The sequence below is a fragment of the Neobacillus sp. B4I6 genome (assembly GCF_050434045.1).
GTDB lineage: Bacteria > Bacillota > Bacilli > Bacillales > Cytobacillaceae > Neobacillus.
In genome coordinates, this window is sequence record NZ_JBNPWB010000001.1 from 57672 (window position 1) to 115342 (window position 57671).

General features: G+C 37.3%; 51 protein-coding genes and 7 pseudogenes (1 of these 58 only partly in view). 10 read left to right on the top strand and 48 right to left on the bottom strand.

Translation table 11 applies throughout. From position 1 onward, the window contains the following. Nucleotides 1-7: 7 nt before the first annotated feature. From QF028_RS00365 to QF028_RS00465, 21 genes are all read right to left on the bottom strand, one after another. The gene (locus tag QF028_RS00365) at nt 8-463 is read right to left on the bottom strand and encodes a pyridoxamine 5'-phosphate oxidase family protein (protein WP_429463240.1); all 456 of its coding nucleotides are present in this window, start codon (nt 461-463) and stop codon (nt 8-10) included. 48 nt (nt 464-511) lie between these two features. Then, complete coding sequence (locus QF028_RS00370; protein WP_429463242.1) at nt 512-1321, bottom strand: alpha/beta fold hydrolase; 810 nt, start codon at nt 1319-1321, stop codon at nt 512-514. A gap of 417 nt (nt 1322-1738) precedes the next feature. Further along, entirely contained in the window at nt 1739-3136 is a 1398-nt protein-coding gene (locus QF028_RS00375) for a UbiD family decarboxylase (protein WP_429463243.1), read from the bottom strand. A 74-nt stretch (nt 3137-3210) separates the two neighbouring features. Further along, a complete protein-coding gene (locus QF028_RS00380) occupies nt 3211-4626 on the bottom strand; it encodes a sodium:solute symporter family protein (RefSeq protein ID WP_429463245.1) in 1416 nt (471 codons plus the stop codon). 56 nt (nt 4627-4682) lie between these two features. Then, a complete protein-coding gene (locus tag QF028_RS00385) occupies nt 4683-4898 on the bottom strand; it encodes a flavoprotein (protein ID WP_429463247.1) in 216 nt (71 codons plus the stop codon). Continuing rightward, complete coding sequence (locus tag QF028_RS00390; protein ID WP_429463249.1) at nt 4885-5139, bottom strand: ferredoxin; 255 nt, start codon at nt 5137-5139, stop codon at nt 4885-4887. The genes QF028_RS00385 and QF028_RS00390 overlap by 14 nt, the downstream gene beginning before the upstream one ends. Nucleotides 5140-5348: 209 nt before the next feature. After that, complete coding sequence (locus QF028_RS00395; RefSeq protein ID WP_429463251.1) at nt 5349-5495, bottom strand: hypothetical protein; 147 nt, start codon at nt 5493-5495, stop codon at nt 5349-5351. 31 nt (nt 5496-5526) lie between these two features. Next, a complete protein-coding gene (locus QF028_RS00400) occupies nt 5527-6375 on the bottom strand; it encodes a R2-like ligand-binding oxidase (RefSeq protein WP_429463252.1) in 849 nt (282 codons plus the stop codon). A gap of 62 nt (nt 6376-6437) precedes the next feature. Continuing rightward, the gene (locus QF028_RS00405) at nt 6438-7589 is read right to left on the bottom strand and encodes an iron-containing alcohol dehydrogenase family protein (RefSeq protein WP_429463254.1); all 1152 of its coding nucleotides are present in this window, start codon (nt 7587-7589) and stop codon (nt 6438-6440) included. Between the two features lie 13 nt (nt 7590-7602). Beyond that, a complete protein-coding gene (locus QF028_RS00410) occupies nt 7603-9060 on the bottom strand; it encodes an aldehyde dehydrogenase family protein (protein WP_429463256.1) in 1458 nt (485 codons plus the stop codon). A gap of 15 nt (nt 9061-9075) precedes the next feature. After that, on the bottom strand, nt 9076-10428 hold the full coding sequence (locus QF028_RS00415) for an MFS transporter (protein WP_429463257.1): 1353 nt from the start codon (nt 10426-10428) through the stop codon (nt 9076-9078). Nucleotides 10429-10543: 115 nt separating this feature from the next. Continuing rightward, nucleotides 10544-11128 (bottom strand): UbiX family flavin prenyltransferase, encoded by a 585-nt coding sequence (locus QF028_RS00420; RefSeq protein WP_429463259.1) that lies wholly within the window; start codon nt 11126-11128, stop codon nt 10544-10546. A gap of 636 nt (nt 11129-11764) precedes the next feature. Beyond that, nucleotides 11765-12166 carry a PaaI family thioesterase gene (locus QF028_RS00425; RefSeq protein ID WP_429463260.1) on the bottom strand — a complete coding sequence of 134 codons (402 nt, stop codon included), beginning with the start codon at nt 12164-12166 and terminating at the stop codon, nt 11765-11767. 529 nt (nt 12167-12695) lie between these two features. Further along, nucleotides 12696-13487 (bottom strand): enoyl-CoA hydratase/isomerase family protein, encoded by a 792-nt coding sequence (locus tag QF028_RS00430; RefSeq protein WP_429463262.1) that lies wholly within the window; start codon nt 13485-13487, stop codon nt 12696-12698. Nucleotides 13488-13508: 21 nt separating this feature from the next. After that, nucleotides 13509-13805 carry a (2Fe-2S)-binding protein gene (locus QF028_RS00435; protein WP_429463264.1) on the bottom strand — a complete coding sequence of 99 codons (297 nt, stop codon included), beginning with the start codon at nt 13803-13805 and terminating at the stop codon, nt 13509-13511. Further along, nucleotides 13786-13995, bottom strand: coding sequence for a 2Fe-2S iron-sulfur cluster-binding protein (locus QF028_RS00440; protein ID WP_429463266.1), 210 nt, complete (start codon nt 13993-13995; stop codon nt 13786-13788). The genes QF028_RS00435 and QF028_RS00440 overlap by 20 nt, the downstream gene beginning before the upstream one ends. 4 nt (nt 13996-13999) lie before the next feature. Then, nucleotides 14000-14869, bottom strand: a complete 870-nt coding sequence (locus QF028_RS00445; protein WP_429463267.1) for an FAD binding domain-containing protein — start codon at nt 14867-14869, stop codon at nt 14000-14002. 51 nt (nt 14870-14920) lie between these two features. After that, nucleotides 14921-17341 (bottom strand): xanthine dehydrogenase family protein molybdopterin-binding subunit, encoded by a 2421-nt coding sequence (locus tag QF028_RS00450; protein ID WP_429463269.1) that lies wholly within the window; start codon nt 17339-17341, stop codon nt 14921-14923. Beyond that, nucleotides 17338-17946: a nucleotidyltransferase family protein gene (locus QF028_RS00455; RefSeq protein WP_429463271.1), complete on the bottom strand. Its 609-nt coding sequence runs from the start codon at nt 17944-17946 to the stop codon at nt 17338-17340. Before QF028_RS00455 ends, QF028_RS00450 begins: the two co-directional genes overlap by 4 nt. A 4-nt stretch (nt 17947-17950) precedes the next feature. After that, nucleotides 17951-19060, bottom strand: coding sequence for an XdhC family protein (locus QF028_RS00460; RefSeq protein WP_429463273.1), 1110 nt, complete (start codon nt 19058-19060; stop codon nt 17951-17953). Nucleotides 19061-19131: 71 nt separating this feature from the next. Then, the gene (locus QF028_RS00465; protein WP_429463274.1) at nt 19132-19875 is read right to left on the bottom strand and encodes a response regulator transcription factor; all 744 of its coding nucleotides are present in this window, start codon (nt 19873-19875) and stop codon (nt 19132-19134) included. 632 nt (nt 19876-20507) lie between these two features. On the opposite strand from QF028_RS00465, the gene QF028_RS00470 reads away from it, so the two are divergent. Beyond that, the gene (locus QF028_RS00470; protein ID WP_429463276.1) at nt 20508-20900 is read left to right on the top strand and encodes a thioesterase family protein; all 393 of its coding nucleotides are present in this window, start codon (nt 20508-20510) and stop codon (nt 20898-20900) included. A 562-nt stretch (nt 20901-21462) separates the two neighbouring features. Here QF028_RS00470 and QF028_RS00475 read toward each other — a convergent pair. The 11 genes and pseudogenes from QF028_RS00475 to QF028_RS00525 all read right to left on the bottom strand — a co-directional run bounded on the left by QF028_RS00475 (nt 21463) and on the right by QF028_RS00525 (nt 32697). After that, nucleotides 21463-22728 (bottom strand): benzoate/H(+) symporter BenE family transporter, encoded by a 1266-nt coding sequence (locus QF028_RS00475; protein WP_429463278.1) that lies wholly within the window; start codon nt 22726-22728, stop codon nt 21463-21465. A 724-nt stretch (nt 22729-23452) separates the two neighbouring features. After that, nucleotides 23453-24391, bottom strand: coding sequence for an MBL fold metallo-hydrolase (locus QF028_RS00480; RefSeq protein WP_429463281.1), 939 nt, complete (start codon nt 24389-24391; stop codon nt 23453-23455). Nucleotides 24392-24532: 141 nt separating this feature from the next. Next, the gene (gene moaD, locus QF028_RS00485) at nt 24533-24766 is read right to left on the bottom strand and encodes a molybdopterin converting factor subunit 1 (RefSeq protein ID WP_429463720.1); all 234 of its coding nucleotides are present in this window, start codon (nt 24764-24766) and stop codon (nt 24533-24535) included. A gap of 18 nt (nt 24767-24784) precedes the next feature. After that, a pseudogene (locus QF028_RS00490) lies at nt 24785-25225 on the bottom strand (molybdenum cofactor biosynthesis protein MoaE); the annotation flags it as partial. Between the two features lie 192 nt (nt 25226-25417). Beyond that, the gene (locus QF028_RS00495) at nt 25418-26434 is read right to left on the bottom strand and encodes a thiazole biosynthesis adenylyltransferase ThiF (protein WP_429463283.1); all 1017 of its coding nucleotides are present in this window, start codon (nt 26432-26434) and stop codon (nt 25418-25420) included. A 111-nt stretch (nt 26435-26545) separates the two neighbouring features. Then, on the bottom strand, nt 26546-27562 hold the full coding sequence (gene moaA / locus QF028_RS00500) for a GTP 3',8-cyclase MoaA (protein ID WP_429463285.1): 1017 nt from the start codon (nt 27560-27562) through the stop codon (nt 26546-26548). 182 nt (nt 27563-27744) lie between these two features. Then, a complete protein-coding gene (gene modB / locus QF028_RS00505; protein ID WP_429463287.1) occupies nt 27745-28383 on the bottom strand; it encodes a molybdate ABC transporter permease subunit in 639 nt (212 codons plus the stop codon). A 498-nt stretch (nt 28384-28881) separates the two neighbouring features. Continuing rightward, nucleotides 28882-29403: pseudogene (locus QF028_RS00510) on the bottom strand (malic enzyme-like NAD(P)-binding protein); the annotation flags it as partial. 402 nt (nt 29404-29805) lie between these two features. After that, nucleotides 29806-30597, bottom strand: coding sequence for an enoyl-CoA hydratase/isomerase family protein (locus tag QF028_RS00515; protein ID WP_429463288.1), 792 nt, complete (start codon nt 30595-30597; stop codon nt 29806-29808). A gap of 33 nt (nt 30598-30630) precedes the next feature. Continuing rightward, the gene (locus QF028_RS00520) at nt 30631-32196 is read right to left on the bottom strand and encodes a class I adenylate-forming enzyme family protein (RefSeq protein WP_429463290.1); all 1566 of its coding nucleotides are present in this window, start codon (nt 32194-32196) and stop codon (nt 30631-30633) included. A gap of 42 nt (nt 32197-32238) precedes the next feature. Then, nucleotides 32239-32697 (bottom strand): SRPBCC family protein, encoded by a 459-nt coding sequence (locus QF028_RS00525; RefSeq protein ID WP_429463292.1) that lies wholly within the window; start codon nt 32695-32697, stop codon nt 32239-32241. 755 nt (nt 32698-33452) lie between these two features. On the opposite strand from QF028_RS00525, the gene QF028_RS00530 reads away from it, so the two are divergent. Continuing rightward, complete coding sequence (locus QF028_RS00530; RefSeq protein ID WP_429463722.1) at nt 33453-33572, top strand: IS3 family transposase; 120 nt, start codon at nt 33453-33455, stop codon at nt 33570-33572. Nucleotides 33573-33683: 111 nt separating this feature from the next. Here QF028_RS00530 and QF028_RS00535 read toward each other — a convergent pair whose 3' ends face one another. Continuing rightward, on the bottom strand, nt 33684-34142 hold the full coding sequence (locus tag QF028_RS00535) for a benzoate/H(+) symporter BenE family transporter (RefSeq protein WP_429463724.1): 459 nt from the start codon (nt 34140-34142) through the stop codon (nt 33684-33686). Between the two features lie 157 nt (nt 34143-34299). Here QF028_RS00535 and QF028_RS00540 point away from each other — a divergent pair. The 3 genes and pseudogenes from QF028_RS00540 to QF028_RS00550 form a co-directional block, all read left to right on the top strand. Further along, nucleotides 34300-34689, top strand: a pseudogene (locus QF028_RS00540) (tyrosine-type recombinase/integrase); the annotation flags it as partial. After that, entirely contained in the window at nt 34682-34957 is a 276-nt protein-coding gene (locus tag QF028_RS00545; protein ID WP_429463294.1) for a hypothetical protein, read from the top strand. The pseudogene QF028_RS00540 and the gene QF028_RS00545, both read left to right, overlap by 8 nt. Nucleotides 34958-35077: 120 nt before the next feature. After that, a protein-coding gene (locus QF028_RS00550; RefSeq protein WP_429463296.1) for an IS3 family transposase occupies nt 35078-36240 on the top strand; the annotation gives its coding sequence in 2 pieces (ribosomal slippage) (nt 35078-35354 and nt 35354-36240; 1164 coding nt in all). Nucleotides 36241-38009: 1769 nt separating this feature from the next. Here QF028_RS00550 and QF028_RS00555 read toward each other — a convergent pair. From QF028_RS00555 to QF028_RS00610, 12 genes and pseudogenes are all read right to left on the bottom strand, one after another. Continuing rightward, nucleotides 38010-38681, bottom strand: a complete 672-nt coding sequence (locus QF028_RS00555) for an adenylate kinase (protein ID WP_429463298.1) — start codon at nt 38679-38681, stop codon at nt 38010-38012. 508 nt (nt 38682-39189) lie between these two features. After that, complete coding sequence (locus QF028_RS00560) at nt 39190-39402, bottom strand: hypothetical protein (RefSeq protein ID WP_429463726.1); 213 nt, start codon at nt 39400-39402, stop codon at nt 39190-39192. Then, nucleotides 39399-39965, bottom strand: coding sequence for an MBL fold metallo-hydrolase (locus tag QF028_RS00565; protein ID WP_429463300.1), 567 nt, complete (start codon nt 39963-39965; stop codon nt 39399-39401). The genes QF028_RS00560 and QF028_RS00565 overlap by 4 nt, the downstream gene beginning before the upstream one ends. Before the next feature lie 139 nt (nt 39966-40104). Then, a complete protein-coding gene (gene moaD, locus QF028_RS00570; RefSeq protein ID WP_429463302.1) occupies nt 40105-40338 on the bottom strand; it encodes a molybdopterin converting factor subunit 1 in 234 nt (77 codons plus the stop codon). Continuing rightward, a complete protein-coding gene (locus QF028_RS00575; RefSeq protein WP_429463304.1) occupies nt 40335-40805 on the bottom strand; it encodes a molybdenum cofactor biosynthesis protein MoaE in 471 nt (156 codons plus the stop codon). Before QF028_RS00575 ends, moaD (QF028_RS00570) begins: the two co-directional genes overlap by 4 nt. Nucleotides 40806-41007: 202 nt before the next feature. Continuing rightward, a pseudogene (locus QF028_RS00580) lies at nt 41008-41963 on the bottom strand (MoeB/ThiF family adenylyltransferase). Nucleotides 41964-42137: 174 nt separating this feature from the next. Then, a complete protein-coding gene (gene moaA, locus QF028_RS00585; RefSeq protein ID WP_429463306.1) occupies nt 42138-43154 on the bottom strand; it encodes a GTP 3',8-cyclase MoaA in 1017 nt (338 codons plus the stop codon). 148 nt (nt 43155-43302) lie between these two features. Then, a pseudogene (gene modB / locus QF028_RS00590) lies at nt 43303-43941 on the bottom strand (molybdate ABC transporter permease subunit). A 135-nt stretch (nt 43942-44076) separates the two neighbouring features. Continuing rightward, nucleotides 44077-45327 (bottom strand): benzoate/H(+) symporter BenE family transporter, encoded by a 1251-nt coding sequence (locus QF028_RS00595; RefSeq protein WP_429463307.1) that lies wholly within the window; start codon nt 45325-45327, stop codon nt 44077-44079. Nucleotides 45328-45475: 148 nt separating this feature from the next. Then, nucleotides 45476-46267: an enoyl-CoA hydratase/isomerase family protein gene (locus tag QF028_RS00600; protein WP_429463309.1), complete on the bottom strand. Its 792-nt coding sequence runs from the start codon at nt 46265-46267 to the stop codon at nt 45476-45478. Nucleotides 46268-46297: 30 nt separating this feature from the next. Beyond that, on the bottom strand, nt 46298-47866 hold the full coding sequence (locus QF028_RS00605; protein WP_429463311.1) for an AMP-binding protein: 1569 nt from the start codon (nt 47864-47866) through the stop codon (nt 46298-46300). Between the two features lie 38 nt (nt 47867-47904). Further along, nucleotides 47905-48360: an SRPBCC family protein gene (locus QF028_RS00610; RefSeq protein WP_429463313.1), complete on the bottom strand. Its 456-nt coding sequence runs from the start codon at nt 48358-48360 to the stop codon at nt 47905-47907. 1230 nt (nt 48361-49590) lie between these two features. On the opposite strand from QF028_RS00610, the pseudogene QF028_RS00615 reads away from it, so the two are divergent. Continuing rightward, nucleotides 49591-50817, top strand: a pseudogene (locus QF028_RS00615) (IS110 family transposase). Between the two features lie 233 nt (nt 50818-51050). After that, complete coding sequence (gene modA, locus QF028_RS00620; protein WP_429463315.1) at nt 51051-51860, top strand: molybdate ABC transporter substrate-binding protein; 810 nt, start codon at nt 51051-51053, stop codon at nt 51858-51860. A gap of 503 nt (nt 51861-52363) precedes the next feature. Here the strand turns inward: modA and QF028_RS00625 are convergent. Continuing rightward, nucleotides 52364-53560: a benzoate/H(+) symporter BenE family transporter gene (locus tag QF028_RS00625; RefSeq protein WP_429463317.1), complete on the bottom strand. Its 1197-nt coding sequence runs from the start codon at nt 53558-53560 to the stop codon at nt 52364-52366. A 1194-nt stretch (nt 53561-54754) separates the two neighbouring features. Between QF028_RS00625 and QF028_RS00630 the strand changes: the two genes are divergently transcribed. Next, nucleotides 54755-55147 (top strand): thioesterase family protein, encoded by a 393-nt coding sequence (locus QF028_RS00630; RefSeq protein ID WP_429463319.1) that lies wholly within the window; start codon nt 54755-54757, stop codon nt 55145-55147. Between the two features lie 301 nt (nt 55148-55448). Then, nucleotides 55449-55682 carry a Spo0E family sporulation regulatory protein-aspartic acid phosphatase gene (locus QF028_RS00635; RefSeq protein WP_429463321.1) on the top strand — a complete coding sequence of 78 codons (234 nt, stop codon included), beginning with the start codon at nt 55449-55451 and terminating at the stop codon, nt 55680-55682. A 165-nt stretch (nt 55683-55847) separates the two neighbouring features. Here the strand turns inward: QF028_RS00635 and QF028_RS00640 are convergent. Continuing rightward, nucleotides 55848-56031, bottom strand: a pseudogene (locus QF028_RS00640) (Tn3 family transposase); the annotation flags it as partial. A 313-nt stretch (nt 56032-56344) separates the two neighbouring features. Between QF028_RS00640 and QF028_RS00645 the strand changes: the two are divergent. Continuing rightward, a complete protein-coding gene (locus QF028_RS00645) occupies nt 56345-57652 on the top strand; it encodes a CynX/NimT family MFS transporter (protein ID WP_429463323.1) in 1308 nt (435 codons plus the stop codon). On the opposite strand, the gene QF028_RS00650 is transcribed toward QF028_RS00645, so the two are convergent. After that, nucleotides 57649-57671 carry the end of a hypothetical protein gene (locus QF028_RS00650; RefSeq protein ID WP_429463727.1) on the bottom strand. Its footprint extends 139 nt past the window's final position, so 23 of the gene's 162 nt are visible here — the last part of the coding sequence; the start codon falls outside the window, past its right edge — the gene reads right to left on this strand; its stop codon occupies nt 57649-57651. The two genes, QF028_RS00645 and QF028_RS00650, sit on opposite strands and share 4 nt — an antisense overlap.

Consider the following 57671-nt stretch of genomic DNA (forward strand, 5'->3'; position numbering starts at 1 on the left):
TTTCATCTTATAATTCCTCAATTGTTTCATACCAACGTTTGATAATAGTATCTGAATCTTTTAAGTTAATTTTGACACCTGACGTAATGTCCGCATATTTTGCTGTATCTTCTCGAACTGAGACAACTTCTGCTGAAAACCTTTCTCTTGTATGCTTAGCATTTGATATGGGAGTCAGCCTCTGTAGGGAAAGCCTAATGTAATAAGCTTTTCCTGCGAAAAATACGACAAAAGTGGCTTGACTAGTTCGAAGGATATTATGAGTTGTAGTAGTATTCGGCCAAAGCGCCAATCTTAGCTTGGTACAATCCTTTGCTACAATCTCACCCACACTAATCATAGCTATATGAGGCCAAAAGTCTTCGGTCATAGTAAGCAACATCATAGCTTCGTGTTGTTTAGTATCCAGATTTTCCCCGTTTAAGAGTTTATATAACTCCTTTGAAATCTTCTGATTATCCATATTTACTCACCTTTTCCTATGATATCGACAAATGACTCCAGTTAAAGTTTAATTTTCTAATGTGGAGAGGAACTCCTTTAATAAATGATTAAACTCCTTCGGCTGATCCACATTAGCCAGATGACATGCCCTCGGAACAACCATTAGGTTTGAATCGGAAATACTTTCTGCAATCACTTGGGAGTAGGGGAGTGGAGTTTTTTGATCATTCTCTCCTATCAATACAAGTGTTGGAATATTTATGTTCTTTAATCCGCTATCTAAGCTTGCTGAAAAACAGGCTTTCGCTGATTTCTGGTAGGCTCCTGTCTCCATCTCTGCTATACTGTGCCGCATAGTTTCGCGAATGGCTTGGGCTGTATTCGAAAATGATAGAGTTTGATCCAGGTATTGGTTTGCATACTTTTCCATCCCCAATTCCTTGGCGATTCCCGCCGTCAATCTGATTTTCTCATGTACTGCTTCCGGTTCAATCCTTGCGAAGGTATCTGCCAGTACAAGACCACTAACACGATTGGGATATCTTTGTGCAAAAGCAAGCGCCTGAACACCCCCCATAGAAACACCGCAAATAATTATCCTTTGTAAACCTAAGAAATCTATTAACTGTAAAATGTCATTCACCCAAAGATCCAAGCTGATTCCTGTATACCTGGTAGATTTTCCATGTCCACGGGCATCGGGTGCGATCAATAACCTTCCTTTTCCATCTAAATCCTCTAATTGATATTTCCACATCTGATGATCTGTACCCAAACTATGAAGGAATACAATTCCCTCATGGGTTCCTGTGGTATTCAGATTCTCGGTCTGATTATGATAAAATAAACTTTCTTTATCGGTTTTCAAAAAAGGCATAAATTTCCCTCCAGTTAAAAAAACTTAGATGTCACAAATAATTATTTTGGTACCTAAGGCGCCCACCCGTCTATGAGCGACAAGCATAAGTCGAGCCAGCTGGCGGGATGTTCTTTAACCTACTGGACGAATTGGCTTATGCCCTCGAGCCGATGGCGCCTTGACTAGATACGAAAACTAAGTATTAAAAACTTTCTTATCTTTTCCTGCTTTTTAAGTCTGCAGGGTTCAAGTATATAGCCAAAAAGTGGGAACCACACTCCCAAATCAGCGAAAAATAACAAAATAAGAAGAAAAGAATTCATTTCAGACTATCCTTTTTTATCCCTAAATATCTAAAAGAAAGACGGAATAGAAAAAGTCGTATTTTAACGACCGTTTGAGTCAGCTTTTACTTTTCATCAGTTTTGACCTGTCTTACAGGTGTCTATCTTCTTCTAGATGAACGGATTGAATCGATTTATCACGATTGACATATTCATCAAGATTGCACTCATTATAACCCGGTATTTGAACACGCAAGTATTGCATCGGTTCACTGTTTAATGGAACTGTACAGTCCAATCCCATCTTCGAGCCCACTCCATCGCGGCTAGACGGATCAAGCTTTGAACTCTGGGCTTCATGAACCACAACTAAATCTCTGTCCGCTTGAAAGCGGGTAGCGATAGCCCATTCCACCTCTTCCATATTAAAAATATCAACCTCTTCATCAGTTACAACGACATGTTTAATATCAAAACTATTAGCAAGAGCAGCTAAAATTGCATTTTTCGCTTCGCCTTCATTCCGTTTTTTTATTGAAACAATCGCATGGTAGCGACATGTGCCACCAGGGCTCATATGCACCGCTGTTACTGACGGGACGGTCTGGCGAATGCTTTGGAATAGACTTGCCTCACGTGGAATCCCACCAAGCAAAAGATGTTCGTACCCCGCAGGAACAATCGTATAAAAAATCGGATTGTTTCGGTGAGTTACTGCTGTAATCTCAATGACCTCCTTGTCACTGCGCGGTCCATAATACTTTGGAAATTCCCCGAAAGGTCCTTCCGGCTCACGAACATGTGGAAGAATTTTTCCTTCTAATACAATTTCTGCATAAGCCGGGACATCAATATCAACCGTCTTACAACGAACCACTTCTAATGGTTCTCCACGGAGAGCACTTGAAATTTCAAGTTCATCTACTCCGAACGGAGTGCTAGCTTGCGACGCCAGTAAGGTCACCGGATCGACGCCAATGGCGATTGCACATTCCAGTGGTCTACCCGCCTCTTCAGCCTGCTTATACAAATGAAAAGTATGGCGAGGCAAAATTAAGGCCCCTATCTTATTTTTCCCAGAAATTTGGAGACGATGAATTGAAACGTTCTGCTTCCGAGTAACTGGATCCCTAACAATAAACAATCCAGCGGTGATGTAATTACCCGAATCTTTCTCATGGTGAACCGGAATTGGAAACATCTTCATCAAATCGATATTTTCTAGAATAATATTTTCTTTAACAGGGGCTTCCTTTTCATTAACTAGCAGACATGCTTCTGGAGCGGATACCGCCTCTGTGAATTTTGTTATAACATTGTATTGATCCGTTTCCAAAGCTTCTGCAAAATCCTCACGTGTTGAACAAATTCCTGATACGACAGGAATCTCATAATCTTCTACGCTAGTAAAATAGGTAGCCTTTTTTCCATCTAATTTTTTCGCAATAGCAGCAACCTCATATTCTAAACTGACATTTTTATCAATTGTCGCTAAACGACCCGTTGTTTGCAGGTGTGTAAGCCATGTCCGAAACGTCTTTGATCTCATAAATTGAATCCTCCTGATTTTTTTAATAGTTATTATTATTTACTTCATTTTAGCTTCAATTATAGCGTTCATCCCTATATGATTTCCGTCTTGACGACCTTAGGTTCGTTGTGCGAAACTCTATTATTCTTATTGATGAAATGATCAAACAACATGACAATTAATGGAGTAACTGCAGCGACATAGATATTATCTATCCCTAATGGATCACCGCCAAGATACCAGACAGTTGTCGTAATCACGGCAAAGACCATTCCCAATACTGCTCCTCGTCCACTACTAAAACGCGGGAAATAGAACATCAAAACGACAATAACGGCTAAGGTGGTTCTTAAAGCTCTAGCAAAAAAGACAGTGCTTAATATTTCTGGTGCAAAAATCGCAAATGGAATCGGAATCAGTCCCATAACAATTGTTGCAATTCGGGCAAACCGCAGCGATTTCGTGTCAGAAGCATCTTTATTAAAAATGGGATTGTAGAAATCTTTCAATAGAAGGGCAGCCGACCCAATAGTTGAAGCTGCAACTGTACCAAAGACAGCAGCAATTAATCCAGCTACAACTAGTCCCGCCAGAAACGGATTCATTAACGTTGTCATCATAGGGAAAGCTTCTGCTGGCGCGATGTTCGGAAAAACAATTGAGGCAGTCATCCCAATCAAAGATGCAATGATACCAACGGGAATTACAAGGAAACCGGCATAAATGCTCGCTTTCTTGGCCTTAGCATCATCTTGTGTTGAAGATATCGCCTGGATAATATATTGAGTTGAAAAAATGGAACCGATATTAGCTATTGTCCAAGCAATAATTGTTGACACGCCGATTCCCGTCCAGTCAAACATCTCAGACTCTAGATTCAAGGATAACCCGGAAAGTCCCCCCGCTGCCGCCAAACCAAATGCAAGCGCCAGTATCAAACCCAAGTACTTGATAAAGGCGTGAATTAAATTGGTATATGCAACTGCGAACATTCCACCTAATGAGACATATACTACGGTTATCACCCCAACAATTATTGCAGCCATTGCATGTGGGACATTAAGAATTGCTGATAATGTAGCCGCTCCGCCAGCGTACATTGAAACATTAACTACTGCCAGGGCATAGATCATAATTAGTGAGGTTATAACACGTGCACCATTCCCATACGTTTTGGCAATAGCTCCCGAGATTGTATACTCTCCCCGTTCATGAAACTTTTTTGCCATAGTGTAAGCAAATAACGCAAATGCCAATGCAAGTGTAATCAAATTCCATGCTGCCGAAATACCTGTGCTGTAAGCAGTTTGGGCTGTTCCGATCGTTGATCCGGTACCAATAAACTCTGACATCATTAAAACTCCAATAATAAAAGGCCCAAACGCCTTTCCGCCTGTCATGTACTTATCGGAACTTTTTGAGAATTTTTTTGTATATAAACCAAAGAAAGCAGTAAGCAAAATATAAACGACGACAATTCCTAAAATTATTATATTACCATTAGTCACAGTAACTCCCCCATTTTAATCTAGAAATGAATTTATGAATTTTTAATTTATTCATGTTAATCTAGTCCATTCCAACGTTCAAAGAGTCGGGCATCAATGCCAAACTGATCTAAAGCCTTTCCTACGCTTTGATTAACAATATCATCGATTGATTTTGGTTTATGATAAAAACTAGGTACAGGGGGGAGGATTATTGCACCACTCTCTGTTACGGATTGCATGAGCCGCAAATGTCCTAAATGAAAGGGCGTAATTGAATTATACTTTTTCATCCATTAAAGGATTTCCATTAAAAGGTTCATAAGCTACTTTAATTGAATCAGTCGGACATCCTTCAACAGCATCATCCAAATCATTACATAGACTCGCTGATATTTCGGTAGTTCCTTGATTATTATCAAGTATCACATACGAAATTCCTTCGTTATCATAATCGAATATATCTGGTGCACTGGAACCACATGCTCCGCAAGCTATGCATGTCTCTTTATCTACGATTGTATATTTTTTCATCTCTTACACTCCTAATTGTTGATTTTATAACCTTTAATGTGATAAATGATTATTTACGATGTTTTTCAGTAAACGTTTAGACTACCCTTTGGGGATAGTCTAAACGACATTTCATGAAGTATTGTGTTGCGTTGTTTTACAATTAGTTATTTTCTTCAAGATGAATAGAAATCTTCTGGTGTCGAATAAATACCCGAAACAACAGGAACTTAATAATCTTCAACATTTGTAAAATATGCTGCTTTTTGGCCCTCCAATTTTTTCACTTCTTTTGCGATTTCATACTGTAAACTAACTTTGCATTCAAATACTGTTAAACGGTCAGTCGTTTGAAGATGCCCGAGCCAGGTACGCAATGTCTATGCTTTCATAATAAAAGAATCCTCATTAAACGGTAACTGATGCACCTAATATGTCTTTAAGTCTGCGTTCAAACATTTTGGTCACTCTTTCACGTCCCCGAACTTCAGGTGGAGTTGGATATTCCATACCATCTACAACAACCGGCTGATCATATCGGATCAATATAAGGGGAAGATATTCCTCGTACAATGCAAGAATTCGCTTGGCATGCTCTGGTTTACGGGCAAACAGCTTTAACATACGAAGTCCGAAACCAACATGACGTCCTTCGTCTTCCTTAATCCGAGCATATCCTTCATCCAAACCAGGAAATAATCCTTTACTTCCGTATACCGCTTGGAATACATCATATCCAGTCATCGCTTGAACACCTTCTATAATCCCTTGGTAATGGGTTAGCCCTTCAACCAGTGCCTCTTCACGTTCCTCTTCTCCCTGATCAAGAGCAGCCAGCATCTTTTTCACACGCTCATCGAGTTTCTGCTGAACCGCATTTTTCACTGAAGGAATTCGCTCACGACCAATTACTTCTTTAAAATAGCGCATAAAGAATTCTGTATGCTTAAATTCTTCGAGCAATTGAGTACTGAGGAATGCCTGTTGTTCTGTAGAAGAACCTAACATGATCCAGGGACAGAACTTTAATGCTACATTTTCTTCAGCATCGAGAAATCCTGTACAGAAATGAATAAGATATCCTTTTAGATCCTCATCGAGCGCTTCATAGTCTCTTTTGTCTTGGCTGAGGTCAATAGCAGCAGGATCCCAAGTTCCAAATCGAATGGCTTTTCGATATAAATCCCATGCTACTTCATCCGTCGTCTTATCAACACTAGGAATTAGCTCTTCAGTCTTATTTACATTTTCAGTCATAATCATTTCCTCCTAAATATTTAATGTGAATTTAAACACTTTCTTCAAAAGCTTTATATTTTCTAAAAAAGTTGCTTGAGTAGCCCCAAAATCTCTTCTTCTGTCGCTCGTCGAGGATTAAATTTCCACATTCCACTTTTCACAGAATCATTTGCAATCGCCTTTAGCTGCTCTTCTTTAACCCCTACCTGTTGTAATTTCTGCGGTAGTCCAACATCGTCACGTAACCTCGTTACCTCTTCTATAAATTGGTCTGTAATCTCCCAATCAGGTAACGATAGGTCGATGTCTCGAAAAACGCTGGCCATTTCAACGTACTTATCCATTAAGGATATCGAATTATAACGAATAACTCCCGGTAACAGGAGACCTATCGCCACACCGTGACTAACATGGGCATGACCGCTTACTGCACTGCCGATCGCATGTGTCAAACCTAGGAAGGATTGATTGAAAGCCATTCCTGCTAAAAGACTAGCCTCTGCCATTTTGATCCGCGCCTCAACATCCTCCCCATTATAAACGGCCCGACGAAGGTATCTGCTGACAGTGCTCATGGCTGACAGTGCAAGCACATCACTGGCAGGCTGGGATATCCGTGACACAAAGGTCTCTGCCCCATGTGCGAAAGCATCGAACCCTGATGCTGCTGTAATTTTCGGTGGCGCAGTCATCGTCATTTTAGGGTCAACAATACTTATATCCGGTGCAACAAATGGGCTCGTTACCGTAACCTTCCGATTCTCCTCACAATCCGACAAAACAGCAAAAATAGTTACTTCACTTCCAGTACCAGACGTTGTAGGTATCGCAATGAGAGGTATATTGGAGGCCTGTTTGATAAGATTGACTCCAGCATAATCACGAATACTTCCACCATTGCTAGCGATGACACGGACACCTTTTGCTGTATCTATCGGACTGCCCCCACCAATGGCGATTAAAGCATCTCCTTCTTCCTGTTGAAACACTTGAGCTACTTTGTCAACGGTTTCAACACTCGGGTCCGGTTCCACTTCATCATAAACAACATAAGAAATTCGGTTGTCTTTTAATATCTTTGTTACATGCTCAATTAGACCCGAATTTAACACACCTTTATCGGTAACGATAAATGCACGTTTTACTTTAAAGGGTAAATTGCCAAGTTGTTTGATCTTGTTATAGCCAAAATGAATTTTTGTGGGCAGATGAAACTCAAATGAAGGATACATAGTGAATTCTCCTTTATTCTTCAATTTCGATATTAATATGTTTGGTTTCGGTATATTCCAATAATCCTTCTATTCCCCTTGTGCGTCCTATTCCGCTTTCTTTATAGCCCCCAAATTCAGTTTGCGGGTAATTCTTGTTATAGGTGTTAATCCAAACAGTTCCCGCCTCCACTTTTTTTGCAATACGCATTGCTCTGTTGACATCTTTTGTCCAGACCCCGGCAGCTAACCCAAAAATAGTTCCGTTAGCGAGGGAGATCGCTTCTTCCTCATCCCTAAACACTTGTACGGCAAGCACGGGGCCAAAAATTTCTTCCTGTGCAATTCTTGATTCCATTGGTACGTAATCAAAAATTGTCGGCTCGATATAAAAACCTTTATCGAATCCACCTCCGATTAGCCTATTTCCCCCTGTAACAAGCTTTGCATCTTGTCTACCAATCTCGCAATATTCCAAAACTTTATTCAGCTGTTCTTCCGAGATTACAGGCCCCATATCGGTAGATTCATTTAATCCGTTACCTATTTTCAGCTTTTCAGCTTCTTTACGTAACCCTAGTACCACTTCCTGATGTATCGATTCATGGACAATCACTCTTGAACCCGCGAAACACATTTGGCCGGCAGTAATAAATGCTGATTTTGCTACAGTTGGAATAGCCTTGTTTAGATTTGCGTCAGCAAATAATATGTTTGGAGATTTCCCCCCAAGTTCAAGAGCTAGTTTCTTCACCTTTTCTGCTGCTTTTTTCATTAAATTTTTGCCGGTAGTCGTGTCACCTGTAAAGCTGATGGCGTTAACATCAGGATTTGTCGTCATTTCATCTCCGATAACCTTACCGGGGCCTGTCACGATATTAACAATTCCAGGTGGAAAATCATCAATTTTTTCGATTAATCTGACGATCGCAATGCTCACAAGCGGTGTTCGGCTTGCCGGTTTTAGAACTACTGCATTTCCTGCAGCAAGTGCAGGAGCAATCTCGCGAATCATTAGCATTGCCGGCCAGTTCCAGGGTGAAATAATCCCTACAACTCCAATCGGCTCTTTGTCAATAATGCCATATGAAGTGGAGGAAAGATTAATTGACCTTCCGAATATGCTACGAGCCATACCTGCAAAATATTTTAGGGTATCAATACAAGCGTCCAATTCTATACGTGACTCTTTGATTGGTTTTCCGTTCTCCAACGTTAGAATTCTAGCAATTTCTTCTCTTTTTTCCTTCAAATTATAGGCCCATTGCATTAAAGCATCAGAACGTCGCGAAGAATTTGAACGCCAATCTGATTTTTCAAATGCCGACTTCGCATCCTTAATGGCCAATTTAATATCTTCTAAGCCTGACTTTTGCGACTCTCCAATAATCTCAGCCGTAGCAGGATTGACAGATTCCATCGTTTCTCCAGTTTCAGCTTCCCGCCACTCGCCATTAATGTAATTTTTAGTAACCTCTATTTTGGTAAGCATTTTTTCCCTCCCTATTTATTTAAGATTGCCTCTTGTCTCCGGTACGATGAAGCTTCCAATGATGTAGACAAGAAAAATTCCAATTGCAAAATACATGAGTGTATTAGGTATGTTTTCAACCGTACCGCTCGCTAAGGTGACGAAAGTTGGCATCATACCTCCAAGTGCGAATCCCATGTTCCATGATACTCCGGTTCCTGTAGAGCGTATGGCTGTTGGAAAACGCTCATTAAGAAAAATTAGTACAGGTGCATATGCTGCATTTCCTAAAAATACAAGTCCCATAGCATTCAAATAAATCGAAAAAGTGGTAACAGAGTCTGCTAATGCTAGATAAAAATATGGAAGTCCGATAATATTTAAAACACCAACAAGTAAAAATGTTTTCTTTCTGCCAATCAATTCACTAATGTGACCAAATAGAAGAGCCGCAATGATTGTCACAATACTCGTGGAAATTAGTACCCCCGATAAGACTTCTGGCGATACCTTATTAACTACTTTCAGGAACGTGGGAATAAAGCCAGACGTAAGGTAATAACCTGAACCGCCTCCAATAACGATCATAAGGTTCACAATCAAAACACGGGAGTATTTTTTAAAAAACATTTTAAGAGGTGATTGCTCCAATACAACCTCTTGATCTTTATTTTTCTCATCTTTCACTTTATTTTCTTCACGTAATTGTACCCATAGGGGTGACTCGTTAAGGGATCTAAATACAAAGAGTCCAGCTCCAGCACCAAGAATTCCTGTAAGGAACATCACCCGCCATCCCCATTCATTAAATGCCTCACCAGGAAAAATAGCGGAAACAATAGTAAACGTCAGTGAAGCGAACAAAGCCCCTAATCCCGCTCCTCCACCGCCAATTAGACCAGACATTAATCCGCGCCATTTAGGAGACGCAGATTCTGTTCCAATTGTATGTGTAGATGCCACGACACCACCGACAAAAACCCCTTGAACTAAGCGTAAAATTAAAAAAATGATTGCAGCCATAAAACCAATTTGTGGTACTGTAGGTAAAAGTCCGAAGGCAGCCGTACTTACACCAACCCCTACAACAGCGACGATCATCGCTTTCTTTCTCCCGTTTTTATCAGCATAAGATCCAAATATTGCGGATCCAAGCGGTCGCATAAGCAGTGTTACAGCAAAAGAAGCATACACAGCAGCTAAAGAAATCGTAGGACTGCTTGTTGGGAAAAACAATGCACTTATTGTGGGTGCGACAAAAAGAAGAAGAAAAAGGTCATAGAGATCAAAAGACCATCCTAATACTGACGCAACCATTGCAGACCTAAATTGACGTCCGGTAACTGTGACTTTTTCTTGTGTTGAATGAGTGGTTACAACATTTGACATTAGAGTCCCCCCAGTTTTTTTAACATGTTCTGTAGTTCCTGTTGAACCATATAAAATAAAGTAGAGTTACCGAAAAAAATAGTAGAGCATAGGAAAATATCATTAACCCGCTTAATTATTTTGTTATTGATTCTTTTTCATTTAGTCCTGACCACCGTTCAAAGAGTTGAGCATCAATCCCAAATTGATCTAATGCCTTCCCGACACTTTGATTAACAATATCATCTAATGATTTCGGTTTATGGTAAAAGCTAGGAACAGGAGGGAGGATAACTGCACCATTCTCTGTAACTGATTGCATGAGCCGCAAATGGCCTAAATGAAATGGTGTTTCACGTACCATTAGTACCAATTTCCTTTGTTCTTTCAAAGTTACATCGGCCGCCCTCGTGATTAAATTGTCATTAAAACTATTAGCAATTGATGATAGAGTTTTGATTGAACACGGGGCAATAATCATTCCATCCACATGAAATGAACCACTTGAAATGCTTGCCCCAATGTCTTGTAAGTCATATACAAAACTACACAGTGATTTTACTTGTTCCACTGAGTAATCTGTTTCATATTCGATCGTTTTTTCAGCCGAAGAACTAATAATGACATGACTCTCTATCTGCAGCTTGTTTAAAGTCTCAAGACACCTGATACCATAAATTGATCCACTTGCTCCAGTTATTCCTATAACAATTTTCTTCATCTTGTAGTCCCCCTACACTAGTAATCGTTCTTCAGAAAAATCATGTATAAATTCTTAAATGAGAAAGCAAAGGTTGTAAGATCCTTAAAAGTAAGTGTACAGTTTTTAAGCGCTTACAAATATGTGAGTGATACCCCTGCCAATAATTCAATAACACCTAAAAAACTTCATTTACGTAAATAATTAGATCGCCACGATATACAAAAATGATTCAACAGTGTATCCATATTAAATCCCTCCTCTACTTTATTAACTATATAGTTGCAAATTCTATGCCAATTATGAATTCGCCTAAAACCTCATATTTTGAGAAGGTTCACCATCAAACTGGAACATATGTCGTTACAGTTGGAACCACTGCAGTTCCATTTTTGGTTGGAATCATAAAGGGGATGACACATAAGTAAGTGAAACTTATCTCGTCATCCCCTTCAATTGAATTATGGAAAGTCATTTTTTTATTTTTCATGAAAGCTTTCAATATTGCTAAAAATCCCTAATAAGGGGATCATTACTCTTACTAAAAAGATAAAAGACATTAGTTTGTCAAACCGCACAGGTGTTTTTTAATATATTTATCCAATTTATGAATAATCGATATTACATGTTTGTATCAGTCATTTGATTAGATGGAAATTATTTATCTAAAATCATAAAATTAGCTCTACCTGTTGCAATATGTTTCCCATCCTCATTAAACGCATCCGCATTTGCTACTGTTATACGCTTTCCCCTTTTTACAATACTTGCTTTTGCAACCAATCTCTTACCAAACATTGGACGAAGATAGTTAGTATGCAAGTCAATCGTATTACTATATTTATTACTTTCCAAAGTAGTAGAGATTGCTGCAGCCATTGACATATCAAGTAGAGTTGCAATTAATCCGCCATGCATCGAATCATAAGATTGTGTAAAATCCTTTTTGACTTCTATTTCTAATTCACATTCTCCTTCGTTTCCTTTCACCACTTCAACACCCATCATTTTCCACACGCTTCCCTCTGACATTGCTTTCACTCGCGGATGAATTTCCATGATCTATCCTCCTCTTTTATTAGCTATAGATTCGTCATTATTGAACATAACTTCTGTTAGGATTGCAGACTAGAAATTTCATGATACAATCTCTTGGTTCTCTTCCAGTCAAATTCATACAAATTTATATATTCTTATAATTAAACAGTGATCACCGACATAAAAGTACTCCAATTATTAGATCCTTTTAATCCTTGCTCTTTAAATATGGATATCTGATTCTAAAAAATAGTGGAAGCTATTATTATGGGTAATTTCTAAAAGTTGCATAGTAATTGAATTTAATCTCTAATGCAAATGCTATTTTCCTATTTCAGGCTAAACAACTTGCTTATCGCCAAATCCTAATGGCATTAGCCTTTGTTTTTCTTATACTCTCTACCTTAGTTTATACATTCTAAACATACAAAAAAGCTTGCAGAGAAAAGCGTCTTTCTTTCTCTGCAAGCAGCCAAAGATCTGTTTCCTCGTTCTTTTTTCTTGCTTTTTAACAGAATCCGTTGTTTTTCACAACATCAGTATCTATAACTTACTTTCCTTTAAAAATAGGTTTTCTTTTCTCAACGAATGAATCTACGCCTTCTTTAAAGTCTTCAGTTGTGCGCAGGAGGCCGTATGCTTTTCCTTCTATCTTCAGACCAGCACTAAGCGGGCTCTCTTCTGAGGCATTCAACACCTCTTTTGCAACACGCTGGGCAAGCGGAGAAAATCGTACAAGCTCCTCTACTAGTGAATCCACTGTTTGTTGAAGATCTTCTTTTGACACTACTTGTGTTAAAAGACCCCATTGATATGCTTCATCTGCAGGAATTTTTCTTGCACGCATAATCATGTCTTTCGCTCTTGTCAAACCAACGATCTTTGCAATTCGCTGCGTGCCACCGCTCCCCGGAATCATTCCGAGATTCATTTCTGGAAGGGCAAGAAGTGTATCTTCTGCAGCGATTCTGAAATCGCAAGCCATCGCAAGTTCAAGTCCTACACCGAACGTATACCCTTGGAGCTGGGCAATGACTGGTTTTGGTGACTGCTCAGGAGCTGCTACGTTCTCAGCCAAATGGGAGAGCTTTTCTTGATGTGTCGCCATAAATTCCGGAATGCTTCCCCCTGCACTGAAGCATACATCTCCTTCACCTTTAAGAATGATGACCCTAACTTGATCGTCTTTATTTAAGGCTTCAAATATTTCTTTCAACTGATCTCTGCCAAGCATGCTAATGTAATTCATTTTTTCCGGACGATCCAATACAATAGTAGCTGTTTGTTTTTCTGCATTTTTCTCTACGCGAATATGGTCATAGGTTTGTTCCAATACAGTCATCTTTTATTCCCCTTTACTATTTTAAGATGAAATCGCTGTTTTTTTATTTTCAATCGTTTTCTCGATTGCTTTAACGATACCGTCATACCCCGTGCATCGGCATAAGTGTCCTGAAAGCATTTCTTTTATTTCTTTTGTAGATGGATTTGGATTTTTTTCAAGATAATCTTCAGTAGACATTAAGATTCCAGCTGTACAAAACCCACATTGCAGACCGTGACATTCAATGAAGTTTTTCTGCAAATCTGTTAACTTTCCATTTTCTGTTAACCCTTCAACTGTTTTTATTTCCTGCCCGTCAGCTTGGACCGCAAACATGAGACATCCCCTCATTGCTGCACCCATTCACATTTACGGTACAAGCACCGCAAACACCGTGTTCACATCCAACATGTGTACCTGTCAGTCCGCACACATCTCGAATAAAATCGGTTAACAACATTCGAGAGTCCACTTCTTCTTGATAAACTTTTCCGTTAATTGTTACTTCTACTTGGTGTCGTCCCATTTCACTACCTCCTTGCTCTTTCATAGGCTTGAGTTAACGTACGCTTCGTTAGCACTTTAGCAAGATGTGTTCGATATTCTGCTGAGGCATGAAGATCTGACTCTGGCTCAACAGCAAATTCAACACTTTCAACAACTTTATCTAATAAAGAATCAGACAGTGTTTCCCCTACCATGATGTCTTCTGCATCCTCAATTAATAAAGGAATCGCTTCAACCCCTCCAAGGGCTAATCTCACTGAAGAAATTTCGTCTTGATCATCAACTGTCATAATACAGGAAGCTGCAACTAGCGCGAAGTCTCCATGCCGTCTTGCAATCTCTTGAAATGAATAACCGTTCCTGCCTTTAATGATTGGTATATGCACAGCTGTTAAGATTTCTGTCGGCATAATATCTGTCGTCAAATAGGTAACGAAGAGATCTTCTGCATCAACACTTCGAACCTCATCCATTGAAGCAATTTGTACTGAACCGTTCAATGTTAGCAATGCAAGTGGGAGTTCAGCACTTGGATCAGCATGCACAATGCTTCCACCGAAAGTCCCTCGGTTCCTTGTTTGCACGTGTCCAATTTGGGAAATGGCTTCTGTTAACAAACCACAGGCATTTGCGACGATCTCAGACTTTTCTACTGTACTTTGTCTTGTCAACGTACCAATTTTAAGGATATTATCTTCATTTTTTATATAATTAAGTTCACTTAAGCCATTAATATCAATCAAGTACTTTGGTGCTGCAAGGCGCATATTCATGATCGGCACTAAACTTTGCCCGCCAGCAATGATTTTTCCATCATCACCGGTTTCTTCTAATAGACTTAATGCTTCACTAAGTGTTGTAGGTTTATAGTATTCAAACTTTGCAGGTTTCATTTTTCCCCTCCCCTTCTGTTTTACCTCTTAATGATTTAGTCCAATTTTTGTTTAAGATGTTGTCACTTTATCTTTTGCATCACTAAGTAATTTCCAGATGCGATTAGGACTTAATGGTAAATCGTCAATCATTATATCTAAATGTGCTAAAGCATCATTTACTGCATTAGAAATCGCTACTGGAGCACTCATCGTATTTCCTTCTCCCAATCCTTTTGCACCTAACGGAGTAAGAGGGGACGGCGACTCAGTATGTTTTATCGTTACACGTGGAATTTCCGGTGCAGTTGGACATAAGTAATCCATAAAAGACCCCGTTAAGAACTGCCCATTTTTGTCATAGGCTAGTTCCTCGTATAAAGCGCCACCTAAGCCATGTGCCAGACCACCCATAATTTGTCCATCTACAATCAACGGATTTAGAAGCTTTCCAGCATCATGAACGGTAAAATAATCAATGATTTTTACTTCAGCTGTATCTGGATCAATTTCAACTGTAACCATATCAGCAACAAATCCGTATGTGACAGAGGAATTGATTAGATCGTTTTCATCAGGCGGCTCTGCAACTTCAGCAGTATAATAGTAAGTTTCATAGATTCCCGGCTCCATTCCTTTAGGCAAAGAAAGTGGATGCCAATGCGCAAGGCCTGCTGCACGTTTTAATGGAAACTTTTTATCTGGATTATCTTTAACAAAAATGAGACCATTGTCTAGATCAAGCTCTGAAACGTCTACACCAAGTTGATTTGCTGTAATATTAAATAGTTTTTGACGTACTTTATGTGCAGCATAATAAACAGCACTAGATCCTAGTGAAGCAAAACGACTTGAGTAGCTTCCAGAAGCAATTGACCATGCACTCGTCGATGTATCAAGTTCTGCGACAACATTAATTTGTTCTATCGGAATGGCCAAAACTTCAGATACAATTTGTGCCGTAACAGTTTCATGTCCTTGACCTGATGGTGTAGTGCTAATCCTTACATTAACACTTCCTAATGGATCCATTGAAATGGTAGCAGCTTCAGCACATCCCGATTTTGGCAATGAATTTGCCCTTTCTTCTGGTGTTAATGCAACAGTGATATATCCCATATTTGATCCGGACGGCTCGACGATACAGGCGAGGCCGACACCTAACATTCTTCCATTTTCACGTGCTTCTTCCTGTTTTTTTCTAAATTCTTCATATTTCCCTGTTGAAAGCGCCAGTTCAAACGAATTCACATAATCCCCACTGTCGTAAATACCGCCTGAAGCTGTTTTATATGGAAATTGTGCTTTTCTGATCAAGTTTTTTTGTATAACGTCTCTATGATCCATACCAAGCTCTTTAGCAACTAGTTGCATGATTCGTTCTAACGGGAAGTAAAGCTCCTGTCCTCCATAACCGCGAATTAAGCCAGTAGGCGACTTATTTGTCATCACCGCATACGCATCAATATTTAAATTTGGAATATCGTATGCTCCTGTTGAATTCGCATGGTTACGATATAAACACGCTGGTTCCGGTGCACGAATATAAGCTCCAACATTGTCAATCATTTTCATTCTTAATCCGGTAACCTTGCCATCATTTTTTACGGCTGCTTCAATGTAAGTGACACGATCAGTTCCACTTGCACTTGAAGAAAGATGTTCCTGTCTGTCTTCAATCCACTTGACTGGACAACCGACTAGCTTACTTGTTATTCCACAAAGAACAATGTAAGGGAAAATTCCTGCCTTTATCCCATAACTGCCTCCGATATCTTTTGGAACAATGATTCTTAATTTGTTGCTTGGAATTTGCAATGCTTGAGCCATTATCGCCTGAATTACAAATGGTCCATGAAAATTTGCATTTACTGTATATTGATCGTGAGCAGGGTCATAATTTGCAATTACGCCATAAGTTTCCACAGGAGTAGCTGTATATTTGGGAAACTTGAATTTATGTTTTACGATTCGATCAGCTTCAGTGAAAGCCTTTTCAACTTCACCGTAATGAAATTCACGATGATTGGCGATATTTGAACCAACATTTTCATGTAATATCGGTGCATCATCTTTCATTGATCCTTCAATATCAACAATTGCTTTTAACGATTCATAGGAAACTTGAATTTTTTCAAGAGCATCCTCAGCTGTATAACGGTCCTTAGCCACTACAATGGCAACAGGCTCGCCAACATATCTCACCTTATCAATCGCTAGAGGAAAATACTTAACTGGTGCCGTGACACCAACACTAAACGGCTTTAGAAGACTTTTGATGTCTTGTCCCGTTACAATTCCTTTGACTCCAGGTATTTTTTCTGCTTCGGCTTTGTCAATTGATTTAATATAAGCATGAGGATGCGGGCTTCGTAAAATAGCCGCATGTCCTGTATTTGTTGTTGTACCTAGATCATCTATATATTTTCCTTGACCTGTTAAAAGCCGTTTATCCTCTACTCTCGTCGTAGACTTTCCAATTACCTTTGTCATTTCCTAACCCCCTCTTCTTTAATCAATCGCTGATAATCTTCAAATGTGTCGATATCAGGAATGTTCATCTGGTTCATTTCGGCATAAACAACTTCCTTGTTAAACTTTTGGATTACGAACTTTCCGCCACTATCTCCATCTGTCTCTAAAAGATGTGGAAACATATTTCGTTTAAATAAAACCGGATGTCCTTTCTTATTATTCAAAAAGACAGACTGGACAACGGCTGGTTTATGCTTTAAAAAAGCCTCAACCACTTTGTTAATTGATTTTTCATTTATTTCAGGCTGATCTCCTAAAAGAATAACCGCTGCCTCTACTTGTTTAGGTAACGAATGCAATCCAGCTTTAATAGAGCTTGACATGCCTATATGTGAATCATTATTTATGATGACTTGCTTTACACGTGTAAGTGAAACTTCCTTATACAACCCTTCAACCTTTGGATTTATAACAACGACCACACCATCAAGAACTGAATTTAAAGATTTCTCAATGACAGAACGAATGAGTGTTTTTTCCCGATATGGAAGGAGCATTTTCGGTGTACCCATTCTTCTTGATATTCCTGCAGCTAAAACTATACCCCAGATTTCATTTCTCATATCATCAATAAGCTAACACACTTTTTATTTGATCATCAGCCAAAATGCTTTCACCCTTTGTATGTTTTAAATGTAGAGAATTGCCATCGCGATGAACATTAACCAATTCCGACGCAATACTTAAAGCAATTTCTTCAGGGTGCTTTGCTCCGATATCAATTCCTATAGGACTATAAATCCGATCAAGCTTTAATTCATCAATAGAGTATCTATTCACTATCGGCTGAAGCAGTTGTTTCGTCCTTGTCACTGGCCCAAGAACTCCAATGTAAGGTATGGCAGATTTCAAAAGTGATTCCAATACAATCTGGTCTTGAATAAAATGGTGGCTCATCACAACGGCATATGCATTCTCATTTATAGGGACGTCTGGACTTTCGCCTTTTTGATAGCAAATTAACTCATCAGCTAATGGGAAATTTTTCTCATTCACAAACCCAGGTCGATGATCTATCACTTTTACTTTCCAACCTAAGTTTTTTACTGTCTTGACTAATGGAACAGCATCTGGACCAGCTCCAAATATAAACAGTGATGGTACTGGATCGACATAATCAAAGAATACCTTAGTATTAACATCCACTGTAACAAGCTTAGATTTTCTCTTTTTTAATCTGGAAAGTTGATTTGTTTCTTCTCCAACCTGCTCAAAAGAAATGCATTCCTTTTCAACCGAAAAGATCCACTTTTCACCGATTTTAGATTCATCGCCAGCTTCTGTAACCGTTGCAATTATTTTTGATTTACTTGTTGTAAAAGCTTCTTTCATTAATAAGCATTTTTCAGGATGACTTTTAGGATCATATAATTCGAGAAAAATTTCTATTGCTCCGTTGCAACCTACTCCTAGCCCCCAAATTTGGTCTCCTTCATCTCTGAAATCATAATAGATTTTTTTGGGCTTTTCAGTTTGCAAGACTTCTTTCCCGTGTTCAATGATATCATTTTCAACACAACCCCCGCTTAGCAACCCTATAAGCTCTCCATCCTCAGCAATAAAGCATTTTGCACCTTCTTTCTGGTATGCTGATCCTTCAACGCGAATGACGGTGGCCAGGATGCCTCTTTTCTTCTCTCGAGCACACCTTTCCATCTCATTAATTATTGTTAACACAGCAATCCCTCCTGAAGTTTTAAAATCTTTTCATCGTTGCGATATTCATTTATATTTTTTTCTGTCTGATCTCAGAAAAAATGTTCACGATACTGAGTTGGTGTTTTACCTTCTATTTTTTTAAATGTTGTTGCAAAGTAACTAGAATTAGCAAAACCTGTGTTATTTGCTATGACGTCAATTGGGAGTGAAGTCATTCTTAACATATTTTTTGATTTCTGAACGCGAATCCAAGATAGATATTCAACAAACGTCATCCCTATTTCTTCCTTGAATGATTTACTAAAGTATGATGGACTTAAATAAACTTTATCAGCAATGTTTTTAAGTGTAAGACTTTCGTTATAATGTAACTGAATGTACTGAACAGCACTTTGAATCGGCTTTCTTAAGTCAAAATTGTTGCTTTCTCCATCATGCACTGTCTGATTGATTTCCTTTTTAATCTCTGGTTTTAAAACACGATCCAATGTACTCAAAACCTCGTTTTTAGTAAGCGGTTTCAATAAATAGGCTGAAAAACCTGAATTAATTGCTGAGTGAACCATCTCAAACATTTTCAACCCGGTAATTACAATAATCGATAAATCAGGATAAAGATGCAGAGCGTTTTTCCCAAGAGTGATTCCATCCATATCTGGCAGTGAAACATCTAACAAAAGTGCACTTGGACGGGATTGTTTGAGCATCATCATTGCCCTTTTTGCAGTAGTAGCTTCATAAATACGAAGAAAACTATAGGGGCTGTTTTCAACAATACGACGTATTTCGCTTGTACAGCTAGAGTCTGTATCAACAATTAAGAGTTCAGCCATAGGATCACCCCCTTACTTAAAAATTTTTAATCATATTATGTTGATCTTAATTATAAAAATTATCTAGATATAGCTGTTTTAATTTTTTAAGATATGTATTATAAAAATTTATTATATTTGGATTTAAAATCATTATTTTAAGTATTCACCCTTTCCAGCAACAACTTCCATAGAGATTTCTGCTTCTTACTTATTTTCTTCGGCAAGCTCTAATTTCTTATTACCCATAATACATTTCATTAGTACTTCTGAATTTTATAACACGTATTCAAACTCCCTTTACCTTTCATTAATAATAAAATAATCGATAAACTTTTTTCTATATTCAAAATCTTGTTTTAATCATTAAAATTACTATTTGACAACATACACTTATACCATATTGACTTTTATGCATCAGGAAAAAGGCGAGTAACGGTTAAACAATAAACTGGTCTCATGAAATCCCTCCGTTTATCACAACCTGTTATCCATCATTCCCCTTTGTCTATTTTTCAAAAAAACGTTGTATGAGTGAGAAAAGTAAATAAATATTTAAAACACTTTAAAAAAGCTTTTAATAATTTTCTGTACACATAACAGATAAGTTTATATAGAAGAATTTTTTAATTTTTGTAAAGGGGCCGTCCAATATGTCATGGAAGGAAAAAGCAGTAGGTGAGTTCGGTATATCTACGATAGTAGTTGATCAGGAAGTAACAGCACATAACTTGGGTAACGAGGGTGTCCATGTGTTAGCAACAGCAATTGTAGGGCTAATGGCGGAACCGGCTTTAAACAACGCACTTCTTCCACTAATACCTGAAGGTCACGGTATTGTAGGAGTTCGTCAGCAAACTTACCACCGCGCACCTGCACCAATTGGGACAAATGTAAAAGCTACAGGTAAAATCACCAAAGTTACTAGACACTTTGTATCTTATGAATTTCAAGTAGAGACTGACAAAGGAGAAAGACTAGGTGACGGTGATGGTGAAAGTGCGGTTATAGAAATGGCACGTTTCCAAAGACTGATGCACAATTAAATTAATAATTGGAAGCTATTAGGGATGGCTCAATCGTTGTTTATTTAGTAGGAGAAGTAGGATCGACTCTTTTTGGATTTTATAGATGATTTCATTTATAGTTGGCCTATCTCTTTGCTTATACTGATTGTTGGGGCCATTAATGGATACCAGTAGCAGTAATTATGCCACGCCTCATAAAAGATCCAGTTCTTTACATTAGAAATTGTATGGATAATTATTATAGTCTAGCAATTGCTAGACTATTTACAAAACACTAATAGCTTTTTCTGAATTAAGAAACTTTGTTTGATATTCTTAATAAAACTCATTGCTCTTTCTCCTCCTCCCTTTTATAAGATAGATAAGATCTCAGGATTTTCAAGAATTCAAAAACTATAGATATCCATCGCTCACATCTTAAATATTAAGAGAAATACAAATCAATATTAAAGAAAATGATCCCAGTTTAATACTGAGATCACCTACTAGCAGCATATTCCCTTTTTAGAAAAACGTCTATTATAAAAGATACAGTCAAGGGCCGAATGCTGCTTTTTCAAATATGATTAAGCTATATATATTATGCACTCTTTGCTTTTTCATTTTCTGTAAGCATTTTACTTTTTGCTTTGCGATAGTCCTCTCGATCAAGTAATAATGAAACGACAAATCCTACCAATAGAGCCCAGAAAGCGGCACCAACTGAAAATACGGTTACATTAGAAATAGCTATAAGAAATGCTACCATGGCTCCATTTTTAAATTTCCCGTTGAAAGCTCCGGCAAAAGTGCTTATAAACACTCCAAATATAGCTAGACCGCCAAGCACTGAAAGTAATTGGCCAGGAACAACCGTTGAAACTGCAATAACCATCCCTGCTACTAAGCCAAAACAAATCCAGAGAAATCCATCAAAAGTAGCTGCTACATATCTCAAATTTTTATCCTCACCAGCTGCATCGCTAGAAACCATTGCAGTACTTGGTCCAGCTATAACAGTAGGATGTCCTCCAAAAAGAGAGTTAATGATCGTACCAATACCTGGAAGAGTAAACATCGCATTGATAGGTGGTTTATATCCTGTAGCGTAAAGCACCCCGACAGCTTGCATATTTTGAACACCGATAATAAGTATAATTAAGGGCAACGTGAGTTCTAAGGTTGCTTGAATACTAAAATGAGGTACTACAAATATAGGATGAGTAAATGAAGGTTCTATCGACCCCCAGTTTGTCTGGCCAAGTGCTGTAGCGATTACCCCTCCTATTATCATTGCACCTAGAATAGGTGGGAATTTCTTAGAGAACTTTTTCATTGATAACAAGAGAAAAAATGCTGCAAAGGAACTCCCAGCAACAGCTGGTGCCTCTACCACAGCCTGAATTGCTTTAATACCAAAAGAGAGAAGGACACCAGCAATCATACCTAACATGACAGGTAGAGGAATATACTCTATTACCCTCTTTATCAAACCTGATATTCCAAGAATTGTAACCACTATACCAGCAACAATAGATGCCCCAATTGCCTCTTGAAATGGTATATGATTTAAGGCATTACCTATAAGGATAGCACCAGGTATGGAATAAGCAACCACAATTGGTATACGATAGCGGAGTGACAAGAAAATTGTAGATATTCCGCCAGCTATATAAATAATGCATAACCAGGAGACGGCCTGCTCAACTGAAAGATTCCCTTCTTTAGCTGCATTCATTACAATTAAACCTGGCCCCATAATGCTAAACAACGCAGCAACCAGACCAGTTCCAAGAGCAGCGGGAGTTAAATTACCGAAAAAATCCTTAATATTTTTTCTAACGTCTGTACCTCTTTCGATACCCAAATTGTAAACCTCCTTTTTTATCACTCCATTGGAAAGAAAAAGATTCTTGTTCCTGGTCACACAGAACTAGGTCTAAGGCTAAAAGTCTACCTAAAACATCTGACCATTCCTCCTAGTAACTTTTGACCACAATAAGCTAACATGATAGATCGCGTTACGAGTTTCCAAGGAACAGAATTTAGTCCTTTTGAATCCAGATTGCCAAGCGCCTCCTTAAACCAATGGCGGCGATGACTTTTCCAGAAGATACGCTGCTTTCTTTTACCTACCATTATTCTATGTTTTTAATAATCTTCCAAATTTCAAAACAACATAGAAAGCGTTTTCAAATATCGGTAAGTAAATAGGTATTCCAAAATGAAGTAGAATGAAAAAATGATCCCTAATAACAGAATAATCAATTAGTTTACATTAGCCTTTTAAAATCTTATTTTTCTATTTTTAAATTTTTTCTTATTTCAAACTCTAAACTCTTTGTTCTATAATCTATGTCCTTTATAGGGGTATCGCTGATATCCATGGTAATACATGGATGGACTTACTCCTTCTAGAAAATAATTTCAAGAATTCGGGAAACGTACCCCAAACCTGTAATAATTCATTCAGAATAGATTGCGTGCACAAAATACGACTTTCCGTCACACAAATACCTTTTGCTAATTGCAAGAGGTATTTATGTTCAGAGATAAAGAGAACAGAACAGAATAAAATAATAAATCATTCCTTATATTTTATATATGTAAATTCCATTATCCATTTCCTTTGTACATTCCCCTCTATTTACTAAATATTCTAGATGAGATATTGTTTCACCGATTGCAAATCTCATTTCGTGAGAAGTAAAATTACGGCCAAATATTAGATTGTTAATCTCATAAACAGAACGAGGGGAAACTAGTATTTCGAGTATTTTAGAAAGTCGCTCATAATGATGATTAATTATCTCATCAATTCTTTTATTTGCATTCCAAAATGGCTCACCGTGAGAAGGTATTACAAACTCCGCTTCAAGTTTTTTAAATTTATGAAGTGACTCTAGAAATTTTTCGAGTGGATTTCTTTCACCATGAAAATGATAGGAAATATTTGGTGTTATCTTGGGAAGGATATGATCTGTTGAAAATAAGACACTTTTCTCTTTATTATAAAGACAAATCAATCCGTCAGAATGCCCTGGAGCATTTAATACCTCATATTCATATTTACCAAAATAAAATTTATTGTCTTCTTGTAAAAAATAATCTACTTTAGGATGTGGAGTTACTAGAGGTGTGAATCCTGCCTCATTATTGGCCATTTCATATGCTGTTTCTTTGGGTATCCCGCATTTGTAGTAGTTCTCTCCTAAAGAGTCAATGTTTTTTTCTCCCCAATTTCGTATGGCTGTATTTTTATCAATCTCGGTCATAAATACCTTCGCACCTGTCAGTTCCTGCAGTCTACCAGCAAAGCCGTAATGATCTGGATGATAGTGAGTAATAATGATATTGGCAACTTTTTTGTTTTTAATAATAGGTTTCCATTTGTTGTAAGTTATTGAATTATGGAGTCCTGAATCGATTATTGTCCATCCATCTTCTCCTTTTGCCATAAAACAATTGACATGGTTTAATCTGAAAGGCAAATCAATCGTTACATATGATACTTCTAAACTATCAAGCATACATTTCACCTCTGCACTTTTAATTTTGTCGCTCGGATATTTAATTTCCTCTCTAGTCTTTGGATTAGAGCATTTTTACGTTCCCTATTTTCATTTCTTATTGTTTAATACCTTGCATCAGATCAATTGATATTCATGTTATTATCCTCCACTGACAGGAGGAATCAGCGCAACAATGTCGCCTTCCTTAATTAAATCCTCATCAATCGCATATTCTTCGTTAATTGCGACCATCAAGGGCTGTCTTTGATCCCAACCAAGTTCTTCTTCTACTTTTTCTTTTAATTCTGCAACCGTTAATTCTACCTTATTGATTATCATCTTATCTGTTCCTAACTGTTCTTGCAGATGCGCAAATAATAAAACGGTAATCATTTGTTTTCCTCCATTTCCGGTTTCCCTGAGTTGATCACCGATCCACATATCACCATCTTCCCAATGCTCTTTTTTCCATATAGGAACAATTTGCTTATTGCGTTCAATAGCGTATTCGTTAGCATCATATGCGTCTTTGCGATGTGGAGTTGAAACAGCTATCACGACGGCAATATCAGAAATGTCCAGTTTTCCGATTCGATGGGTAATTGCCGTTTTCGCTTCAGGCCATTTCTCTTTAATTTCCGTCCCAATTTTTTCAAGTGTTTTTACTGCCATCGATAAATACACATGATACTCTAGATACAATGTCCGTTTTCCTTTTGTAATTTCCCGGACAGTCCCAATAAAAGTTGTCACCGCTCCAGCTTCTCTTCTTACGACTTTATCAATCACTTTCTGAACATTGATGGGGTTCGTAATTACTTCATATAATAATTTATCCACTGCGTTTTTCATTCTTTCCATGAGCCATTGTATGCTAGAATTCGGCGAAAATTTATTAACGAATAATCTCACAATCTATCTCCCTAGTTAGAGATACGCTTTGCCTTTTTAAAAAGTTAAAGATTAGAAGTGAGAATAGATGAAATCAGTGAAAGAGTTCCAATTCAAATCAACCTTCTAGAACACCAAATTGCTTTTTCAAGTTTATCCTAAGTAACGGTAATATAACGTTTTGGCTTCTTTTATATCTTTCGTTCCATGAACAAACACCCGACCATCCCGGAAAATAACAATTCTGAAAGATTCAACTGTAAACGATAGCAAATACGGGTTTCGTTCTATTTCCCCTTCATGTGACAGCTGATCCGCAAGCTTTTCCAAGTCATATTGAACTGCTTTAGGCGGCCTGATCTGAACAGTATCCCTTCCGCACAATACTTCTGTTTTCGTTTGATTTTCAAATGAAAGAAACGGATAGGTCGGATAATTGCCACAAGATAAACACGTGTGTTTTTTCATTTTTCCTACCTTAACAGCAGTATACTGGTTTTTCCATAAATCAAAAGACACAAGTGTTTGCCTTAACGATTCTTCGTCTTCTACTAGTATTTTCAGCGCTTCTGACACTTGATAAGCTACAACCATTTGGATAACAGGACTGATAATTCCGACTGTATCACATGTCATTCCTCCAACAGGCACATGTTCAAGCAAGCAATGCAAACACGGCGTTTTTCCTGGTATGATCGTATAGCTCATGCCGAAACTTCCGACACAGGCCCCATAAATCCAAGGAATATTATTCTTTTGAGAAAGGTCATTGAGTACCATTCTTGTATCAAAATTATCCGTTGCATCCAAGATGAGATGAACATCATGCAAAAGCGATTCCAATTTCTCAGATGTGCCATCAATCACATGTGGAATAATTTCAACATGTGAATTTACTTTACTTAAGCGTTCTTTCGCCGCTATTGCTTTTGGTATTTTTCTTTCTGCATCCTCTTCATCGTACAATTGTTGGCGCTGCAGGTTGCTCCACTCTACATAATCGCGGTCCACAATCGTCAGCTTGCCGATTCCAGCACGTACAAGTACTTCTGCGCTGGCTGTTCCCAATGCTCCTGCCCCAACTAATAGCACATGCTTGTCTTTTATCTTTTTCTGACCCTCTTTTCCAATCGGTGAAAAGAGCTCCTGTCTAGAATATCTGTCTTTCACTCTCAGTCCTTCCTTCCTGCACGCCTGTTAATATTTCGGTACATTCATTTAGAAAACAATTTTTATTTTCAACGTTAAAAAGGACTTGATTAAAACTGTTGTTTACAATTTTTATCCCCCAATATAAGACATTTCAATTCGTTCTCGGTTTTTCACTGTCTCTTCTGTACGTTCATCAGAATAACGGTCCTTTCTGTTATTCCATACTTCCGTAACCGCCTTTGCTATCTCTTCGTTTGTTGCATCTGATCTGAGCTTTTCTCTTAAATCAAAGCCTTTTGCTGCAAATAAACAGGTGTACAGTTTTCCTTCCGCTGAAATGCGTGCGCGTGTACAGCTTGAACAAAATGATTCCGAAACAGAGGTGATAAAGCCTACCTCCGTATTTGTACCTACGTAACAGTAACGTTTTGCTACCTCTCCAAAATAACTAGGTTCAATCGGCTCAAGCGGATAAACAGCTTGAATAATATCGTATATTTCCTTTTTGGAAACAACTTGATCAAAATTCCAACCGTTCGTACTCCCAACGTCCATAAATTCAATGAATCGTAAAGTAATCCCCTGCTCCTTAAAATAAGAAACCATTGGAATAATTTCACGGTCATTCATCCCTTTTTTAACTACCATATTTATTTTTACTTCAAGTCCTTCAGTACGTGCAGTTTCAATTCCTTTTAATACTGCTTTTATGCTGACACCGCGTCCATTTATCTTTTTGAATAACTCATCATCGATTGCATCGAGACTAACATTTACCCGCTTTAAGCCCGCCTTTTTAAGGTCAGCAGCGTATTTTACTAAATAAACTCCATTTGTCGTTAAACCAATGTCTTCTATTCCATCAATCTTTAACAGCTTCTGTACTAACACAGGTAAATCTCTTCGTAATAGGGGTTCCCCACCTGTTAAGCGAATTTTCTTTACCCCAAGCTGCACAAAGATTTTTGCCAAACGTTCAATTTCTTCAAACGTAAGAAGATGCTCCTTTGGCAAAAAGGCATAATTCTTATCGAATATTTCAGCAGGCATGCAGTACGAGCACCGGAAATTACAACGATCTGTAACTGAAATACGCAAATCACGCAACGGACGCTTCATTTGATCTTGTATCAATGAATGTTTCATAACTGTCACTCCAATCCAACATTCTCCGGACATGACTTTTTCTTAATGAAGATAAAATAACGCAAAAGGCTCTTTATACTTAAGAGGCTTTTTGAATGATCAATCGTGTTCTTATCATTCTGATTGTTTTTCGTAAAAAGAAATAAAAGCTGGCTTTACTATTTCTTTCCATTGTCACCCATTTAATTTAAACGGGAACTCACCCATAAAAATAAGAAGGAAATGAAAACAGATACTGCCATCCACAACCAAAGCTTATGCATGTCATTAGTTTCATACGCCATATAAATGGCAACAGGAACAGTTTGGGTTCTTCCAGGAAGATTCCCTGCAAACATCAAGGTGGCACCAAACTCACCAAAACTGCGCGTGAAACTTAAAATGATACCTGCTACGAGCTGTTTCAAAGTAAGCGGTACTTCCACTTTCCAAAACACCTTCCACTCGCCTGCTCCATCTACGTAGGCAGCATTTGTGATATCTCGATCTATAGATAAAAATGAATGTTTAGCCGTTTGAAACATCAGCGGAAAGGCTACCACAATCGAAGAGATGACAGCCGCCCACCATGTAAACATAATAGAGAAATTCAGTGTTTTACCTATGAAGCTTGTGTTACCAAAAAAGAGGATTAATATCAGCCCCACTACCGTAGGAGATAGTACCAAAGGAATCATCAGTATGGTCTCTAGTACGATTTTTCCTTTAAATAATTTTCCAGATAACCATTTGCCCGCAAAAACTCCAAAGAGCGCAGTAAAAATGACTGCTACGATTGATACTTTTACGGATAAAAAGACTGGAGACCAAAAGTCCTGCATGACATCCACCTCTCTTTCTCACCTTTTACGATAATTCGATAAGATTTTGGCTTTTCAATATTTGATAGCTCAATAGTTGAAGATTTACTGCTACAACACCCATAGAAGTATAAGCTTCATACTTATATTCTCCTACTAGCTCTAATTTTTCGGACCGTATGATGCCTCTCTTTAACACCTCGAATCTAGTACCTCATCCCAATAAGGCTCAATACCTGCTGGTAGATTCAATTTCCCTTTACTTTCCACCATTCATTCCTCCTTAAAATGCTTTTTTTGCACAGTCCAAAGGAAAGCGGTTACAAAATGTTTGATAAAAAAATAGAAAAAAAGATTATTTAACGTTTTAGGAGGATTTACACTCTCCTTTAATAAAACAATACTCGATAAACTAACTTTCGGTTTTCAAAATCTCGCTTTTCTCATTTTAAAATATTCTTTTTTACAAACATAGAAGCTTTTTATAACAGAAGTCTATTTTCCCTATCTATCCTAGATTTATACAACAGTTTGTTTTTCTTCTACTAATAATAGTCGCTTTTTGATTTCTGCTGAATTTGCATTTTTTTGTGAAACACCAGTTTCCATCGCTGCGTTAGCAACAGCTGCTGCTACATGAGATTCAACTCTGTGTCTAATGGATTAGGAATCACATAATCAGCAAGAAGATTGTCATCTGAAATTAATCCAGCAATTGCATAAACGGCCGCAAACTTCATTTCTTCATTTATTTCCATCGCGTATTCGTCTAAAGCGCCCCCGAAAAATTCCAGGGAATGCCAGTACATTATTGACCTGATTTGAAAAATCAGAGCGACCTGTCCCTACTACTAATGCTTCAGCCTCTTTTGCTTCTTCCGGCATAATTTCCGGAACTGGGTTTTCCATGGTAAAAATGATTGGTTTCTGATTCATGAAAAATACCATTTCTTTCGTGACGGCACCTGCTGCTGATACCCCAACAAACACATCTGCTCCAACAAGAGCATCTGCTAATGTACTTTGTTTTTGTTCTTTATTTTATTTCTACTTTTTCAATAAACATACTTGATTTTATACTTATCAGAATATTGTTAATCATAAAATATATATATAAACTATTTTAAAATTCTTATTCACTTCACTTTCATTATCTTACTTACAATAACTTCCAGTATTTCTCATAATTTATATAAAAACTATCTACCTTCGTAAAATACCTTAGGATCAGTTTAAAGGGTTCTGGTGATTTAGGTTTCATGAAATGCCAGTGTTTTTGCTAACTTACAATCTACTTATTCAAATTAATTACCAGAACCAATTTTGATAAATCCAGTTTATCAAACGTCCAGTTCCAAGTAATTAAACGGCACTAATGCTGCATTTTAAAACTCCCTTAATAAAAATAATCACCGGCATTGGTTGCCGGTGATTATCTCTTCATTACTCTCCTGTAAAAACAGGTTTTCTCTTTTCGACGAACGAATCTACACCTTCTTTAAAGTCTTCTGTTGTACGCAAGAGACCGTATGCTTTTCCTTCTATCTTCAGACCAGCACTAAGCGGGCTTTCTTCTGAGGCATTCAACACTTCTTTTGCGATACGTTGGGCAAGCGGAGAAAATCGAACAAGCTCCTCAACTAGTGAATCCACTGTTTGTTGAAGGTCCTCTTTGGACACTACTTGTGTTAAAAGACCCCATCGATACGCTTCATCAGCCGGAATTTTCCTTGCTCGCATAATCATGTCCTTTGCTCTTGTCAAACCGACAATCTTTGCAATACGCTGAGTGCCGCCGCTCCCAGGAATCATTCCTAGGTTCATTTCTGGGAGGGCAAGCAGTGTATCTTCTGCTGCGATTCTGAAATCACAAGCCATCGCTAGTTCCAGGCCAACACCGAATGTATATCCCTGCAGCTGAGCAATGACTGGTTTTGGTGACTGCTCTGGTGCTGCAACGTTCTCTGCCAAATGGGAAAGCTTTTCTTGGTGTGTTGCCATAAATTCTGGAATGCTTCCCCCTGCACTGAAGCATACATCTCCTTCCCCTTTAATGATAATGACACGAACTTCGTCGTCTTTATTCAACTCTTCAAAGATTTCTTTCAACTGAACTCGGCCAAGCATGCTGATATAATTCATTTTTTCCGGTCGGTCCAATACAATAGTCGCTGTTTGTTTTTCTACATTTTTCTCCACTCGAATATGATCATAGATTTGTTCTGTTACAGTCATTCTTATTTCCCCTTTTCTTTTGTAGATTTTTTATTAGCTAACAGGTTCACTTTGATTGTTAAGTGCCTCAAAATCACCTTCACGTAATTTACGACGCAGGATTTTTCCAACAGGACTTTTTGGAATTCCCTTTACAAAAGTATACTTTCGAGGTCTTTTGAAGTTTGACAAATTGGGATGATTTTTACAAAATTCATCCAGATCTTGTGCTGTAACTGATTCGTCTTTTAAAACAATATAGGCGGATACGATCTGTCCCCAGCGATCATCCGGCTCCCCAATAATGGAAGCTTCCAAAACCTTTGGATGTTGAGTTAGACAATCTTCAACTTCTAATGGATGAATGTTTTCCCCTCCAGAGATAATCATATCGTCAACACGGCCAACAACGAATAAGTCACCATCTTCATCAATAAAACCAATATCCCCTGTAAAATACCAGCCCTCGCGAATCGCCTTATTTGTAGCATCAGGGCGATTCCAATACCCCTTGAAAGCTTCAATGGATTCCAGGTTTGCTATAATTTCACCAACTTCTTCTTTCCCAACAATATCATCAGGAGTAGAATGACCATCTGGATCTGCTTTTACCAGACGAATATTTTGGTGAATACCTGGTTTACCAGCACTACCTGGCTTTTCACTAACATTCGGGCAGATGGTAAACGTATAAATTTCCGTACAGCCGTAATGATTTACAAACAATTTTGGTTTCAGTAAGCTCATACATTGATTTACTAATGTCGTTGTCATTGCTGCACCGGCATAACCGATTTTTTCAAGCTTTGAAAGGTCATACTTGTAAAAATCTGGGTGTGTTAGCGTATCATGATAAAGCGTCGGTACTAAATAAAGGGAAGAAATTCCTTCTTTTTGTACAATTTCAAGTGCCTCACCAGCATCAAAGTCAGATTCTGGCAAAAGAGCAAATTTTCCATTTAAAAAAGCCATTGAGAGCAGCGAACGAACACCCATTGTATGATAAAGCGGCATTACTCCTAATGTACTTTCCCCCAACTGATACTGGTTTTGGACGATATGTGCCATTGCTGAGGCGTATTCATTCCTATGAGTTCGTGGTACACCCTTTGGACGTCCTGTTGTTCCTGATGTGTAAAGCATGATTGAAATATCATTTTCATCTAAACTTGGCTTTTGATAGCTTCTTGGGCTTCTGTCTACTAGTTCAGGATAAGAAATATCTACACCATTGTAATTCTCAACACCAATCAAGATTGGCCTTTCAGAAAAGTTCGAACCTAACACAGCATTTTGACTTGATAATTCATAGACGACCGCTTTCGCTTCAGCATCGTTTACACAATACTCGACCTCTTTAGTAGATAAGCGGTGATTTATTGGAGTATAGATCGCACCGATCTTTTGTAATGCCCAGTAAACCATAACATTCTCATGTCTGTTCTTTAAGATTACTACAACACGGTCCTGCTTTTGAATGCCTAGACGCTGCAAAGAAGCAGCTACTTTTTCTACTTCATTTTGCAATTGGACATAAGTATAAGATTTTGGTCCTTGAACTAGAGCGATATGGTTTGGATAGCGCTCAACCGCAAAATCCAATAATGTACCTAAATTCATAAAAAATCTCTCCCTTCTCCCCTTTATTGATTAATTATTTAATTAACTGTGTACGTTTGCTTCTTTTTTTAATTCTTTCCCAAATTTACTAAAGAAGTCTTTAATGACCAACTTGGCTACGCCACCTAGCATTCGTTGACCGACCATCGCAACTTTTCCTCCCACTTCTGCTTCAAAGGTGTAATGAAGAACAGTTGTGTTTTCATCTACTGATTCAAGGTTAATATCTGCGACAGCCTCAATACTTCCAGGACCGCCCTCACCTTTTACGATCATTCGATAAGATTTAGGTTTATCAATATTTGCTAATTCAATAGTTGAAGAGTAGTCACCCTTCACTGCTGCAACACCCATAGAAATATCAGCTTCATACTTATTTTCTTCTACTAGCTCTAATTTTTTGCACCCCATAATGCATCTTTTAAGCACCTCGGAATCTAATAACACATCCCAAGACTGTTCAATACCTGCTGGCAAATTCAACTTCCCTTTACCTTCCATCGTTAACTCCTCCTATTCTATCTTTAAATAATTTTCTAAATTTAAAAAACTTTTAAGAAAGCGGTTACAAACATTAATGAAAAAAAGTTAAAAAAGAGTATTAAATATTTATGGAGTGTTTAGGTTGATCTCACCTTCTATTAATAACATAATAATCGATAAACTTACTTTCTGTTTTCAAAATCTTGTTTTAATCATTTAAAATATTTCTTATTATTTCAAACATTGAATGTTTTTGACCAGATCTGTTTTCTTTTCGTTATACTAGATTTATAAATAACAGGATGTATTTTCTTATATTAATGAATAGTCACTTTTTGAATACCACCTTTTAACGAAGATTAGACGTGCGAATCCTTATCGAAAAATGGGTAAAGCACCCAAGAACACCGTACATGCCATAGCTTACTAAACCTTGAGTTTAATCAAAAAAAACCAGGTAAAGTGTTATTGGCGGATATTACGTATCTTTATTACGGAAAGGGACGAAAAGTTATCTTGTGTGAAAGATAGGGCAACACGAGAAATGGTTGCCTATCATCTATCCAGTTCTTTAGATATTGTCTATAAAACATTGATTAAGTTGAAAGAAGCTATAGGTGAACAGTTTCACCCTGATGTCATTTTCATTCTGGCTAGGTTTTCATTACACCCATCCTCTCTTTCAAGAGAAGATCAAAAAATTAAAGTTAATACTATCATGTGTCGGAAAGGAAACTGTTGGGATACCGCTCCAATAGAATCTTTCTTTAATCATCTTAAATGATCATAAATCATGTGAGAACCTAAAGGAATTACAGAAAAAAGCAGACGTATATATTTACAATTGTAATTATGAGAGATACCAATGGAAATTAAAAAATGACCCCGGTTGAATACCTGGGATCACCTTCTAGTAGCAAGTTCCTGTTTATTAAACTGTCCATTTTAAAGGATACAGTCCAGGGTTGAATGCTGCTTTTTTAAAAAATTATAAAGCCTATATATTATGCACTTTTTGCTTTTTTATTTTCTGTCTGCATTTTACTTTTTGATTTTCTATAGTCCTCTTGATCAAGTAATAAAGGAACGACAAATCCTACCAATAGAGCCCAGAAAGCGGCACCAACTGAAAATACGGTTACATTAGAAATAGCTATAAGAAATGCCACCATGGCTCCATTTTTAAATTTCCCGTTGAAAGCTCCAGCAAATGTGCTTATAAACACTCCAAATATAGCAAGACCACCGAGCACGGAGAGCAATTGACTAGGAACAACCGTCGAAACTGCAATAACCATCCCTGCTACTAAACCAAAACAAATCCAAAGAAACCCATCAAAAGTTGCTGCTACATATCTCAAATTTTTATCCTCACCTGCTGCATCGCTAGAAACCATTGCAGTACTTGGTCCAGCTATAACAGTAGGATGTCCTCCAAAAAGAGAGTTAACGATTGTACCAATACCTGGAGAGTAAACAAAGCATTGATAGGAGAGAGATTATGCCATTCTGCTTCTAGTAGCCAAGTTAGGTATAAGGGTTGGAGACATTAAGTCATTGGAACTATCAGATTTAAACTGGCAGTCCAAGACTATAGAAATAAAGTAGAGCAAAACAAAAAATACCATCACATACCCCATTTTAAAGGATATTGGCTGGGCATTAATTGATTATGTGAAAAATGCACGCCCAATTAGTAATTCACCATTTGTTTTTATAAGGATGAATGCACCCTATGAGGCATTTGGTAAAGATGCAAACCTTCATAATATTATCACGAAGTACACCAGACTTGCCGGAATAACTGTTACCAGTAGAAAAAAGCAAGGATTGCATTCGCTTCGCCACACACTTGCGAGTACCTTGCTTGAACAAGGAACACCATTACCAGTAATCTCCGAAATTCTTGGACATTTTAATTCTAAGTCTACAAGCGTCTATCTTCATACTGGAATGGTAGGCTTACGGAGATGTGCCATTGATCCGGAGGAGGTGTTTAAGAATGACTGAGAAAAACTTCGTTTTTGAATGTATTCTGGGTGATGTGATTTCAGGATTTATTAAGGAAAAGAGAGCTGTGGGTTATAAATATACAAAAGCTTCTTCACTTTTGAAACAGTTTGACACTTTGGCTACCAAGCAAGATTTAATAGACGTGAAGCTTCCGAAGGAAATGGTTTTGCTTTGGACAGAAAAAAGACCAAACGAAACTGTTAGTACCAGAAATGGAAGGATCTCAATAACAAAATACGGAAAACATACGCTAAGACATATCTGAATGCAAAAAAGCCAATTTTCCTACACAAAGGAATTAGACTAACCTAATAAAATGAGACACGATAAAACACCTTCGAAATGGTACACTGAAATTAAGTACTAAAATCGGAGGTGTTTTTGCATGGGCAAAAACGTATATTCTAGTGAAACAAAATGGGCAGTGGTGAGGGATAAGATGTCAGGGGAGTTAACTAATCAAGAGATTATGGAGAAGTACGGAATTAAAAATGTTTCTCAGATAAAGACATGGATGAAATGGTACCGAGAGAATGAGATACATCGTTTTGATCAGCCGATTGGCAAACAATATTCGTACGGGCTTGGACCAGATAATGTGAGTGAAGAGGAAAAGAAAGATCGGCAATTTACTCACTTGAAACAGGAGAATGAAATCTTAAAAAAGTATTTGGAGATGGTAAAGGAGTTGAAAAACAAGTAGTCCTGCAGATAGTTGAAAAGTTCCGTAAGAAGTACACGGTTACGGCGATTTTATCTGCCCTATCCTTGCCGCGAGCTACCTACTATCGGTGGGCAAAAGCGGGAAAGGACGTATTAACTAAAGAGGAAGAAATCATCATTACTATATGCCAGGAAACAAAATATCGATACGGGCACCGTAAAATAAAGGCTATGTTATATCGTGACTATAAGATTAAATTGAATCGTAATACTGTTCAACGTATTATGCAAAAACATTATTTGCAATGTCGTGTAAAGCCGAAACGAAAGTGGAAATCGCAGGGAGAATCCGTTGTTATTGCACCCAATATTTTAGAACGAGATTTCACAGCCAGTGCTCCAAATCAAAAGTGGGTCACCGATATTACTTACCTACAATATGGTCCATCTACGTTGTATTTGTCGACTATTGTGGACTTGTATAACAATCAAATTGTGGCATATAAGATATATGATCATCAACAGACTCCACTTGTGTTGGATACACTTAAAGCAGCATTAAGTGCACGTAGAAACCCATCCGGAGTCATCCTTCATTCTGATCAAGGAAGTGTATATACATCATATGCCTTTCAAAAGTTTGTGAAAGAGAGTAACCTGATTAGTAGTATGTCAAGACGTGGAAATTGTTGGGATAATGCAGTTATTGAGTCGTTTCACTCCAACTTGAAATCAGAGGAGTTCCAATATATTAAGTTCAACTCAATAAGCTTAAAGGACGTACGAAATCATGTAAATGATTACGTTAAACATTATAATGAAGAACGCATTCAAGAAAAATTAGGCTACCGAACCCCCATTGAATTTGGGAGTATGGCAGCCTAATAAGGGTGTTTTATCTCTGTCTCAAATGACTAGGACAGTCTAAATCAACGGCTTTTTTATTGGATATTGATTGTATTAATTCCTTCATACCAAATCATTTTAGGTATCATAATGCCATAGAACAAGATCAATTGAAGCGAAAGTCTCTTTTGATAATGTTGGAAAAATAAATTTAATCCTTTATCTATCTATTCTCTTTGCTTAAACAATGTTCACACTTCGTCATATACGGTATATTTTACTCCTCTATAATATTGCCGCAATAGATACAAACTTTTAGCGGAAATCGTTTATGATAGTTTGTATGATTAGTTACTTTCTGTTCTATCGTTGCTTGTTTACTGATAACTAGTCCTCCTCGTCTGTTATAACAAATTGGTTTTACTTCAAAAAAATCTTTGCTAGCACCAACTAACGTCAAGCACATTTTCACTCTATTAAATCATAATTAATAGTACAACTTTTTCAAAAAGCGCTGTTTAAGATTCTTATCCCCTTTACTTTCATTTTCTTACTTAGATAACCGCAATGATAATTACTTTTTTCCTCTAGTGTTTTTTTAATACTTAATTCTGTAGCTTACTTAAATGTGAGGAAAGTAGTTAAATATTTAAAACAATTTAAAAACACCAATTGGGACAAATGTAAGAGCTACAGTAAAAATCACAAAAGTTAAGAGATTACTTTGTATCTTATGAATTTCAAGTAGAGACCGATGAAGGAGAAAGGCTAGGTGACGGTGATGGCGAAAGTGCGGTTATATAAATGGAACGTTTCCAGCAGATACACAATTTAAATAATAATTGACTGCTATCAAGAATGGCTCAATCAGTCTGTTATTTATTTGCAGCAGTAGTGCCGACTCTTTTGGATTTATAGATGCTATAACTCACAGTTGGATTATCCCTCTACTTTTTACTGGTTGTGGGGCCTTCTTCTCTTTATTGTTGAACTGGAAGCTAGTAACAGTAACTATGTAACCCCACCAGAGTGCAATAAAAGGTCCAGTTCTTTAAAGTAGACGGTTTAATAAAGATAAAGATAGATAATAAATAGAGTCTAGCAATTACTAGACTCTATTTATAACACATTTATAACTTCTTTTGCAGTAAAACACTTTGTTTTATATTCTGTATAAAACTCATTCCTCTTCCCTTTTTTAAAATAGATAAAATCACAGGATTACAAGACTTCAACCACAATAGATATGCCTTGCTCACCTCATAATTGATAGACTACCGTTACTTTCCTTGAAAGGTATAGGACCGCTTTTCAAGAAATGAGGACATCCCTGCTTTTTGATCCTCTGTTACAAAAAGCGTTCCAAACATTTCCGCTTCTAAAGACAGGGCGGGTTCAAGGTCGAGACCTATTCCCTCATTCACTGCTTTCTAACTGAATTTTACCCCAAGCGGTGAATTAACCGCAATATTTTTAGCGATTTCTTTAGCTTTTGTTAATAACTCGGTTGGGTCAACAACATGATTGACACGTTTCACGCGTGCGCTCTGCAGTGATTTCCCCTATAAACAGCAATTCTTTTGCTATCCCTGGACTGACATACGGGGAAGTCGTTGCGATCCATCGAAGGCCCACCCTTATACTTAATGTCCTAAAACAACATGATGAGTGTGAAATAATGTTACTCCGATGCATCTTAATAAACTTGACTGTTTGGACTTGCAGCATAAGATATGATAAAGCTAAAGATATATGCGCTTTATTCTCTTATAATTTATCTTTGCACCAGAACAACTTTCTGTAAGAAATTACGAGGAAACGACGACTGAATTGGAGAGATTACTGAGAATGTTTTCAATACTTTCAAATACCATGTCAATTGGTTGGGAACCATCAATTTTACATAAGTATCCTTTTTCTTGATAAAAGTCAAGAAGCGGCTGCTGCTGGTTTATGTTAACTTCCAGTCGTGTTCCTACCGTTTCTTCATTGTCATCATCCCGTTGATAGAGTTCCCCACTACATTTATCACATATCCCTTCCACATTTGTTGAGTTAAAGATAACATGATAAGTGGCGCCACAATCACGGCAAAGCCGGCGTCCAGTTAATCTGGCCATTAACTCTTCACGAGCAACTTCAATGTTAAGAACAAAGTGAACCGTTCGTTCCATTTCAGCTAACATTTGTTCAAGAGCCTCCGCTTGAGCTGTCGTTCTAGGGAAACCGTCGAGTAGAAAACCTTTTTTACAATCATCTTTGCTTAGTCGTTCACGAACAATGCCAATGGTGACTTCATCTGGAACTAGATTACCAGAATCTATATATTCTTTTGCTTTCTTTCCAAGAGGTGTTCCTTCTTTTATTGCAGTACGGAACATATCCCCTGTTGATATATGAGGTATGTCATATTTGCCGGAAATTCGTTCTGCTTGAGTTCCTTTACCTGCCCCTGGTAATCCCATCAATAATAAGTTCATCCATCATCTCTCCTCTTTTTGTCTGCACTTTTACATATGCAACCGCTAATCTTTTTTCAATTATATTTTCTTCTATATATAAGGCACCATTTTAAACTAATTAGAATATGATTAATTATAAAAAATTTATAAAAAAGCTGTTTAAAATTCTTATCTAGTTCATTTTTATTTCTTACTTACAATAACCAACCGGATTTTTTTGAAATTATTTCCTTCAATAAATTCCTTATGTATTCCATGGGTTAAGGTGCAGGAAATCTATCAAACTTGGACATACTGGTATTATGAATCTAAAAGAAGTATATGATTAGTATGGAATACAAAACCCATTCAAAGTGTAGTTTGCTAAACAAAATACGACTGCCCGCCACACACAAAAACCTCCTTCAATCGCAAGAGATTTTTATATGTAGAAATAAAGAGAACGGAATAAAATGAAAAATCATTCCTTACATTTTATATATGTAAATTCCATTAACCATTTCCTTTGTACATTCCCCTCTATTTACTAAATATTCAGATGAGATATTGTTTCTCCGATTGCAAATCTCATTTCGTGTGAAGTAAAATTATGGCCAAATAATTGATTGTTAATCTCATATACAGAACGAGGGGAAACTATTATTTCGAGTATCTTAGAAAGTCGCTCATAATGATGATTAATAATCTCATCAATTCTTTTATTTGCATTAAAAAATGGCTTACCGTGGGAAGGTATTATATATCAGTTGAAAATAATACACTTTTCTCTTTATTATAAAGACAAATCATCCCGTCGTAATGCCCTGGAGCTTCTAATACCTCATATTCATATTTACCAATATGAAATTTATCGCCTTCTTGTAAAAAATAATCCACTTTAGGATGTGGAGTTACTAGAGGTGTGAATCCTGCCTCATTATTGGCCATTTCATATGCTGTTTCTTTGGGTATCCCGCATTTGTAGTAGTTCTCTCCTAAAGAGTCAATGTTTTTTTCTCCCCAATTTCGTATGGCTGTATTTTTATCAATCTCGGTCATAAATACCTTCGCACCTGTCAGTTCCTGCAGTCTACCAGCAAAGCCGTAATGATCTGGATGATAGTGAGTAATAATGATATTGGCAACTTTTTTGTTTTTAATAATAGGTTTCCATTTATTGTAAGTTATTGAATTATGGAGCCCTGAATCTATTATAGTCCATCCATTTTCTACTTTGGCCATAAAACAATTGACATGGTTTAATCTAAAAGGCAGATCAATCGTTACATATGATACTTCTAAACTTTCAAGTATAAATTGCACCTCTGCACGATTATTATAGTCTCTTGGAAATTAAATTTCCGCATAAGCTCTAGTCTTTGGACTAGAGCTATTTTACGTTCCCTATTTTCATTTCTAATTGTTTAATACCTTGCACCAGATCAAATTGATATTCAAATTATTACCCTCCACTGACAGGAGGGATCAGTGCAACAATGTCGCCTTCCTTTATTAAATCCTCATCAATCGCATATTCTTCGTTAATTGCGATCATCAAGGGCTGTCCTTGATTCAAGTCAAGTTCTTCTTCTAATTTTTCTTTTAATGCTGCAACCGTTAATTCCGTCTTATTGATTATAATTTTATCTGTTCCTAACTGTTCTTGCAGATGAGAAAATAATAAAACGTTAATCATTTGTATTCCTCCATTTCCGGTTTTCCTGTTGGATACAGTTTTTGTTCGAGTTGATCACCGATCCACATATCACCGTTTTCCCAATGCTCTTTTTTCCATATCGGAACAATTTGCTTAATACGTTCAATAGCGTATTCGTTAGCATCATATGCGTCTTTGCGATGTGGAGTTGAAACAGCTATCACGACAGCAATATCGGAAATATCCAGTTTTCCTATTCGATGGGTAATTGCCGTTTTCGCTTCAGGCCACTTCACTTTAATTTCTACTCCAATTTTTTCAAGTATTTTCACTGCCATTGATTTATACGCCTGATATTCTAGATACAATGTCCGTTTTCCCTTTGTAATTTCCCGGACAGTCCCAATAAAAGTCGTCACCGCTCCTGCCTCTCTCCTTACGACTTTATCAATTACTTTCTGTACATTGATTGGGTTAGTAATTACTTCATATAATGATTTATCCACGGCGTTTTTCATCCTTTCCATGAGCCAGTGTATACTAGCAATTTATTAACGAATAATCTCACAATTTTCTAACACCTAGTTAAAATAACGCTACGTGCTTTTCAAGAAGTTAGAGGTTAACAGTGAAAATAGATGAAATCAGTGAAAGAGCCGATTTCTAATTCAAACCAACCATCTCGAACACTATAATGCTTTTTTAAGTCTATCCTAAATAACGGTGGTATAACGTTTTGGCTTCCTTTATAACTTTCGTGCCATGAACAAAAACCCGCCCATCCCGGAAAATGACAATTCTGTAAGAGTCAACTGTAAACGATAGCAAATACGGTTTCTTTCTATTTTCCCTTCATGTGACAGCTGATCCGCAAGCTTTCCCAAGTCATATTGAACTGCTTTCGGCGGTCTGACCTGAACAGTATCCCTTCCGCACAATACTTCCGTTTTTGTTTGATTTTCTACTGAAAGAAACGGATAGGTAGGATTGTTACCACAAGATAAACATGTGTTTTTTTTCATTTTTCCTACTTTTACAGCCTTATGCTGGTTTTTCCATAAATCAAATAACACAAGTGTTTGCCTTAACGATTCTTCGTCTTTCTTCTACTAATATTTTCAGCGCTTCTGACACTTGGTAAGCAACAACCATTTGAACAGCAGGACCGATAATGCCGACAGTATCACATGTCATTTCTCCAATGGGCACATGTTCAAGCAAGCAATGCAGACACGGCGTTTTTCCCGCTATGATTGTATAGCTCAAACCAAAACTTCCGACACAGGCCCCACAAATCCAAGGAATATCATGTTTTTGAGAAAGGTCGTTTAGTACCATTCTTGTATCAAAATTATCTGTGCATCCAAGATGAGATGAACATCAGTTAAAAGTGATTCCAATTTCTCAGCTGTCCCATCAAGCACATGCGGAATGATTTCAACATCAGAATTTACTTTACTTAAACGTTCTTTCGCCGCTATTGCTTTTGGCATTTTTCTTTCTGCATCCTCTTCATCGTATAACTGTTGGCGCTGAAGATTGCTCCATTCTACAAAGTCACGGTCCACTATCGTCAGCTTGCCGATTCCGGCACGTACGAGTCCTCCTGCAATGGCTGTTCCCAATGCTCCTGCCCCAACTAATAGCACATGCTTGTCTTCTATCTTTTTCTAACCCTCTTTTCCAATCGGTGAAAAGAGCTCCTGTCTAGAATATCTGTCTTTCACTCTCAGTCCTTCCTTCCTGCACGCCTGTTAATATTTCGGTACATTCATTTAGAAAACAATTTTTATTTTCAACGTTAAAAAGGACTTGATTAAAACTGTTGTTTACAATTTTTATCCCCCAATATAAGACATTTCAATTCGTTCTCGGTTTTTTACTGTCTCTTCTGTACGTTCATCAGAATAACGGTCCTTTCTGTTATTCCATACTTCCGTAACCGCCTTTGCTATCTCTTCGTTTGTTGCATCTGATCTGAGCTTTTCTCTTAAATCAAAGCCTTTTGCTGCAAATAAGCACGTGTACAGTTTTCCTTCCGCTGAAATGCGTGCGCGTGTACAGCTTGAACAAAATGATTCCGAAACAGAGGTGATAAAGCCTACCTCCGTATTTGTACCTACGTAACAGCAACGTTTTGCTACCTCTCCAAAATAACTAGGTTCAATCGGCTCAAGCGGATAAACAGCTTGAATAATATCGTATATTTCCTTTTTGGAAACAACTTGATCAAAATTCCAACCGTTCGTACTCCCAACGTCCATAAATTCAATGAATCGCAAAGTAATCCCCTGCTCCTTAAAATAAGAAACGATTGGAATAATTTCACGGTCATTCATCCCTTTTTTAACTACCATATTTATTTTTACTTCAAGTCCTTCAGTACGTGCAGTTTCAATTCCTTTTAATACTGCTTTTATGCTGACACCGCGTCCATTTATCTTTTTGAATAACTCATCATCGATTGCATCGAGACTAACATTTACCCGCTTTAAGCCCGCCTTTTTAAGGTCAGCAGCGTATTTTACTAAATAAACTCCATTTGTCGTTAAACCAATGTCTTCTATTCCATCAATCTTTAACAGCTTCTGTACTAACACAGGTAAATCTCTTCGTAATAGGGGTTCCCCACCTGTTAAGCGAATTTTCTTTACCCCAAGCTGCACAAAGATTTTTGCCAAACGTTCAATTTCTTCAAACGTAAGAAGATGCTCCTTTGGCAAAAAGGCATAATTCTTATCGAATATTTCAGCAGGCATGCAGTACGAGCACCGGAAATTACAACGATCTGTAACTGAAATACGCAAATCACGCAACGGGCGCTTCAATTGATCTTGTATCAATGAATGTTTCATAATTGTCACCCCAATCCAACATTCTAAGGATATGACTTATAATAAAAAAGATAGTACAAGAGGCTCTTAATACATAAGAGCCTTTTGGAAATCAATTGTGTTCTTTCATCTTTTTCCGTTTTACTATTTCATTTCGTCGTCCATCCATTTACTTTAATCGGGAATTCACCCATAAAAATAGGAAGGAAATAGAAACTGATACAGCTACCCATAACCAAATTTTGCATATCGCCAATTTCGTATGCAACATAAATTGCTACTGGAATAGTTTGAGTTTCTCCAGGAATATTGCCTGCAAACATAAAAGTTGAGCCAAACTCACCAAAACCTCGAGTAAAGCTTAAAATGATACCTGCTAAGAGCTGCCTTAATGTAAGTGGAACTTCAATTTTCCAAAACACCTTGAATTCATTTGCTCCATCCACTCTTGCCACATTTATGATATCTTGATCTACAGATAAAAATGCCTGTTTAGCGGTTTGTAACATCAATGGAAAGGCAACCACAACAGAAGAGAAAACGGCTGCCCACCATGTAAACATAATGGATTGTTGAAAAAGACTAAGCGTTTTTCCTATAATGCTTGTATTCCCAAAAAATAACAATTAGAATCAATCCTACAACTGTAGGTGGCAGCATTAAAGGAATCATCAAAATGGTTTCCAGTATAACTTTTCCTCTAAATAATTTGCCTGATATCCATTTTCCTACCGAAAATCACTGTAAAGATAACTGCTACAATGGATACTTTTACCGATAAAAAGACTGGAGACCAAAAGTCCTGCATCACACTCGCCTCTCAATTTTGCCATAAACCTTTTACTAATTTTCAATGTTGACATTTGTATTTGTTTTCTCATTCAATTAAACAGTTACACATCATAAAAACCTGTGAACTTTAATATTAATTAATATCGCAACTTTAAGCAGAAGCATTAGAAGCTGTACCTTTTCCATTTTCGTAATCGTGCGTTACCTTGAAATCAGCTTTTTCAACAATTAGAGATGCAACAACACCGCCCAATATTGCCCAGAACGGGGAGCTTACATCAAAAAAATTGACACCTGACAATGCAATGAGCAGGGCAAAAAATGAACCAATTTGAAATTTCTGACTAGAGAATGCTTCTTGCAATGAACTTAAAAGGACTCCTATCATAGCAAGCCCTGCAATTGTACCGATTAATACGTTCGGCATTGCAGTTACATATGGTATGACTACTCCTGCAAACACTCCAAAGGTAGCAAATAGTACACCACATACAACGACTGCTGCATATCTTCCATGTTTTTGACCAGCTTCATTTGATGAACAGATTGCTGTCATTGGTCCTGCAATATTTGCATTATGTCCTCCAAAAAATGCTGTGATAATCCCTCCAATGCCACTGTAAATGGTCATCTGGTTAACTGGCGGTTTGTACCCCTGTGACATTAAAACACCTGTAGCCTGAGCGTTTTCAGCACCAATTACTAAAAGTGCTAGTGGTATACCGATTGAAATAATCGCGTCAATATTTAATGATGGTGTTACAAGTTGAGGTAAGATAAAGCCTGATTCCATATCTTTAACTTGGAATTCTCCCATAACTACCGATAAAATAACAGCAACCGCAAATGCTATTAAAATGGGAGGAACTATTTTTAAAAAACGGGAGGAGAGAAGATAAACGAGGATTGCTGAACCTGCAATGACCGGTGCTTGTTCGACTGATGTAATCATCCCTGTCCCAAATTTAATCATAGCTCCAACAATCATCGCCATAACAATGGGAACCGGAATCCAGTGCATCACTTTACCGATAACCCCTGTAATTCCCAAAATAAAGACAATGATACCTGCTGCTAAATAAGCACCGGCAGCCTCACTTAAAGAAAAGTTTGACAATGAACCTACAACAAGTACAGCACCAGGAATAGAATAAGCTCCAGCAATCGGCTGCTTATTTTTCAGGGCAATAATTAACCCTAAGACTCCACCAAAGAAGTATACTGCAAATATCCAAGAAATTGTCTGAGCTTGAGTTAATCCACCCTTTGTTGCTCCGTTTATAATAATCAATGCCGGACCTGTGCAACCAAAAATTGCTGCCAGTGCTCCTGCACTAATGGTATTTACATTCAAATCACTTGAAAGCCTTTTCATTTTTGAGGTTACCTTATTTTGTTTCATAACTTCACTCTTCTCAATCCCTAATCAATACATTTATGTCTGTTACAATTATGTTTTTACTTCTTTAACTCAATATTTTATATTCATTCTAAACAAATCATACTAAAGAGATATTCACCGATAGAAATGACCGGTGAATATCATTTGATTACTTCCCTTTAAAAATAGGTTTTCTTTTTTTAACAAACGCATCTACGCCTTCTTTAAAGTCTTCTGTTGTGCGCAGGAGACCATAGGCTTTTCCTTCTATCTTCAGACCAGCACTAAGCGGGCTTTCTTCTGAGGCATTCAACACTTCTTTAGCGACACGTTGGGCAAGCGGAGAAAATCGAACAAGCTCCTCAACTAGTGAATCCACTGTTTGTTGAAGGTCCTCTTTGGACACTACTTGTGTTAAAATACCCCATTGATACGCTTCATCAGCCGGAATTTTCCTTGCACGCATAATCATGTCCTTTGCTCTTGTTAAGCCCACAACCTTTGCAATTCTCTGTGTACCTCCGCTCCCTGGAATCATTCCTAGGTTCATTTCTGGAAGGGCAAGCAGTGTATCTTCCCGTGCGATTCTAAAATCACATGCCATCGCAAGTTCTAGTCCTACACCAAACGTATACCCTTGGAGCTGGGCGATGACTGGTTTTGGAGAACGTTCAGGAGCAGCCACGTTCTCCGCTAAATGGGAAAGCTTTTCTTGATGTGTCGCCATAAATTCAGGAATGCTTCCTCCTGCACTGAAACATACATCACCTGCTCCTTTGAGGATGATGACACGCACTTCATCGTCTTGATTCAAACCAGCAAAAATTTCTGTAAGCTGATCTCTGCCGAGCATACTGATATAGTTCATTTTCTCTGGACGATCGAACACGATTGTTGCCGTTTGTTTTTCTACATTTTTCTCCACTCGAATATGGTCATAGGTTTGTTCTGTTATAGTCATTCTTTTTTCCCCTTTTCTCTCTTAAGATTTTTATTGGCTGATAGCTTTACTTTGATTGTCCAGTGCATCAAAATCACCCTCACGCAATTTCCGGCGCAGAATTTTCCCAACAGGACTTTTTGGAATTTCTTTAACAAACGTATACTTGCGAGGTCTTTTGAAATTAGATAAACAGGCAAGATTCTTGCAAAATTCATCCAGTTCTTGTGCTGTAACTGATTCGTCTTTTAAAACAATATAGGCGGATACGATCTGTCCCCAGCGATCATCCTGCTCCCCAATAACGGAAGCTTCCAAAACCTTTGGATGTTGAGTCAGACAATCTTCAACTTCTAATGGATGAATGTTTTCTCCTCCAGAGATAATCATATCGTCAACACGGCCAACAACGAATAAATCACCATCTTCATCAATAAATCCAATATCCCCTGTAAAATACCAGCCCTCGCGAATCGCCTTATTTGTAGCATCAGGGCGATTCCAATACCCCTTGAAAGCTTCAATGGAATCCAGGTTTGCTATAATTTCACCAACTTCTTCTTTCCCAACAATATCATCAGGAGTAGAATGACCATCAGGATCTGCTTTTACCAGACGAATATTTTGGTGAATACCTGGTTTACCAGCACTACCTGGCTTTTCATTAACATTCGGACAGATGGTAAACGTATAAATTTCCGTACAGCCGTAATGATTTACAAACAGTTTTGGTTTCAGTAAGCTCATACATTGATTTACTAATGTCGTTGTCATTGCTGCACCGGCATAACCGATTTTTTCAAGCTTTGAAAGGTCATACTTGTAAAAATCTGGGTGTGTTAGCATATCATGATAAAGCGTCGGCACTAAATAAAGGGAAGAAATTCCTTCTTTGTGTACAATTTCAAGCGCCTCACCAGCATCAAAGTCAGATTCTGGCAAAAGAGCAAATTTTCCATTTAAAAAAGCCATTGAGAGCAGCGAACGAACACCCATTGTATGATAAAGCGGCATTACTCCTAATGTACTTTCCCCCAACTGATACTGGTTTTGGACAATATGTGCCATTGCTGAGGCGTATTCATTCCTATGAGTTCGTGGTACACCCTTTGGACGTCCTGATGTTCCTGATGTGTATAGCATGATTGAAATATCATTTTCATCTAAAGTTGGCTTTTGATAGCTTCTTGGGCTTCTGTCTACTAGTTCAGGATAAGAAATATCAACACCATTGTAATTCTCAACACCAATCAAGATTGGCCTTTCAGAAAAGTTCGAACCTAACACAGCATTTTGACTTGATAATTCATAGACGATCGCTTTCGCTTCAGCATCGTTTACACAATACTCGATCTCTTTGGCAGATAAGCGGTGATTTATTGGAGTATAGGTCGCACCGATCTTTTGTAATGCCCAGTAAATCATAATATTTTCATATCTGTTCTTTAAGATTACTACAACACGGTCCTGCTTTTGAATGCCTAGACACTGCAAAGAAGCAGCTACTTTTTCTACTTCATTTTGCATTTGGACATAAGTATAAGATTTGGGGCCTTGAACTAGAGCGATATGGTTTGGATAACGCTCTACCGTAAAATCCAATAAGGTACCTAAATTCATAAAAAATCTCTCCTTTCTCCCCTTGACAGATTCATTACCTAATTAACTGTTTGCTTTTTTAATTCTTTCCCAAATTTTTTAAAGAAGTCTTTAATAATCAGCTTTGCTACCCCACCTAGCATACGTTGACCGACCATCGCAACTTTTCCTCCCACTTCTGCTTCAAAGGTATAATGAAGCACTGTTGTAGTTTCATCTACTGATTCAAGGTTTATATCTGCGACAGCATCAATACTTCCAGGACCACCCTCACCCTTTACAATCATTCGATAAGATTTAGGTTTTTCAATATTTGCTAACTCAATAGTTGAAGAGTAGTCACCCTTAACTGCTGCAACACCCATAGAAATATCAGCTTCATATTTATTTTCTTCTACTACCTCTAATTTTTTGCAGCCCATTATGCATCTCTCAAGCACCTCTGAATCTAATAACACATCCCAAGACTGTTCAATACCTGCTGGCAAATTCAGCGTCCCTTTACCTTCCATCATTAACTCCTCCTATTCTATCTTTAAATTGTTTTTGTGAATCATAAAAACTTCTTAGAAAGCGGTTACAAATAATGATAAATAAAAAAGTGGAAAATGAGTTTCAAATGTTAATATATGGATTACTTAAGGTGATTCACCTTCCATTAATAACATGATAATCGATAAACCTACTTTCTGTTTTCAAAATCTTGTTTTAATGATTTAAAATTTTTCTTATCATTTCAACTGTTAAATGGTTTTGTCCAGATCTTTTTTCTTTTCGTTATATTAGATTTATAAATAGCAGGATGTATTTTCTTATACTAATGTAAATAGGTACTTTTAAATTTTCTTTTCTACCTTATATATCTTTAGAAAAAACAATTCCGTCGCAGGTTTAGCTAGAGCAACATAAACTGCTTCTATGCCGTCAAATGTATAGAATCACATAATTAGCATGACGGGGACATATCATAAGTTACTATATATAAGATAGAAGTGAAAATTAACCGTAAAGGAAGGAGGTTTAAACTGGTTTCGGGAGACTATATAACACATACACATGAAACCAAGTTAAAATAAGGTTAAAATCATCGTATATTCAGGAAATCTAATTCATCAAGTACAATCATAGATACTTGAAAGCAACCTTCCATTAATATACATCTACACTCTTCACAAAAACGCAAGCCACAATCGTTTCTGAATGAACATCAAACCAGCACCAATAAATACCTCCATAAAAACACTCCATTATAATAGAATCACAAACAGTGAGTAAAATTGAAGATAAGCATTTTTCTGTACGTAGTCATCCTTCCGTAAGGAAGGAACTTACAAAGGGCTGAACACACTCAAACAGTTTAGTTTACGGGGTCGAGCCACCACAAAAAGCCACATATTATATCCTGTTTGTGTCTTTATCATTATGGACAGAGGGAACTTATTTTCATGCCTGGGTTGGGAGTAAAAACTCATGGTAGACTCACATGCCGCTTTCGCGGCACCATCAAATAAATGAAAATGTTTTTATACTAGTCTAGCTCCCCTTCCTCCTGTCAATCCTGATAATACGGCTGGCGAAGGAAGGTCGATCAACTATGGTGCTTTTAAGCCCGCATGGTAGACTGATTCACTACGACCAGGTGCACCACAAATTGTTGCTCTCGAATGAGAAGCACGCAGGATAGATTAATCTTATATGGTTGTTGCACCAGCCTTAATTTATTTCAGCCAAGGAAGGGTTTTATAATGGATGTTGTATTTAAACACTGTTGTGGACTTGATGTTCACAAAAAGAGTATTACCGCTTGCGCGATTACTCCAAAAGGAAAAGAAATCGAAACATTTGGTACGATGACACTTGACCTTTTCCAATTAGTGGATTGGATTTAAAGCAAACAGTGTACTCATGTTGCCATGGAAAGTACAGGTGTGTATTGGAAACCAATTTACAATTTACTAGAACTAGAAGAAATAAAACCGATGGTTGTAAATGCGGCTCATATCAAGGCTGTTCCAGGACGTAAAACTGATGTAAAAGATGCAGAATGGATTGCGAAATTGTTGCGCCATGGTCTTCTTCAACATAGTTATATCCCTAATCGGGAACAAAGAGAACTGCGTGAGTTAGTTCGATACCGCCGCAGTCTCATTGAAGAACGGGCTAGGGAGATTAGTAGAATCCAAAAGGTGCTGGAAGGTGCTAATATTAAACTTTCTTCGGTTGCGACTGACATTATGGGTGTCTCCGGTCGAGCAATAATTGAAGCGATTATCAACGGTGTAAATGATCCACAAACATTATCAAGCCTGGCAAAAAGAAGATTGAAGAATAAAAAGGATGATTTAGAACGTGCGTTAAAAGGATCCATTGGACCCCATCAAAAAATGATGTTAAAAACTCAACTCTCACACATTAACTTTATGGATCAACAGATTGAACTGCTAAGTGAGGAAGTCCAGCAACGTATGCAACCTTATGAAGAAGATATTGAATTGCTTGATTCTATCCCTGGAATCGGTAGAAGTCACGCCGAACAGCTTTTGGCTGAAATAGGAATTGGCATGGAGATTTCAAACCAGTTTCCTTCCGCTTCTCATTTATGTTCGTGGGCAGGTATGGTTCCAGGTAATAATGAAAGTGCCGGAAAAAAAAAGTCCGGAAAAACGAGAAAAGGTAATAAAAAATTGCGATCAGCACTCGTTGAAGCAGCACATTCAGCAGCTAAAACAAAAAACACCTACCTATCTTCCCAATACCAACGATTGGCGGCACGAATTGGTAAAAAACGTGCAGCAGTTGCGGTTGGACATACCATATTAACAATTGCATATCACATGTTAAAGAGAAGAGAACCTTATATTGAGTTGGGCGAAGATTACTTTGACCGACGAAAGAAAGAAATCGTGATCAAACAATCTATCAAACGGTTAGAGACTCTTGGTTGTAAAGTAACAGTTGAAGCAATAGCATAGCTATGGTCATAAAAATATAGTTAAAATTAGAACCCCAGATCTTTTAAAAAAAATCGATCTTACAGGGTTTAGTTTCGTATTGCCAAAAATGCCCTTTACCCATTACTATTTTCAGGATAGTTTATTTTATATAACTGTCTTTTAAAAAGGTAAATTCATAATAAAAAGGAATTTGTTTTATTTTCATTTTTTTAGTATAACTAATAATAATTAGTCAGAAAGGAAGTGGAATAATGAGAAAATTATATCTTTTATTTTTCTCGATTATGATGATATTGCTAGTCGCGTCTGGGTGTTCAACAAATGAACAAACAAAAAAAAACAAAGAGCAGGAGCAGGAAGCTTCTGATAAGAAAGTGGAATTGATTATTTCAGCAGCCGCAAGTTTACAAAATCCTTTAAATGACATAAAAACGAATTTTGAAAAGGAATATCCTTATATAAAAGTAGTCTATAACTTTGGAGCTTCAGGAACTCTTAAACAACAAATTTCTCAGGGAGCACCTGTCGATCTCTTTTTCTCTGCTGCTGAGGACAAATACGATCAATTAGTGCAAGAAGGGCTAATTGAAAAGGAAAAAGGAACAGATCTTGTCTCAAATGAAATTTTACTGGTAGTTCCAAAGGACTCGAATAAAGAAATCAAAGCATTCGAAGACCTCACCAAAGCTACGATGATTTCCATTGGTACCCCGGAATCAGTACCAGCAGGGCAATATGCTAAGGAAACATTAGAAAACTTAAATGTCTGGAAAGCTGTTGAAGAGAAAGTGGTATTTGCCAAGGATGTTCGCCAAGTGCTTACATATGTAGAAACGGGAAATGTTGACGCAGGAATTATTTATAAAACGGATGCCTTGATTTCACACAAAGTTAAGATTGTAGCAACGGCAAAGGAAAATACTCACTCGCCGATTATTTATCCAGTAGGTGTGATTAAAAACAGTACCCATTTAGAAGAAGCCCAACTATTCTACAATTATCTTCAGAATAGGAAATCTATGGGCATTTTAAGAACTTACGGATTTAAAGGTTTAAATTAATTTAAATGGATACCTATTTTTTGGTTAGCTTTATTTAGTATACTTCATAATCACATTACTTGAGTTTTAAAAAAGATCAAGGAGGTAACTGGGAGTCCTTGTTTGAGTAACATCATACCCTTTTTGATCTGCTAGAATCATAAATACGAAGAATGCGCTTGTCACTATTTTCTACAATACTCTTAAATCACCTCTACTTTTTTATCCGTATCAACAATTAATAGTTAGGCCAAAACTAAAACATTAATGGTAAATTTCGTTTCCATAATACAATATTTATTAAAAGAAGAGTTATTAAGAAAATAGATTTTAAAAGTTTATTTATAAATATGTTGATAACAAGTTTTGGTAAACCTTTCATTTTCATTTCTATGAAAGGTTTAGATAAATTCATAAATAACTAAAAATTTTCAATTTCTGTTCCCTTTTATCATTAATGGTGATTAAAAAGAATAGCTCCTTTCTATCACCATTTTTAATTTCAAGGTTAATAATTAGATCTATCATGCAGTAAATTCTGATTCCAATGTTTCTTCAATTTGATGTTTTCTAGAGACATTAAAATCATCATTTTCGATAATAAGTGAAACCATCACACCTCCAACAATTGCCCAAAATGTAGAATTAATACCATAGAAGCTGACCCCTGACATCGCAATAACCAGTGCAAAAAATGAGCCAATCTGAAATTTTTGTTTAGAAAATGCCTCTTGGAGAGAGCTTAAGAGTACTCCTATCATTGCGAGACCTGCAACAGTGCCGATTAATACTGACGGCATCGCTACGACAAATGTAATAATAATACCTGCAAACAAGCCAAATGAAGAAAACAACAGGCTATTCACAACAACAGCTACATATCTTCCTTGTTTTTCTCCAGCTTCTTTAGATGAGCAAATCGCTGTCATTGAACCTTCTATATTCGCATTATGGCCGCCAAAAAATGAAGTAATAACTCCTCCAATACCACTTAAAATTGGCATGGCATTTACATGAGGTTTATAACCTTGTGTAATTAAAACACAAGTAGCCTGTGCGTTTTCAGCTCCAATAACTAATATAGCTAGTGGAAGACCAATAGATATTATCGCATCAATATTAAATGATGGTGTGACTAGCTGAGGAGTAATAAAACCAGCTTCCATATCACTACCTTGGAATTGTCCCATAACTGCTGCTAGAATAACTGCAACGGCAAAAGAAGTTAAAATTGGTGGAAATTTTTTTATAAAACGAGAGGATAACAAGTATACAAGGATAACTGATCCTGCTATGATAGGTGCTTGTTCTATTGATGTAATCCTTCCAGTACCAAAGCGTATCATTGCTCCTACTATCATCGCCATTACAATCGGCACTGGAATCCAATGTATCACTTTGCCGATAATCCCAGTAATTCCTAAAATGAAAACAATAATGCCTGCAACTAGGACAGCACCTGGAATCGAGTAAGCGCCGGCAATCGGTTGTTTATATTTCAGTGCTAGGATTAATCCCAAAAGACCTCCAAAAAAATAAACAGCAAATAACCAAGAGATTGCTTGTACTTGTGTTAGCCCGCCATTTGCAGCTCCTCCAACAATAATTAGTGCAGGACCAGTACACCCAAAAATAGCTGCCAACGTCCTAGCACTAATCGTATTGACGTTTAAATGCTTTGGAATATCCTTTATACCTTCTGCAATTCTGTTTTGTTTCATTTTTCACTCCTTAGTACATTATTTTATAAAACCATTGCTATTTTAATGTATTATTACTAAATTTGAATTATAATAATTTGAACATTCGGAAAATTGAATCAATAATTTCGCCCGTTCTGAAACATATATCTCCTTCTACTTTAATAACAAATAGCACGCACTTTATTATCTTCGTTTAATTCTTCAAAAATTTGCTAGTTGACCTCTACAAAGCACTCTAATATAGTTCAGTTCGATTCTATGAAGAACAATTAATTTATATCTGGACGCTTTAACAATACAAAATTTTTGATGAAGTCCAGCTTTTCACCTGTTTATTGGGACAAGTTGTAAACGTATATAACCCAATGCTTCCGCAGTGGTTTACAAATACCTTGGTTTTAAAAGGTTCAGTTCGATTTTTTAAAATTAAAACATCTCAATCCTGCTTTGTATACCTAAGCATTGTAAGGAAGAAGCTACTTTTTTCAACTTCCTAATGCAATTGAGTATAAGTATGAATTTTTCCGCCTGAACAAGTGCAATATGGTTTGGATAATGGTCAACAGTAAAATCAAGCAGACAAATAGTCGCCTTTTACAGCTTCTACTCGCTGACTAACACCAATATTTCACATCCCATAATGATTGCTATAAAACATCAGGGGTTAACAAACCCTTCTATTACTAATCACCTCCAGTATTTATTATTAATGAAAGCGATTTCAATTATCTAAAAATGTAATGGATTTACTGTATTCTTACCCTAATCTATAAATTTAAAACAAAGAATCAATATCTTATTTTTCATATTTTAAATTTTTATATTGTTTAAAAATTAAAAAAATATTATTAGCAAGTTGAACCACTATTCCCTAATTTTTAGGATAAACACAAAGCAGACAACTATTTAATAATATTGATTTTATTTATCCAGAATAATAAAGCTTGCAGTAGCTGTCGCTGATTTAACATGTGGGTGAATTTCCATAAATTCTCCTCTTTTCCTAAATAATTATCACAAAAAATGTCTTGAATCAAAATTAAATTTCCTTTTGATTATTTTAATTAAACCAATTATGAAAATCTATGAATTTGAGGAAAGTAGATAAATATTTAAAACAAATAAAAAAAACATTTAAAAATATTCCGTACACATAACAGATAGATTTATAATAGAAGAATTTTTCAGTTTTCGTAAAGGGGCAGATTAAATATGTCATGGAATGAAAAAGCAATTGGTAAGATCGGTATATCTACTATGGTAGTGGATCACGAAGTGACAGCACATCACTTTGGTAACGAGGGTGTCCATGTGTTAGCGACCGCAATGGTAGGACTATTGGCAGAACAAGCTTTAAATACTGCTCTTCTTCCACTAATACCGGAAGGACACGGTATTGTAGGAGTTCGTCTACAAACCTATCACCGCGCACCTGCACCAATTAGGACAAATGTGAAAGCTTCAGTAAAGATCACAAAAGTTAATAGAAACTTTGTTTCTTACGAATTTCAAGTAGTGACCAATGAAGGAAAAAGATTAGGTGACGGTGATGGGGAAAGCGCGGTTATAGATATGGCACGTTTCCAAAGACGGATACACAAATAAAAGTTGGAGAGTTTTGGATATCTGCTTTGTTTTAATGTCCTTTATTCACGCTGAATTTATTTGCACTGTATATTTCCTCTATTTGGGCTTATTTTGCTGAACTCCCAATTAGCCATAATGAGCGAAACGGCTCCCAACCTTAACGTAGGTTACATTGGTCATAATGTTACTCCCAAAAATAAAACATTTTATGGGAACTTTTGTTAGAGGAATTTCAATTATCCCGAACTTTTTGCATAATATTGCTTGTGAAAAAATTTTTATTACACCAAACGGATGGGTGAATAGGGGAATTAATATAATGTTTACAGAGAACGCTGAATTAGAAGACAGGATCAATCAGTTAAAAAAAGAATTAATCCTGATTACGAAAGCAACAGGCTTAAATAGCCATGATACCATTTGTTGCAGTCAGAAATTAGACCAACTCATCACGATTTATCAGAGAAATTTACAACATTCTTGTAGAAAGAGGGTACACCAAGGGTACCACCAGCGTCTTGACGAGCATTTCAAACACCCTGTATCGATTTAAATTATTGACCTTGTTGATTCCAATAGGGGTACCACATATACTTATAAAAAAGGGTCATAGCATGGTTTTATTTTCCATTTTTGTACCCTTTTTTACTCTTTATCGTTTTATAAACTACACTGGATTATCCCCTCTATTGGTTGTGGAACATTTTCTAAATCAATCAATGTCACACACATTTTGATATATTACTGTGTTCGCAACTAACATTATATTTATTTCGTTTTTCTTGCTCTTCCGGATCATTTCTGAAATGATACCATCGCCACGATAAAATAGCCATTTAGCTTCAACTTTATTTATAACTAGCACCAATTTGCTCTCTTAGCTTTATATCAGAGATATATCTGGGGTAGCGCCAACAAAACGCGGTTATCGAAAGTATGTGAAACTCACGGATGGAGGAAAAAACATTCGTTTTTTTCTTTGATGAAAGCAGGCATCGAACCTGCTTGATGGTTGCTAAAGCAACCTAAATCCATTGTGACATAAGGTAATGACGTTTCCTCTCACAATATGCAAAACCATTAAATAGTAGGATGAAATTTCCTTAAGGAATGGTCTTCTTCAATGTAGTATTCGTAGAGTTTCTATCGTCTCAATTAGCGATATTCTGGCGATTCGGAAAAAATGAAGAGATAAAAAGTTTATGGAATCATAACATGCATCGATCGATTTTTCGTAATGTTCATAACGAAGGGATTCCTGGAAAAGTAAAGGAGAATTTCATGATTTCAAAAGGAAAAATCACTGATAAACGCGCTTTTGCTCCCCTGGGAATTTGGGTACTCATCTTAGGAATCATATTTGCAGGAGCGAATCTTAGGGCTCCTCTTACAAGTGTAGGACCCATCATTGAAACGATTCGCCGGGATACAGGAATGTCCCATACATTAGCAGGCATGTTGACTACTTTACCATTGCTTTCGTTTGCTTTTTTTTCACCACTTGCTCCTAAAATTTCTCGTCGTTTTGGATTAGAATATACACTATTTGGAGCCTTGCTTTTGCTAGTAGCAGGGATAATAATACGCTCTTTACCTTACATATCTACATTGTTTATTGGGACAGCTGTGCTTGGTATAGCGATTGCAGTATGCAATGTGCTTTTACCCAGTTTGATTAAACGAGAATTTTCCAATAAAGTCGGTATTGTGACAGGTATATACGCCGTGTCTATGAATTTGTGGGCAGCTGTTGCTTCGGGGATTACTATTCCAATCACAGAAGGGCTACAACTCGGATGGAGAGGTGCTCTTGCTTGTTGGTTCCTTCTTTCTATCGTTTCCATTGTTTTCTGGATCCCTCAACTACGTGTTCACCACCAGACAACAAGTTCTCTAGATACAGGAGGATCTTTATGGCATTCTCGTCTTGCATGGAACGTCACTTTGTTCATGGGTTTACAATCTACAGCCTTTTATGTTGTGGTAACTTGGCTCCCTTCCATTCTTCATCAACAAGGTATTAGCGCATCTGGAGCAGGATGGCTGCTATCATTAACACAATTTGCAAGCCTTCCAGCCACGTTAATTGTGTCAATTCTGGCTGGACGCTTTTCTAATCAACGTGGGCTAGTAGGGCTCTCTGTAATCTTTTTACTCTTTGGTTACGCCGGACTTCTAAGTGGATTTACTTCTTTAGCACCGTTGTCCGTCACATTAATTGGCGTTGGAATAGGATCAGCATTTGGTCTGGCAACTCTGTTTTTCGTACTGCGTACACATAACGCGCATCAAGCTGCTGAATTATCAGGTATGGCTCAAGCAGTTGGCTATTTATTAGCAGCAATAGGGCCGACACTTTTTGGATTTATACACGATGTCACTCACAATTGGATTATACCTATACTTATTTTGGTTTTAGGAGCCTGTGTTCTCTTTATTGTTGGTATGCAAGCTGGTAGCAATAAATTTGTAACCACGATAGAGAGCGATTACAGATTCAGTTCGTTAAAAAAGAAGCCTTAGCAAGTAAAAATACTGGTTA

What these genes read in the sequence shown, in the direction of transcription:
- moaD (WP_429463302.1), bottom strand. Translation starts at nt 40,338, where the DNA reads ATGATTAACGTTTTATTATTTTCTCATCTGCAAGAACAGTTAGGAACA.
- QF028_RS00610 (WP_429463313.1), bottom strand. Translation starts at nt 48,360, where the DNA reads ATGATGGAAGGTAAAGGGACGCTGAATTTGCCAGCAGGTATTGAACAG.
- modB (WP_429463287.1), bottom strand. Translation starts at nt 28,383, where the DNA reads ATGCAGGACTTTTGGTCTCCAGTCTTTTTATCCGTAAAAGTATCAATC.
- QF028_RS00390 (WP_429463249.1), bottom strand. Translation starts at nt 5,139, where the DNA reads ATGAAAAAATATACAATCGTAGATAAAGAGACATGCATAGCTTGCGGA.
- QF028_RS00525 (WP_429463292.1), bottom strand. Translation starts at nt 32,697, where the DNA reads ATGGAAGGTAAAGGGAAGTTGAATTTGCCAGCAGGTATTGAACAGTCT.
- QF028_RS00385 (WP_429463247.1), bottom strand. Translation starts at nt 4,898, where the DNA reads ATGAAAAAGTATAATTCAATTACGCCCTTTCATTTAGGACATTTGCGG.
- QF028_RS00410 (WP_429463256.1), bottom strand. Translation starts at nt 9,060, where the DNA reads ATGCTTACCAAAATAGAGGTTACTAAAAATTACATTAATGGCGAGTGG.
- QF028_RS00630 (WP_429463319.1), top strand. Translation starts at nt 54,755, where the DNA reads ATGTCATGGAATGAAAAAGCAATTGGTAAGATCGGTATATCTACTATG.
- QF028_RS00435 (WP_429463264.1), bottom strand. Translation starts at nt 13,805, where the DNA reads ATGTTTGCGGTCCAAGCTGACGGGCAGGAAATAAAAACAGTTGAAGGG.
- moaA (WP_429463306.1), bottom strand. Translation starts at nt 43,154, where the DNA reads ATGAAACATTCATTGATACAAGATCAATTGAAGCGCCCGTTGCGTGAT.
- QF028_RS00445 (WP_429463267.1), bottom strand. Translation starts at nt 14,869, where the DNA reads ATGAAACCTGCAAAGTTTGAATACTATAAACCTACAACACTTAGTGAA.
- QF028_RS00555 (WP_429463298.1), bottom strand. Translation starts at nt 38,681, where the DNA reads ATGAACTTATTATTGATGGGATTACCAGGGGCAGGTAAAGGAACTCAA.
- QF028_RS00625 (WP_429463317.1), bottom strand. Translation starts at nt 53,560, where the DNA reads ATGAAACAAAACAGAATTGCAGAAGGTATAAAGGATATTCCAAAGCAT.
- QF028_RS00645 (WP_429463323.1), top strand. Translation starts at nt 56,345, where the DNA reads ATGCATCGATCGATTTTTCGTAATGTTCATAACGAAGGGATTCCTGGA.
- QF028_RS00480 (WP_429463281.1), bottom strand. Translation starts at nt 24,391, where the DNA reads ATGCTTGATAGTTTAGAAGTATCATATGTAACGATTGATTTGCCTTTC.
- QF028_RS00545 (WP_429463294.1), top strand. Translation starts at nt 34,682, where the DNA reads ATGACTGAGAAAAACTTCGTTTTTGAATGTATTCTGGGTGATGTGATT.
- QF028_RS00455 (WP_429463271.1), bottom strand. Translation starts at nt 17,946, where the DNA reads ATGAGAAATGAAATCTGGGGTATAGTTTTAGCTGCAGGAATATCAAGA.
- QF028_RS00470 (WP_429463276.1), top strand. Translation starts at nt 20,508, where the DNA reads ATGTCATGGAAGGAAAAAGCAGTAGGTGAGTTCGGTATATCTACGATA.
- QF028_RS00450 (WP_429463269.1), bottom strand. Translation starts at nt 17,341, where the DNA reads ATGACAAAGGTAATTGGAAAGTCTACGACGAGAGTAGAGGATAAACGG.
- moaD (WP_429463720.1), bottom strand. Translation starts at nt 24,766, where the DNA reads ATGATTACCGTTTTATTATTTGCGCATCTGCAAGAACAGTTAGGAACA.
- QF028_RS00520 (WP_429463290.1), bottom strand. Translation starts at nt 32,196, where the DNA reads ATGAATTTAGGTACATTATTGGATTTTGCGGTTGAGCGCTATCCAAAC.
- QF028_RS00465 (WP_429463274.1), bottom strand. Translation starts at nt 19,875, where the DNA reads ATGGCTGAACTCTTAATTGTTGATACAGACTCTAGCTGTACAAGCGAA.
- QF028_RS00375 (WP_429463243.1), bottom strand. Translation starts at nt 3,136, where the DNA reads ATGAGATCAAAGACGTTTCGGACATGGCTTACACACCTGCAAACAACG.
- QF028_RS00605 (WP_429463311.1), bottom strand. Translation starts at nt 47,866, where the DNA reads ATGAATTTAGGTACCTTATTGGATTTTACGGTAGAGCGTTATCCAAAC.
- QF028_RS00595 (WP_429463307.1), bottom strand. Translation starts at nt 45,327, where the DNA reads ATGAAACAAAATAAGGTAACCTCAAAAATGAAAAGGCTTTCAAGTGAT.
- QF028_RS00400 (WP_429463252.1), bottom strand. Translation starts at nt 6,375, where the DNA reads ATGACTGAAAATGTAAATAAGACTGAAGAGCTAATTCCTAGTGTTGAT.
- QF028_RS00405 (WP_429463254.1), bottom strand. Translation starts at nt 7,589, where the DNA reads ATGTATCCTTCATTTGAGTTTCATCTGCCCACAAAAATTCATTTTGGC.
- QF028_RS00365 (WP_429463240.1), bottom strand. Translation starts at nt 463, where the DNA reads ATGGATAATCAGAAGATTTCAAAGGAGTTATATAAACTCTTAAACGGG.
- QF028_RS00440 (WP_429463266.1), bottom strand. Translation starts at nt 13,995, where the DNA reads ATGGGACGACACCAAGTAGAAGTAACAATTAACGGAAAAGTTTATCAA.
- QF028_RS00430 (WP_429463262.1), bottom strand. Translation starts at nt 13,487, where the DNA reads ATGACTGTATTGGAACAAACCTATGACCATATTCGCGTAGAGAAAAAT.
- QF028_RS00515 (WP_429463288.1), bottom strand. Translation starts at nt 30,597, where the DNA reads ATGACTGTAACAGAACAAATCTATGATCATATTCGAGTGGAGAAAAAT.
- QF028_RS00370 (WP_429463242.1), bottom strand. Translation starts at nt 1,321, where the DNA reads ATGCCTTTTTTGAAAACCGATAAAGAAAGTTTATTTTATCATAATCAG.
- QF028_RS00600 (WP_429463309.1), bottom strand. Translation starts at nt 46,267, where the DNA reads ATGACTATAACAGAACAAACCTATGACCATATTCGAGTGGAGAAAAAT.
- QF028_RS00425 (WP_429463260.1), bottom strand. Translation starts at nt 12,166, where the DNA reads ATGGAAATTCATCCGCGAGTGAAAGCAATGTCAGAGGGAAGCGTGTGG.
- QF028_RS00635 (WP_429463321.1), top strand. Translation starts at nt 55,449, where the DNA reads ATGTTTACAGAGAACGCTGAATTAGAAGACAGGATCAATCAGTTAAAA.
- moaA (WP_429463285.1), bottom strand. Translation starts at nt 27,562, where the DNA reads ATGAAACATTCATTGATACAAGATCAAATGAAGCGTCCGTTGCGTGAT.
- QF028_RS00415 (WP_429463257.1), bottom strand. Translation starts at nt 10,428, where the DNA reads ATGTCAAATGTTGTAACCACTCATTCAACACAAGAAAAAGTCACAGTT.
- modA (WP_429463315.1), top strand. Translation starts at nt 51,051, where the DNA reads ATGAGAAAATTATATCTTTTATTTTTCTCGATTATGATGATATTGCTA.
- QF028_RS00420 (WP_429463259.1), bottom strand. Translation starts at nt 11,128, where the DNA reads ATGAAGAAAATTGTTATAGGAATAACTGGAGCAAGTGGATCAATTTAT.